The organism is Spirochaetae bacterium HGW-Spirochaetae-1, assembly GCA_002839375.1.
Lineage (GTDB): Bacteria > Spirochaetota > UBA4802 > UBA4802 > UBA5550 > PGXY01.
Genome location: PGXY01000003.1, coordinates 610,577 through 667,958, shown reverse-complemented (window position 1 = coordinate 667,958; position 57,382 = coordinate 610,577). Strand labels below are relative to the sequence as shown.

The 57,382-nt window shown below is 47.6% G+C and carries 59 protein-coding genes and 1 tRNA gene (1 of these 60 only partly in view); 29 read left to right on the top strand and 31 right to left on the bottom strand.

All coding sequences use genetic code 11. The annotated features are described in order from the left end of the window. Positions 1-254: 254 nt before the first annotated feature. From CVV44_07620 to CVV44_07610, 3 genes are all read left to right on the top strand, one after another. Positions 255-1,469: an ammonia channel protein gene (locus tag CVV44_07620; GenBank protein ID PKL40149.1), complete on the top strand. Its 1,215-nt coding sequence runs from the start codon at positions 255-257 to the stop codon at positions 1,467-1,469. Positions 1,470-1,489: 20 nt separating this feature from the next. Next, the gene (locus tag CVV44_07615) at positions 1,490-1,831 is read left to right on the top strand and encodes a transcriptional regulator (protein ID PKL40073.1); all 342 of its coding nucleotides are present in this window, start codon (positions 1,490-1,492) and stop codon (positions 1,829-1,831) included. Between the two features lie 163 nt (positions 1,832-1,994). Next, positions 1,995-2,645 carry a protein SanA gene (locus tag CVV44_07610; GenBank protein ID PKL40148.1) on the top strand — a complete coding sequence of 217 codons (651 nt, stop codon included), beginning with the start codon at positions 1,995-1,997 and terminating at the stop codon, positions 2,643-2,645. 12 nt (positions 2,646-2,657) lie between these two features. Here the strand turns inward: CVV44_07610 and CVV44_07605 are convergent, their stop codons facing one another. The 7 genes from CVV44_07605 to CVV44_07575 form a co-directional block, all read right to left on the bottom strand. Next, complete coding sequence (locus CVV44_07605; protein ID PKL40072.1) at positions 2,658-3,605, bottom strand: hypothetical protein; 948 nt, start codon at positions 3,603-3,605, stop codon at positions 2,658-2,660. Between the two features lie 96 nt (positions 3,606-3,701). Next, positions 3,702-4,295, bottom strand: coding sequence for a hypothetical protein (locus CVV44_07600; GenBank protein PKL40071.1), 594 nt, complete (start codon positions 4,293-4,295; stop codon positions 3,702-3,704). After that, entirely contained in the window at positions 4,292-5,278 is a 987-nt protein-coding gene (locus tag CVV44_07595) for an aminodeoxychorismate synthase component I (protein PKL40147.1), read from the bottom strand. The genes CVV44_07600 and CVV44_07595 overlap by 4 nt, the downstream gene beginning before the upstream one ends. Positions 5,279-5,338: 60 nt before the next feature. Beyond that, positions 5,339-7,822 carry a signal peptide peptidase SppA gene (gene sppA / locus CVV44_07590; protein ID PKL40070.1) on the bottom strand — a complete coding sequence of 828 codons (2,484 nt, stop codon included), beginning with the start codon at positions 7,820-7,822 and terminating at the stop codon, positions 5,339-5,341. Then, positions 7,819-8,430 (bottom strand): dTMP kinase, encoded by a 612-nt coding sequence (tmk, locus tag CVV44_07585; protein ID PKL40069.1) that lies wholly within the window; start codon positions 8,428-8,430, stop codon positions 7,819-7,821. The genes sppA and tmk overlap by 4 nt, the downstream gene beginning before the upstream one ends. Positions 8,431-8,546: 116 nt before the next feature. Continuing rightward, positions 8,547-9,350: a hypothetical protein gene (locus CVV44_07580; GenBank protein ID PKL40068.1), complete on the bottom strand. Its 804-nt coding sequence runs from the start codon at positions 9,348-9,350 to the stop codon at positions 8,547-8,549. A 1-nt stretch (position 9,351) separates the two neighbouring features. Further along, positions 9,352-10,341: a threonylcarbamoyl-AMP synthase gene (locus CVV44_07575; GenBank protein PKL40067.1), complete on the bottom strand. Its 990-nt coding sequence runs from the start codon at positions 10,339-10,341 to the stop codon at positions 9,352-9,354. A 325-nt stretch (positions 10,342-10,666) separates the two neighbouring features. On the opposite strand from CVV44_07575, the gene CVV44_07570 reads away from it, so the two are divergent. Then, complete coding sequence (locus tag CVV44_07570; GenBank protein PKL40066.1) at positions 10,667-10,855, top strand: hypothetical protein; 189 nt, start codon at positions 10,667-10,669, stop codon at positions 10,853-10,855. Between the two features lie 5 nt (positions 10,856-10,860). On the opposite strand, the gene CVV44_07565 is transcribed toward CVV44_07570, so the two are convergent. The 4 genes from CVV44_07565 to guaB form a co-directional block, all read right to left on the bottom strand. Then, the gene (locus CVV44_07565) at positions 10,861-11,349 is read right to left on the bottom strand and encodes a chemotaxis protein CheW (protein ID PKL40065.1); all 489 of its coding nucleotides are present in this window, start codon (positions 11,347-11,349) and stop codon (positions 10,861-10,863) included. A gap of 132 nt (positions 11,350-11,481) precedes the next feature. Then, positions 11,482-13,782 carry a hypothetical protein gene (locus tag CVV44_07560; GenBank protein PKL40064.1) on the bottom strand — a complete coding sequence of 767 codons (2,301 nt, stop codon included), beginning with the start codon at positions 13,780-13,782 and terminating at the stop codon, positions 11,482-11,484. 206 nt (positions 13,783-13,988) lie between these two features. Beyond that, entirely contained in the window at positions 13,989-14,462 is a 474-nt protein-coding gene (locus tag CVV44_07555; protein ID PKL40063.1) for a tRNA-specific adenosine deaminase, read from the bottom strand. A 251-nt stretch (positions 14,463-14,713) separates the two neighbouring features. Then, positions 14,714-16,210 carry an IMP dehydrogenase gene (gene guaB / locus CVV44_07550; protein ID PKL40062.1) on the bottom strand — a complete coding sequence of 499 codons (1,497 nt, stop codon included), beginning with the start codon at positions 16,208-16,210 and terminating at the stop codon, positions 14,714-14,716. Between the two features lie 302 nt (positions 16,211-16,512). Here guaB and CVV44_07545 point away from each other — a divergent pair, with 302 nt between their 5' ends. Further along, entirely contained in the window at positions 16,513-16,896 is a 384-nt protein-coding gene (locus CVV44_07545; GenBank protein ID PKL40061.1) for a hypothetical protein, read from the top strand. On the opposite strand, the gene CVV44_07540 is transcribed toward CVV44_07545, so the two are convergent. Continuing rightward, positions 16,884-17,612: a tRNA 2-thiocytidine(32) synthetase TtcA gene (locus CVV44_07540; GenBank protein ID PKL40060.1), complete on the bottom strand. Its 729-nt coding sequence runs from the start codon at positions 17,610-17,612 to the stop codon at positions 16,884-16,886. The genes CVV44_07545 and CVV44_07540 overlap by 13 nt on opposite strands. 180 nt (positions 17,613-17,792) lie before the next feature. On the opposite strand from CVV44_07540, the gene CVV44_07535 reads away from it, so the two are divergent. The 4 genes from CVV44_07535 (at position 17,793) to CVV44_07520 (ending at position 21,743) form a co-directional block, all read left to right on the top strand. Next, the gene (locus CVV44_07535) at positions 17,793-19,265 is read left to right on the top strand and encodes a hypothetical protein (protein ID PKL40059.1); all 1,473 of its coding nucleotides are present in this window, start codon (positions 17,793-17,795) and stop codon (positions 19,263-19,265) included. Positions 19,266-19,631: 366 nt separating this feature from the next. After that, positions 19,632-20,456: a hypothetical protein gene (locus CVV44_07530; GenBank protein ID PKL40058.1), complete on the top strand. Its 825-nt coding sequence runs from the start codon at positions 19,632-19,634 to the stop codon at positions 20,454-20,456. 45 nt (positions 20,457-20,501) lie between these two features. Further along, complete coding sequence (locus tag CVV44_07525; GenBank protein ID PKL40057.1) at positions 20,502-20,885, top strand: hypothetical protein; 384 nt, start codon at positions 20,502-20,504, stop codon at positions 20,883-20,885. 30 nt (positions 20,886-20,915) lie between these two features. Further along, positions 20,916-21,743: a hypothetical protein gene (locus CVV44_07520; GenBank protein ID PKL40056.1), complete on the top strand. Its 828-nt coding sequence runs from the start codon at positions 20,916-20,918 to the stop codon at positions 21,741-21,743. On the opposite strand, the gene CVV44_07515 is transcribed toward CVV44_07520, so the two are convergent. Then, on the bottom strand, positions 21,701-21,970 hold the full coding sequence (locus tag CVV44_07515; GenBank protein ID PKL40055.1) for a hypothetical protein: 270 nt from the start codon (positions 21,968-21,970) through the stop codon (positions 21,701-21,703). The two genes, CVV44_07520 and CVV44_07515, sit on opposite strands and share 43 nt — an antisense overlap. A 160-nt stretch (positions 21,971-22,130) precedes the next feature. Here CVV44_07515 and CVV44_07510 point away from each other — a divergent pair, with 160 nt between their 5' ends. Next, entirely contained in the window at positions 22,131-22,214 is an 84-nt protein-coding gene (locus CVV44_07510; GenBank protein PKL40054.1) for a hypothetical protein, read from the top strand. Beyond that, positions 22,154-23,521: a TIGR00341 family protein gene (locus CVV44_07505; protein ID PKL40053.1), complete on the top strand. Its 1,368-nt coding sequence runs from the start codon at positions 22,154-22,156 to the stop codon at positions 23,519-23,521. Before CVV44_07510 ends, CVV44_07505 begins: the two co-directional genes overlap by 61 nt. A gap of 27 nt (positions 23,522-23,548) precedes the next feature. Here the strand turns inward: CVV44_07505 and CVV44_07500 are convergent, their stop codons facing one another. Further along, a complete protein-coding gene (locus tag CVV44_07500) occupies positions 23,549-25,111 on the bottom strand; it encodes a B12-binding domain-containing radical SAM protein (protein PKL40052.1) in 1,563 nt (520 codons plus the stop codon). A gap of 403 nt (positions 25,112-25,514) precedes the next feature. Continuing rightward, positions 25,515-27,002, bottom strand: a complete 1,488-nt coding sequence (locus CVV44_07495; protein ID PKL40051.1) for an ATPase — start codon at positions 27,000-27,002, stop codon at positions 25,515-25,517. 343 nt (positions 27,003-27,345) lie between these two features. Here CVV44_07495 and CVV44_07490 point away from each other — a divergent pair, with 343 nt between their 5' ends. After that, positions 27,346-27,531 carry a hypothetical protein gene (locus CVV44_07490; protein PKL40050.1) on the top strand — a complete coding sequence of 62 codons (186 nt, stop codon included), beginning with the start codon at positions 27,346-27,348 and terminating at the stop codon, positions 27,529-27,531. Positions 27,532-28,116: 585 nt separating this feature from the next. On the opposite strand, the gene CVV44_07485 is transcribed toward CVV44_07490, so the two are convergent. The 3 genes from CVV44_07485 to CVV44_07475 form a co-directional block, all read right to left on the bottom strand. Continuing rightward, positions 28,117-28,200 (bottom strand) — tRNA-Leu (locus tag CVV44_07485). A gap of 29 nt (positions 28,201-28,229) precedes the next feature. Further along, a complete protein-coding gene (locus tag CVV44_07480) occupies positions 28,230-28,646 on the bottom strand; it encodes a PaaI family thioesterase (GenBank protein PKL40049.1) in 417 nt (138 codons plus the stop codon). 39 nt (positions 28,647-28,685) lie between these two features. Next, positions 28,686-28,979, bottom strand: a complete 294-nt coding sequence (locus CVV44_07475) for a hypothetical protein (protein PKL40048.1) — start codon at positions 28,977-28,979, stop codon at positions 28,686-28,688. Positions 28,980-29,138: 159 nt separating this feature from the next. Between CVV44_07475 and CVV44_07470 the strand changes: the two genes are divergently transcribed. Further along, the gene (locus CVV44_07470) at positions 29,139-29,780 is read left to right on the top strand and encodes a hypothetical protein (GenBank protein ID PKL40047.1); all 642 of its coding nucleotides are present in this window, start codon (positions 29,139-29,141) and stop codon (positions 29,778-29,780) included. Here CVV44_07470 and CVV44_07465 read toward each other — a convergent pair. Next, on the bottom strand, positions 29,755-30,732 hold the full coding sequence (locus CVV44_07465) for a hypothetical protein (protein PKL40046.1): 978 nt from the start codon (positions 30,730-30,732) through the stop codon (positions 29,755-29,757). The two genes, CVV44_07470 and CVV44_07465, sit on opposite strands and share 26 nt — an antisense overlap. Positions 30,733-31,395: 663 nt before the next feature. On the opposite strand from CVV44_07465, the gene CVV44_07460 reads away from it, so the two are divergent. Continuing rightward, positions 31,396-32,133 (top strand): hypothetical protein, encoded by a 738-nt coding sequence (locus CVV44_07460; protein PKL40045.1) that lies wholly within the window; start codon positions 31,396-31,398, stop codon positions 32,131-32,133. 86 nt (positions 32,134-32,219) lie between these two features. On the opposite strand, the gene CVV44_07455 is transcribed toward CVV44_07460, so the two are convergent. Beyond that, positions 32,220-32,837 carry a carbonic anhydrase gene (locus CVV44_07455; protein PKL40044.1) on the bottom strand — a complete coding sequence of 206 codons (618 nt, stop codon included), beginning with the start codon at positions 32,835-32,837 and terminating at the stop codon, positions 32,220-32,222. Between CVV44_07455 and CVV44_07450 the strand changes: the two genes are divergently transcribed. Continuing rightward, positions 32,836-33,042 carry a hypothetical protein gene (locus CVV44_07450; GenBank protein ID PKL40043.1) on the top strand — a complete coding sequence of 69 codons (207 nt, stop codon included), beginning with the start codon at positions 32,836-32,838 and terminating at the stop codon, positions 33,040-33,042. The genes CVV44_07455 and CVV44_07450 overlap by 2 nt on opposite strands. Positions 33,043-33,088: 46 nt before the next feature. Here CVV44_07450 and CVV44_07445 read toward each other — a convergent pair whose 3' ends face one another. Beyond that, positions 33,089-34,090 (bottom strand): hypothetical protein, encoded by a 1,002-nt coding sequence (locus tag CVV44_07445; GenBank protein ID PKL40042.1) that lies wholly within the window; start codon positions 34,088-34,090, stop codon positions 33,089-33,091. Between the two features lie 187 nt (positions 34,091-34,277). On the opposite strand from CVV44_07445, the gene CVV44_07440 reads away from it, so the two are divergent. The 3 genes from CVV44_07440 to CVV44_07430 all read left to right on the top strand — a co-directional run bounded on the left by CVV44_07440 (position 34,278) and on the right by CVV44_07430 (position 37,298). Further along, a complete protein-coding gene (locus tag CVV44_07440) occupies positions 34,278-35,366 on the top strand; it encodes a hypothetical protein (GenBank protein PKL40041.1) in 1,089 nt (362 codons plus the stop codon). Between the two features lie 97 nt (positions 35,367-35,463). Then, positions 35,464-35,841, top strand: coding sequence for a thioredoxin (locus CVV44_07435; GenBank protein PKL40146.1), 378 nt, complete (start codon positions 35,464-35,466; stop codon positions 35,839-35,841). Positions 35,842-36,032: 191 nt separating this feature from the next. Next, positions 36,033-37,298: a hypothetical protein gene (locus CVV44_07430; protein ID PKL40040.1), complete on the top strand. Its 1,266-nt coding sequence runs from the start codon at positions 36,033-36,035 to the stop codon at positions 37,296-37,298. Positions 37,299-37,426: 128 nt separating this feature from the next. Here the strand turns inward: CVV44_07430 and CVV44_07425 are convergent, their stop codons facing one another. Further along, a complete protein-coding gene (locus tag CVV44_07425) occupies positions 37,427-38,275 on the bottom strand; it encodes a flagellin (GenBank protein ID PKL40039.1) in 849 nt (282 codons plus the stop codon). 296 nt (positions 38,276-38,571) lie between these two features. Between CVV44_07425 and CVV44_07420 the strand changes: the two genes are divergently transcribed. From CVV44_07420 to CVV44_07410, 3 genes are all read left to right on the top strand, one after another. Further along, a complete protein-coding gene (locus CVV44_07420; GenBank protein ID PKL40038.1) occupies positions 38,572-41,142 on the top strand; it encodes a carboxypeptidase in 2,571 nt (856 codons plus the stop codon). Between the two features lie 366 nt (positions 41,143-41,508). Next, positions 41,509-42,705, top strand: a complete 1,197-nt coding sequence (locus tag CVV44_07415) for a 6-phosphofructokinase (protein ID PKL40037.1) — start codon at positions 41,509-41,511, stop codon at positions 42,703-42,705. A gap of 28 nt (positions 42,706-42,733) precedes the next feature. Next, positions 42,734-43,225, top strand: coding sequence for a hypothetical protein (locus tag CVV44_07410; protein PKL40036.1), 492 nt, complete (start codon positions 42,734-42,736; stop codon positions 43,223-43,225). A 1-nt stretch (position 43,226) separates the two neighbouring features. On the opposite strand, the gene CVV44_07405 is transcribed toward CVV44_07410, so the two are convergent. Next, complete coding sequence (locus CVV44_07405) at positions 43,227-43,796, bottom strand: hypothetical protein (protein PKL40035.1); 570 nt, start codon at positions 43,794-43,796, stop codon at positions 43,227-43,229. A gap of 110 nt (positions 43,797-43,906) precedes the next feature. Continuing rightward, positions 43,907-44,689 carry a hypothetical protein gene (locus CVV44_07400; GenBank protein PKL40034.1) on the bottom strand — a complete coding sequence of 261 codons (783 nt, stop codon included), beginning with the start codon at positions 44,687-44,689 and terminating at the stop codon, positions 43,907-43,909. An 88-nt stretch (positions 44,690-44,777) separates the two neighbouring features. Between CVV44_07400 and CVV44_07395 the strand changes: the two genes are divergently transcribed. From CVV44_07395 to CVV44_07385, 3 genes are all read left to right on the top strand, one after another. Next, positions 44,778-44,990 carry a hypothetical protein gene (locus CVV44_07395; GenBank protein PKL40033.1) on the top strand — a complete coding sequence of 71 codons (213 nt, stop codon included), beginning with the start codon at positions 44,778-44,780 and terminating at the stop codon, positions 44,988-44,990. Between the two features lie 148 nt (positions 44,991-45,138). Next, entirely contained in the window at positions 45,139-48,507 is a 3,369-nt protein-coding gene (locus CVV44_07390) for a hypothetical protein (protein ID PKL40032.1), read from the top strand. Positions 48,508-48,662: 155 nt separating this feature from the next. Continuing rightward, on the top strand, positions 48,663-49,874 hold the full coding sequence (locus tag CVV44_07385) for an aromatic amino acid aminotransferase (protein PKL40031.1): 1,212 nt from the start codon (positions 48,663-48,665) through the stop codon (positions 49,872-49,874). Positions 49,875-49,932: 58 nt separating this feature from the next. Here the strand turns inward: CVV44_07385 and CVV44_07380 are convergent, their stop codons facing one another. From CVV44_07380 to psd, 4 genes are read right to left on the bottom strand one after another with little or no spacing between them, the layout of a single operon-like run. Next, positions 49,933-50,385 carry a hypothetical protein gene (locus CVV44_07380; protein PKL40030.1) on the bottom strand — a complete coding sequence of 151 codons (453 nt, stop codon included), beginning with the start codon at positions 50,383-50,385 and terminating at the stop codon, positions 49,933-49,935. Positions 50,386-50,408: 23 nt separating this feature from the next. After that, positions 50,409-50,900 carry a hypothetical protein gene (locus CVV44_07375; GenBank protein PKL40029.1) on the bottom strand — a complete coding sequence of 164 codons (492 nt, stop codon included), beginning with the start codon at positions 50,898-50,900 and terminating at the stop codon, positions 50,409-50,411. A gap of 8 nt (positions 50,901-50,908) precedes the next feature. Further along, positions 50,909-51,625: a hypothetical protein gene (locus CVV44_07370; GenBank protein PKL40028.1), complete on the bottom strand. Its 717-nt coding sequence runs from the start codon at positions 51,623-51,625 to the stop codon at positions 50,909-50,911. A 43-nt stretch (positions 51,626-51,668) separates the two neighbouring features. Beyond that, entirely contained in the window at positions 51,669-52,520 is an 852-nt protein-coding gene (psd, locus tag CVV44_07365; GenBank protein ID PKL40027.1) for a phosphatidylserine decarboxylase, read from the bottom strand. A gap of 419 nt (positions 52,521-52,939) precedes the next feature. Here psd and CVV44_07360 point away from each other — a divergent pair, with 419 nt between their 5' ends. From CVV44_07360 to CVV44_07345, 4 genes are all read left to right on the top strand, one after another. Beyond that, positions 52,940-53,167, top strand: a complete 228-nt coding sequence (locus tag CVV44_07360) for a membrane protein insertion efficiency factor YidD (GenBank protein ID PKL40145.1) — start codon at positions 52,940-52,942, stop codon at positions 53,165-53,167. A 1-nt stretch (position 53,168) separates the two neighbouring features. After that, positions 53,169-54,053 carry a hypothetical protein gene (locus CVV44_07355; GenBank protein ID PKL40026.1) on the top strand — a complete coding sequence of 295 codons (885 nt, stop codon included), beginning with the start codon at positions 53,169-53,171 and terminating at the stop codon, positions 54,051-54,053. Between the two features lie 11 nt (positions 54,054-54,064). Continuing rightward, on the top strand, positions 54,065-54,922 hold the full coding sequence (locus tag CVV44_07350; protein PKL40025.1) for a hypothetical protein: 858 nt from the start codon (positions 54,065-54,067) through the stop codon (positions 54,920-54,922). A 75-nt stretch (positions 54,923-54,997) separates the two neighbouring features. Beyond that, positions 54,998-55,666 (top strand): hypothetical protein, encoded by a 669-nt coding sequence (locus tag CVV44_07345; protein PKL40024.1) that lies wholly within the window; start codon positions 54,998-55,000, stop codon positions 55,664-55,666. Positions 55,667-55,685: 19 nt separating this feature from the next. Here the strand turns inward: CVV44_07345 and CVV44_07340 are convergent, their stop codons facing one another. Further along, complete coding sequence (locus CVV44_07340) at positions 55,686-56,132, bottom strand: hypothetical protein (protein PKL40023.1); 447 nt, start codon at positions 56,130-56,132, stop codon at positions 55,686-55,688. Then, entirely contained in the window at positions 56,129-56,734 is a 606-nt protein-coding gene (locus tag CVV44_07335; protein PKL40022.1) for a hypothetical protein, read from the bottom strand. Before CVV44_07335 ends, CVV44_07340 begins: the two co-directional genes overlap by 4 nt. 190 nt (positions 56,735-56,924) lie before the next feature. Between CVV44_07335 and CVV44_07330 the strand changes: the two genes are divergently transcribed. Beyond that, positions 56,925-57,239 (top strand): TIGR02266 family protein, encoded by a 315-nt coding sequence (locus tag CVV44_07330; GenBank protein PKL40021.1) that lies wholly within the window; start codon positions 56,925-56,927, stop codon positions 57,237-57,239. Between the two features lie 85 nt (positions 57,240-57,324). Here the strand turns inward: CVV44_07330 and CVV44_07325 are convergent, their stop codons facing one another. Beyond that, a protein-coding gene (locus tag CVV44_07325; protein PKL40020.1) for a hypothetical protein crosses the window boundary here: on the bottom strand, positions 57,325-57,382 show its 3' portion. Its footprint extends 1,295 nt past the window's final position; 58 of the gene's 1,353 nt are visible here — the last part of the coding sequence; the start codon falls outside the window, past its right edge — the gene reads right to left on this strand; its stop codon occupies positions 57,325-57,327.

Genomic DNA, 57,382 nt, shown 5'->3' with positions numbered 1-57,382 from the left:
TATATGAAAATAACATGCGTTAGACGAATAATGTTACAATCATATTACAATTATGTTACGGGTGTGTTACGAATAGATTAACTTCATGTAACAAAATAATCCGAAATAACAAAAGGGTATCTTCTAACAGATGTTTGTTACACAATTGTTAAATATACTGCATTAAAGCCCGGTATGCCCGGCCAACGGTTGACACAAAATGCTGCCATGTTTATCTTGCATCTATATTCAGAAGATGCCGGAGGTTAAAAATGATTAATTATACTGACACAGTATGGATGCTTATTGCAACGGGGCTTGTCATGATGATGACGCCCGCACTTGCCTTTTTTTACGGGGGACTTGTCAGGAAGAAAAATATTCTTTCGATTCTTATGCAGTCAATGATAATATTGGCCATTATATCGTTGCAATGGATTCTTTTCGGCTACAGCATTGCTTTCGGGCCTGACAGGGGAGGTATAATCGGCGGCCTCGAATATGTGGGCCTCAGGGGAGTGACTCTCCTTCCCCTAGAGGGACAGACCATCCCCCATCAGCTATTCATGATGTTTCAGATGATGTTTGCCGTTATAACACCGGCCCTTATCATTGGAGCTTTTGCCGAGAGGATAAAATTCTCAGGTTTTTTACTGTTCGTAATTCTCTGGTCGACGCTTATTTATGATCCCATGGCCCACATGGTATGGGCAAAGGGAGGCTGGCTATTTGGAATGGGAGCCCTAGATTTTGCCGGGGGAACGGTTATCCATATAACAGCCGGTATATCGGCCCTCGTTATGGCCATACTGCTGGGAAAGAGAAGCGGATCCGGGGAAGGAAGCTCGCCTCATAATCTCCCCTTTTCTGTTTTTGGTGCTGGATTTCTCTGGTTCGGCTGGTTCGGTTTTAACGCCGGAAGCGCTCTCAGCGTGGGCAGTCAGACTGTTTCGGCATTTCTTAACACAAATACTGCTGCAGCATCGGCAGCTGTAACATGGATGATAATCGACTGGGTGCTCAACGAAAAACCGACGGTCCTGGGAGTGATCACCGGTCTTGTGGCTGGCCTGGTTGCCATTACTCCCGCTGCGGGTTATGTTACTCCAATGTCGGCCATTGCTATCGGCGCACTGGGGAGCATATTCGGTTTTGTTTTCGTTATGTATGTTAAGAAGAAATTCGGTTATGACGATTCACTGGATGTTTTTGGTGTTCATGGTATTGCAGGAATAGTGGGTGCGCTGGCAACGGGAATTTTTGCAGATAAGTCAATCGGTGGTACGGACGGTCTCATAAATGGGAATCCGCATCAGCTTTTAGTCCAGTTTATAACTGTTGTCGTCGCCATTGTATTTGCAGCCATAGGAACGTTTGTAATTTATATGATAGTTGACAGGATCACGGGCATGCGGGTAACGGCACGGGAGGAATATATCGGGCTTGATCTTACCCAGCATCAGGAAGCCGGATATACTCTTATTGACTAAAGGAAACAAGGAGGAAGACAATGAAATATGTCGTAGCAATAATAAGACCGCATAAACTGGAAGATGTTAAAACGGAACTGGACAGGGTTGAGGTTCACCTCATGACAGTTACGGAAGTGCTCGGCTGCGGCCGTCAGAAAGGGGTAACGGAGGTTTACCGAGGTGTCAAGGAGGTCAGCAATCTTCTGAGGAAGGTGAAACTTGAAATCGCCGTGAATGACGCTTATCTTGAAAAAACAGTTGAAGCCATAACGAAAGGGGCTTTTGAAGGGGAATTGGGCGATGGTAAGATTTTTATCATGGACATGCAGGACTGTATTCGCATCAGGACAGGCGAACGGGGAGGAGTTGCCATCGGATAGCTGGTTTCTTCATCCCGTCGGGAATATATTAAGCGGTCTTTGGGGACCGCTTTTTTTTAGTCTCACATATTATTTTTTACGGGGAGATGGATAAATCTTGACGTATGAGGTAACATTTAAATGATACTATTCAGTGGATAAAAAAAGAAAAACAAATTGAATGATGATAAAAATAACAATGAAAAGAATAAGCATATGCATTCTGATATGCATATGTGCTGCAGCAGGAGCAATAGTATTTTGTAATTGCGCCATCTCCCATAAAGCTAAGCCGCATGTTTACAGTAATATTAAGGATCTTCCTCCCAATAAAGTGGGACTTCTTCTGGGCACCAGTAAATATCTGAGTAGCGGTGCTTTAAATCCCTATTTCCGGTACAGGCTTGAAGCTGCTGCTCTCCTGTACAGGGAGAGGAAAATACGATATATCATTGCCAGCGGTGACAACCGGACTCATTTCTATAATGAGCCGAAGATCATGAAAAAGGAGCTGATGATGCAGGGAGTTCCAGAAGAGGCCATTTATCTTGATTATGCCGGTTTCAGGACCCTTGATTCAGTCGTAAGGTGCAGCAGAATATTCGGGCAGGAGAGTTTTACCATCATCTCACAGCGTTTCCATAATGAGCGTGCCGTGTATATTGCCCGTCATCTCGGTATCGCGGCCGTAGGATTCAATGCCGACGATGTTGAACCCGTGGCGGCTTTTAAAACGAGGATGAGGGAATATTTTGCCCGAGTAAAGGCCTTTATTGACCTGTATCTAACCAATGAGAAACCACGCTACCTGGGAGAGACCATAACCATCCCGTAAAAAGAAAAATGTTCACGTTTTTATAATTTCAATGCTGTTATTTCCCTTGCGTGATGCCTTCTCCACGGCATCCTCGGTCCTTCGAATGAGGGAATCGAGCAGCAGGTCATTAATGAGCAGATCATCATAATCGTTGTTTTCATAGACATCCTTGGGATTAAATTCAGAGATTCCCAGGGAAAGGTTTACCGGAATCGTGTTGCCGTGAATCCTGATTGGTTTTTTCTTCAGGGAATCCGTAATGCGGCCGGCAAATTTTTCAGCTTGTTCAACATGCGTATCGGGGAGAAAAATGAGAAACTGGGAAATGCCGTATCTTCCGGTTTTATCGTAGGACCGGCTGTGTTTTTTAATGAGATTACTGAGCTCCAAAAGCGTGGCGTTGCCCATGAGTGTGCCGTCATTCTCCATAATATTTTTCAAATTGTCCACGTTGATCATGATGGAAGAGAAGAATTTACCTTCCCGCGACGCACGGCCCATTTCCATTATGGCTTCATCGAGGAGTGCCCGCCGGTTCAGGAGCGATGTGACGGGATCCTCCTTGGAAAATTTAATAAGTTTTTTCTTGGATTTGCTTATCTGCTCTTCTCTTTTGATGGTGTTCTTCGCTATGGTAGCCCTTAGAGAAAGTTCTGTTTTGCCGAAGGGTTTGAAAATGAAGTCATCGGCCCCGGCATTGATAACCCGTGTCATGGCGTGTTCTTTTTCACGCGCTGCTATCACCATAATATAGACGTATTTTGCAAGCTTCAGTTTTTTGATATTTTTACACATCGATTCCACATCGATGTCATCAGCCGACCAGTTAATGATCACGATCTGGGGCAACTGCGTTTTTATCTCTTCGATAACATTTTCGATGCCTTCGGAAAAGATGAATTTCAGATTTGCGTCTTTCAGGGATTGATTTATGGCGCTGTAGGCTGCTTTGGTATTGTTGACCAGAAGAACTTTCATATTTTATACCATCACCTGCTAGATGTATTTGAGAGAGAGGAACTGCATGTCTTATTTTTACCTGCTAATTAAAAATTTGTCAAGAAAATAAATGATTCATCGGATAAAGCGGGGATTCTCGATGATATGAAAATCGAGCATGGCGTTGAGAAGGGCCATTTTTGAAAAATGTAGTGTATCATCTACCGTTATACTTCGTTCCACCAGGAGTCCTGAATCCAGGTATCTCTGTCTGGTCGTACCTCTGAGAAGGGGATGGGCGGGTGTGATCCACCGGTCTCCTTCATGGAAGGCGATATTGGCGATGCTGGTGTCAGTCACCAGGCCCTGCCTGATTATGATAACGTCATCGGCGGAATCGCGTGAGTTGAACAGACGATCGATATCGTTCCTGTTGAGATACTTATAATCATAAGATATATCTCTTTCCAGTATCCTGAAAGATTGAAACTTCCGCATCACGTAGGGGAAATATTCAACGGCATGAATCTCTTCACCGTAGGAAACCCGGCATCGCAGGAATCCATGCGGGACGGGATCAATAATTTCCCGCAGGTCAAGCCTGTTTGTTGATCCGAATAGTTCGTATCTGCTGCGGTTCATGCGTTCATTATGGTAAACATGATGAATGATTTCGCCACAATGTATTTTGACGGTCTCAAAAAGCAATGCCTGTTCCGGAGTATTCATTGCGCGGCTCCTTCCCTGTTTGGAACCGTCACTTCACCGGTAGGGACGTAAATTTTCCGGATCATTTCTGCGTATTCCGATTCCATGGAACTGTCAATGGTTATTCCGCCGCCGCTTTTAAACAGGAACAGGCCGTCCCGTTCCCTTTCAATGAAACGTATCAGTACTGCACTGTCCAGGCCGTCGCCGTCAAAAACGCCGAAAATGCCGGTGTAGAAACCGCGTTCATAGCCTTCGACTTCGCCGATAATCTCCACGGTCTTTTTTTTCGGTGCACCCGTAACTGATCCTGCCGGCAGCATGGTTGTTATGATGGACCCGATGCGAGCCCGCCAGTCCGGATCAAGGCGGCCTGAAATTCGGGAACTCACCTGCAGCAGGTCACTGTTTCCCGCGGGAATCCTGTCCACATATCTGAACCGTTCGACACGTACGTGTCGGGCAACCATGGACAGGTCGTTGCGGAGAAGATCAACCACCATGACATGTTCTGCCGTTTCCTTTTTATCTTGCAATATTGCCTCTAAGGCATTCGGTACCGCTGCGTCTATGGTCCCTTTCATGGGAAATGTGGTGATGATATTGCCGTCAATTTTTACAAAGCGCTCGGGTGAAAAAGAGACGAATTGATCCTTGTAGTAAAGCTTGAAGAGGGAATCTCCGGTGTGGAACATGTCAAGGAGACGGGACTTAAGGGTTATCCCGGAAGGAAAAGTCAGATTGAGAATGTAGGTGTTGCCGCGGCGGATTTCTTCTATAACGGAACGGAAAGCCCTTTCGTATCGCAGGAAATCGGCTGGGCAGGTCAATTGTATGCCTGGATTAATATCCTCCGGGATCGGAACAGAAAGATAATTTTTTGTTTCTCCGATTTTAAAGAGGATGTCCCGATCCAGCCCGCGCAGGGGCTGGATGTAATGGCTCTTCATCCTGAAATCAATAATGAAGAGGAAGGGGATGCCCCTGGATCCAAGATAGTTCATCCGGTCGGCAATGATCCCTGTGCTGTTGGCGGGATTTACCTGGTTCAAAGATCACCCGTACTATTTTATTTCGATGGTATAGGGGAGCAGGTATAATGCCCGCTCATTGCCGTACTGAACCGGTTCAAGATGCTTCATCAGAGGACGCAGGTACTGTGTCAGGGATTTCATTTCATCGGAAGCCAGCATGCCTTTGAGAACCGTATCCTCGTCGGGAAGAATCATGAGTGAGAAATTGTCGTCTATGTGAGCCTCGGAACGGGCGAATTCAATGGCGGCAACCAGTCCGCCCATCTCATCGACGAGATTGTTTTCCCGTCCCTGAGTTCCGGAGAAGACGCGTCCCTCGGCCTTATTGCCGATATCGGTGTCGGTAATGTTCCGCGCCTCCACTACCTTGCCGGTGAAGCGGTCATAAATGAAATCGACCCCCTTCTGTACGACCTCGCGTTCCCTGTCGCTCAGGTCTTTTGATTCCGAGAAAATATCAGCGAACTCGCTCATCTTTATGGTATCCTTGTTGATGCCGAGTTTTTCATAGAGCTCCTTCATCGATACCTTTCCGGTAATCACGCCTATGGAACCGGTAATGGTCCCGCCGCTGGCGAATATCCTGTCGCCGCTGCATGCCACATAGTATCCTCCTGAAGCCGCCACGTTGCCAAAGGAAAATACGACGGGTTTTGGATATTTCTTTTTGTATTTCATCAGGTCATTGAGCATATAATCCGATGCAGCCGCTGAGCCGCCTCCTGAACTTACCCTGACGACAACGGCCTTGACATTTGAGTCCTTGAAGGCCTTTTCTATCATTTCATGATAAGTGGCATCGCCGATGGTGCTCGCGAACATGGAGCGGGTTGATTTGCCGCGGACTATGGAACCGTCGATATACAGGACGGCTATGGCCGGGATGGGGCCCCAGATATAACTCTTCTCACTCTCGCCCAGGTAATCTCCCAGCCTGACCACGGCAAGACTCCCGGAGATATTTTTCAGTGCTTCATCATAATACATGACTTCATCGATGAAACCGGCCTGTTCCGCTTCATCGGGAGACATGAGTCCAGCGGCAAAGAGCCCGGTGATTTTTTCATCGGGAATATCCCTGTCTTTCCGGATGTCTGATATGAACTGGTCATTCAGGTCCTTGATAAGTGATACAAGGTTCTCCCGCGCCTGATCGGACATATGTTCCCGGTTGAAGGACTCGTAGGCCGATTTGTACTCGCCATGTTTCACAACCTCGAATTTAACGCCGATTTTCGCCAGGAGGTTCTTGAAGAAATAAACCTCGGCGCTGAGCCCGGTGATCTCAAAGGTGCTGTTGGGAGTGAAGTATATTTTATCCGCGGCCGTTGCAAGGTAATATTCCTTGTTTCCCGGAACATTCATCACTGCATAAACCTTCTTTCCCGTTTCCTTGAATCTTTGCAGGGACTGGCGCATCTCCTGTATCTGGGCGAAACCCATTCCCGCGTCGTCGATCTCCAGTATGATGCCCGAGATGGTGCCGTCCTGGGCAGCCACTTCTATTCCCTCGATAATCTCGAGGAACGTTATCTTCTTCTCGGTGAAAAGTCCTTCTGATTCCAGTTCGTTTATATTTCTGTTCAGTGAAATTTTCAACAGGGTATCATCCGGTGTTAGAGAAAGGGCGTTTTTATACTGGGTGAAGGGAATTGTTAAGCTAAAGCTGTTGTATTCGGCAATGTCGCCGCTGTTGGCCGAGCGGTAAAAATCGAAAATTCCCGATGATCCCATGGGCCGCCTTGCGGAGCGCGTGAAAAAGGGAATTGTGATGCCGAATTTCATGTTTGCGTCCAGATCACTTCTGAAAAAGAGGGATATGTCATAGACCAGACGAATATCGGTCGAGAAGGCAAGATTCATATCGCCTATGCCCTGGCCGGCGAGCCTCGTGGCGTCCATGGACAGGTTGAGGCGGTCCGTAAAGGGCCGGACGGAAATGGAGTACACCTCTTTTCTTTTTATACTGCTGCCGCCCATTGAACCGCTGAGATCATTGAGGGCTATTCCCAGGGAAAGAAAGTTCCAGGGGCGCAGCAGGAATCCCAGGGACCAGGCACCGTAATTATCATATGCTTTTGTATCACTCTGAGAGAAGGAATATCCCGCGCCGAAGCCGAAGTAATTATTGAACATGAATCCCTTGTTAATATTGAAGTAGTTGGCACCGGCATGCTCCACATCACCCACAGTGCTGTTATAGACATGATCGTACCAACCATAGGTGAATGAAAGCCCCAGGATATTGAGAAGTAAAAGATGGTTTGATTTTTCTTCATTGTCCCATTTAAGGAAACGGTATGATAACAGGGGACTCTCATCGGGGAGATCGGAGAGGGCCGGGTTCATGTTTGATGAGAAGGGGCCCTGGGCATAGCTGGCTGAACCGACTTCAGGTATCAGGAAGGGGTTTTCCGCCGCTTTAAGAGAGACAGCGATAAGCAGAATTAGTATAACGACGGAATTAATTTTTATTAGAGTCGTGAAGAATGATCTTTTCATTTGGCACCTCATGCAAAAATATCAAAACGATTTTGGAAGTCTTCTATTATCATGGTATGTATTTCATGCTCCGGTTTTTCTCCGTCAATGATGAGAAAGGAATCATCGGCCATGGCAAGGAATATCTCCCTGACCTTTTCCAGGAAAGCCCTTTTTTCGAATATGTCCCGATGTTCGCCCTTGTTGCGTTCCGATATGCGGCGCAGTGCTGTAACGGGCGGTACATCAATAAAATAGACCCGGTCCGGTTCCGGAAAGGAACGCCTTCTGTTTTCGCTTAGGATACGATCCGCCTCCAGTCCCATGGCTCCCTGATAGGCCGCGTTGGAATGAAAATACCGGTCCATGACGACGCTTTTTTTTGAGTCCAGGGCGGGGATAATGTTACGACGGGAATCGTCTTCCCGGTCCCGCAGAAAGAGTTCCAGCATTTCCTCCACGGGAGGAACAACTGAGCCCGACAGCAGTGTCCGTATTTTTTTACCCCATTCGCCCGGTGAAGGCTCCATGAGCAGAACCGGGTCCATATGCAGTGAGCGCAGATATGCGTGGAACATACGGGCCTGTGTTGATTTGCCTGAACCGTCGATTCCCTCGAATACTATGAATAACGGTGACACAAAGGACTCCTTTTTCTGTTTTTAAAACGGTTTGATTGAATTTCGGGACAATTCCACGAGATTAATCAGCAGCCCCGAAGCGTCAAGAAATAAATAGCCTATTCAGAATGGCAGTTTTATCGTATTTCACCTTTTTCTTCCGTGAGTGCTGGTTTCATGTGCTCCAGGAAAAGCAAGGTGGCTGCCATGGTGCCCAGGTTCAGCGACAGAAATCCCACGAGAGGGATGAGAGATGCGAGGAAAAAGCCAGTTCCCACTCCGGCAGTAAGAGCCCTGAATCGCCACAGCAGGGTCAGCTTTTCCCTGAAAGCAAAGCGGCGTCTTTCCAGTGGAAAATCGAAAAACTGAAAACCGAGGAAAAAAGCCGTGGTGCTGAAGCTCAGGATGGTATACAGTATACTTCCCACCAGGGGGATGAAGTTGACGACTAACAGGAGAATGTTGGCGCCCAGCAGAAGTCCCAGCATCCTGAAAATATTTTTTGTTATGCGTGATATATCAGCCAGGAGACCTGTTATGGTGAAGGGCTCCTCCGGGATCTTATCACCGAGTCTCCGTTCCACCGCTGCCGATAGAAAATCGTTAAAGGGAGCCGTTATGATATTTCCGGCAATGGAAAAAAGAAGCACCGATATAATCCCCAGCAGGAGGATCATCACGGGGGCAATCATAACGCGGAGCACATCGAAATACCATCCTTCTCCCGTGATGGCCCCGGCGAGGCGCGGTTCCACAATCGTGTAGGAAAAGTAAAAAACTGAAGTCAATATAATGATGTTTATCAGAAAAGGGACAATGAAGTACGCAATAAGTCCCCTGTGCTGTCCCAGTAGACCCAGGGATGAAAAAACACTTTTTATTCCCTGGAGATATGATCCGGTGAAGCGTATCCCTTTTCGGAACATTTTCACATCTTTCATGTCAATCCCCGTGTGCCATTTTCTGCGAGGCTTTACGCAGCCTGTCCATTATGGCCCTGCCAAGACCGATCTCCGGAACTGATTCGGCATATATTACCGATACGGGCAGCCGGTCGAGCCTGTGCAGCGCCGAGAATATGCGGGCTGCCGCCTCGCGCAGGTCTCCGCCGGGAGAGAGTATTTCGATATATTCCAGGTTCATTTTTCCCGGGAGCAGAAACGGGGGATCCCTGAAAAAAAGAAAAGCGGCGGAATCGTTCTCAAGATCAAAGTCACGGGACGAGGCGCAGAGGCGGACCGGCTTTGACGGTGAATAGTGGTAGGGAAGCTGTCCCGGTGCCTCGGCCCTGCCATGGACCTCGGTAGAGGTAATTACCGGTCCGATAATTTTTTCCAGTTCTTCCACGGGGATACCGCCGGGCCTGAGAAGAAATGTTTTATTATCCTCGAGTTTAATGATAGTCGATTCAACGCCGACAGTGCATTCCCCTCCGTCGAGAATCATATTCACGCGATTTCCCAGGTAACGGGCTACATGCTCGGCCGTCGTGGGACTGAGGAATCCGAAGGGATTGGCGCTGGGCGCGGCAACGGCCGTTTCAGAGCGCCGTATAAGCTCCAGGGCCACGGGATGATCGGGCATGCGGATGGCTACCGTGGGAAGGCCTGCAGTAACAATGTCCGGGACGGCAGCTGATCGGGGAAGGACCAGCGTCAGCGGTCCGGGCCAGAAAGACCTTGCCAGTATTTCCGTTCTTTCATCGATGCCTGTTGTAAGCTGTTCTAACTGGTGAATGCTGGCGATATGGGCGATGAGGGGGTCGAAATAGGGACGGTTTTTCGCCTCGAAGATTCTCGTTATACCCGTGGGATTGAATACGTCGGCACCCAATCCATATACCGTTTCCGTAGGGAAAGATACAATACCCCCGGACCGTATAATGGAAGCAGCCTTATTGATATTGGCCGATGTTGATTCGTAAATATTCATATAATCTCAATTAATAATAAATATCCGGTATAATAGACATTGTACAACTGCCTGTTTATTGCTTCACTGTTTTTATCGGCAATTCCGGCTTTTTGTTCGAGTTAATTAAAAGAGGCCACGATCAGATCGTGGCCTCATTAATGGAGGAGCTCATGAAAAATATTACTTTTACCGTGTATGTCAATAAGGTCCGGTAAATTTGCTGTTGTTACATTTTTTTTCATTGAAATTATTTTTTTCTTTACCATTAATATGACATAATTTCAATTGAATGCTGGTATACCGGTGATCAAGGTCAGGATACCGGATACGTATTAACAGGGATATGGGTTCATCAATTATGAAACTGGAAGAATGCAGGCAATGCGAATTTCATATGGAGCATGTTTCCGATTCAATACTCTGCCGTTTTAACCATGAGATTGAGCACCGTGTTCTGAATGGGGATACTGTAATTGCGTGCCCAAAGGCAGAAAAACCCCGGGGGCTAAAAGCCCTTTTTAAACGTTCCTGATAATATCAGGAACCGCTTTCAGACTCCAGTATGCGTGTCACGTCAAGAATTATGATGAGCTGGTTGTCAACCTGTCCAATAGCCTGGATGAATTCGGAATTAATTTCCATGTCGCTGCTGAGGCTGCTGCTTTCATGAATGTTGCTCGTGGGAATCCCCACAACATCCGACACGGTGTCCACAATCATACCCACAAACCGCTCATTCACCTCCACGATGATTATGACCGTTACATGCGTATATTCAATCACTTCCATGTTGAACCTGAGGCGCATGTCAACGACAGGAACGACGTTGCCCCTGAGATTGATGACGCCTTTCATGTAATGAACTGAATCCGGAACCGGGGTTATTTCGGTCATGCCGATGATCTCATGAACCTTGAGCACATCAACACCAAAGGTTTCATCGCCCAGTATAAAGGAAATAAATTCCTCGCGTTCCTCGTCAACGGTGAGGGTGTTATGGTCGTCGGAAAGTTTATTTTCTGCCATGGGAGATTGAGCTCCTTTGTAATATGTGCGGGATATGATCCCGGGTCCTGCGAATGATATCAGTGGTATTCAACGCAGGGGTATAACTGCAAGTACATGATGAATAATCCGGTTTTACCGCATATACCGGACTCAGAATTCTTTAAAGCCTTCTTCCGACAAGATATCCTTCAATTCGTTGGCACCTTTCTTCCCTGCTGCTGTTCCGGACAATGTCGGTTTATTCCTGATGGTGTGTGTCATTTTTCCCGTAGCGGGGCCTTGTTTAATTTCCCGGTGATAATCTATTTGTTTTTTCTGAATGTCCTTGTCGATTTTGAAGCGTTCTACCAGGGCGATGAGTTCCTGGGCCTGATTCGCCATTTCTTCTCCGGCGGACGCGGTTTCCTCCACCAGTGAGGCATTCTGCTGTGTCATGGAATCCATTTCAATCACAGCCGTATTGATCTGTTCGATACCAGACCGTTGTTCCTCACTCGCCGCGGCAATTTCGTTGATTGTTTTATTCACCGTCTGCATTCTGTCTATAATTTCTTCAAGGGCTGAACCGCTTTTACGTGACAGGTCAGTTCCTTTTTTGATTTTTTCGATGGAGTCCTTAATCAACGATTCGATTTCCTTGGCCGCGTTGGCCGAGCGCTGGGCCAGGTTCCTCACTTCGCCGGCAACAACGGCGAATCCGCGACCCATTTCACCGGCGCGTGCGGCTTCAACTGATGCGTTGAGTGCAAGGAGGTTAGTCTGAAAGGCTATTTCGTTGATTACACCGATGATTTCTCCGATCCTTTTACTGGAATCGTTTATCTCTATGATGGCATTTACGGATTGATCGACTATGCGGCCCCCTTCTTCGGCCCTCTTGAGGGATTCGCTTGAGAGTGTATTGGCGTTACGAGTGTTTTCCGTATTCTGTTTTATTGTTGCCGTAGATTCTTCTATTGTGGATGCAATTTCTTCCAGCGCCGATGCCTGCTCCGCGGTCCTCTGGGAAAGTGTTTCGTTGCCGCTGGCTATTTCCTGTACGGCCTGGGAGAGGTTCTGAGCCGATAAAATTACATTGGAAATGATGGTTTTGAGATCATCGACCATTTTTTTCAGGGCTTTTGCCAATCCACCGATTTCATCACCGCGGTCGAGAAAGTTCTGATCCATCTCCGCCGTAAGGTCTCCCGAGGCAATAATACCGGCGAAATCAACGGCATAATTCAGTGGCCTGGAAATGCTTCGGCTGAAAACAATGGATATGATAACGGCAAGAACTATCAGAAAAAAGCCCAGCGTCAGCATAATGATGAGAAGGTTGCCGGCGGCATCGAAAACTTCCTGCCGGTCGATCTCCGTTATGATGGCTATTTCATGGATGCCGATTTTAAGGAGATGGTTGTGTCCCAGAACGGGAATGTCACGATAATCATTGTAAATTAAGTTCTGGCAGTATTCGCTGCCGCGCCGGTGTTCCATCCGGTTAAAGAGATCCTGCAGCGCCTTAATATTGCTCAGGTCCCGTTTGAGGGCTGTATCTTTTTCAAAACGGGAATCAGTGAGCATCAGTATATTGCCTTTCCGATCGGCGCCATCATCCATACCCAGGCGCTCGGCAAGGTATGTTTCGCCGGTATCGCCCAGACCTGTTTTATCCTGGCACAAATGGTTGATGGCATTGACATTGATATCATATATCATCATGAATGTGAAGCGGTCCTTTACGGGCGTGCTTTTTTTCAGTTCGTCCGCGGTGAGGCCGTGTCGTCCCAGGCCGTGTGACATGTGGATCGATGCCTTGTTCAGTTCCGAGCAGTGTTCAATGGAGGAGGTATAGAGCAGGGGACAATTATATTTATCCGATTCAACACCCCCGGCGCCCTTTACCATGAGATCATATCCGCCCCGGTACATGGATCGATCACTGACGTTGCCTGAAAAATCATTGGTAGATATGATCTGATCACCTTCATGGAAGACTACCTGTCCCAGGGCGTTCCTGACATCAAAAACAGGGACCAATTTTATTTCAGCAAAATTTTCCAGGGCGAATTTGTACTTGTCGATGTACTGGTGGAGCAGACGATAGTTTGCACTGGTTTTATTAAGGAATTCCCTTTTTTTTTCAAGGGAAAGATCGGGGCTGATAGTTGATCCCTGTATGTCCTTCAGCAGATTATCCGATGTGGTCTTGATAATGTCGATTCCCGTCATGACGTGAATCTCGCCGAAGCGGTCATTGAAAAAATTCTGGATTGTCTGGGTCTTGAGTTCCGCCACAGCCGAGAGTTTCGCCACTGCCTCATTCTCAATGGCCGAGGACCCGGAAAAATAAGATATCGATGTCAGAATGATGATAAAGAGCAGAGAACAACCCAGGAAGATGCTTAGCAGCTTGCCTCCGATGCCCAGGTTTTTTATCCGGTTAATGATTGTGTTGTGTGTTTGCATAATCGGGCCATCCCGGCTTTGAGATTTTTAAGGCCTTTTTTGATTGGATGTAATACTATATCCTAAATATAACAAAGGAAATTTTCATGCACACACTCCATGAAAAGGAATGTATAATCATTAAAAAGTGTACTCTAATGTAGAAGGTATGTCAAGAGGCAAAATTAAAAATTAGAGTGTTATGGCGATGAGATTTTGGTTGCAGGTTATATTTTTTCTTTTCTTTTTTTCCTGAAAAATTCCTTCAGGAGCCCCGATGATTCCTCTTCCATCAGGCCGAATTCAATGCAGGGGACATGGTTGAGTACTCCGTTCCCGCATACCGAAAGGGCGGTGCCGCAGGCGCCATATCTGACATCCCTTGCTCCTATAACAAGGCGTTTGATGCGGGCATGGACAATGGCCCCGGCGCACATGGCGCAGGGCTCTTTAGTCACATACAGTACGCAGTCCGTGAGGCGTTCATTTCCCAGGAATCGGGCGGCCTCTCGTATGGCCGTTATCTCGGCATGTTTCGTCGGATCGTTTTTTGACCTGTTTTCATTGTGTGCCCTGGCTATGATGGAACCGCCCAGGGTTATCACGGCCCCGACGGGTATCTCGTCGTCGTCTGCGGCGAGGCGCGCTTCCTCCAGAGCAGCCTGCATGTAATGCTGGTCGTCGTGTATTTCGGCGGGCATGGTGCTATACATTGAGGATTATTTCGCCCAGGGATCGCTTTGGCACATGATGGATGTCGCCGGCATCGCGCCAGTATTTGATATCGCCCATGGATGAAACAGGGTCGATGATGACTTTTTCTTTCAGCGGTAGTGCCATGGCTGCCTCCAGGGGAAATTATTTTCGGCTTATGACCGCATGCTGTATATAACATACAGGTGTCGGCGGCCCGTTTCAAATAAAAACGGGACAACCGGGCAGCGCTCATGAACTACATGTATTTCGGTTCCTTGTAGGAATACATGTCGTGCACATGGCCTTCAAGCTGCGCTGACGGGGATCTGAGTTCGAAGCGCAGTTCTCCTTCGTAGAGCTTTTTATGCAGAGTGGTGACGTCGCGGGTTCCCATGTCCTGGAAGGAATGCTTGAGTCCCTGGATCAGGTAGGGAACATAGTCGGAAAGGGATCCCTTGTCCACTACGGATCCCGAGACGCCCTGGGCAACCATGATCTTTGCATCCTCGGCGAAATAGCGCTTGGAGCCGCCCGCCTCAAGTGCCTCCATGGAGGCCATGCCGCGGTAGCGCTTCAGCCTGACACCGTTTTCATAGAAGTATTCGCCCGGCGCTTCATGGGTTCCGGCGAACATTGATCCCATCATGACCATTGACGCTCCCAGGGCCAGGGCCTTGGATATGTGTCCGATGGTGGATATTCCGCCGTCGGCAATGACGGGGATCGACGATTTGCGCGCGCAGTTTGCCGTACGGTAAATAGCCGTGGCCTGGGCCCGCCCCACGGACATGGTGGTCTGGGTCGTGCATATGGAACCGGGTCCCATGCCGATGCGCAGGCCGTCAACACCGGCCTGTATCAGATTTTCGCACTGTTCAACAGTGACCACATTGCCGCCGATGACACTCAGGCTGGGATATTTCTGCTTGATGTATTTTATCATATCGATCTGGTAGATGGAATTGCCCTGAGCGGAATCTATGATGACCACGTCTACGCCGGCCTCCACCAGAGCTTCGAGGCGCTCTCTTGCCTCCTCCTTTGTGGAAATAGCGGCGCCCGCCATGAGCTGCTTCTTAGAGTCCTTAGAGGCCAGAGGATAGTCGCGGTTTTTTAAAAGGTCGTTCCTGCTCATGAGCGCCACCAGGGAACCCTTTTCGTTAACAATGGGGAGCTTCCCTTTTTTGGAGTCGCGGAGTATCTTGTTCGCCTGGGAGAGGGATACACCTTTTTGCGCCGTCACCAGGTCAGTTGTCATGACTTCGCGGATTTTTTTATTTCTCTTGGGCTCAAAATCGATGTCGCGGTTGGTCACGATGCCCAGGAGTTTGGAGTTCATGGTGCCGTTTTCCGTGATGGGTATGCCGGAAAAGCCGTACTTCTCTTTTATCCGATCAATGTCCATAACGGTATGTTCGGGAGACAGAACCATGGGATTGGTAATAAAACCGTTTTCGTAGCGTTTTACCTTTCTGATTTCCTCGGCCTGCTGTGCCGGTGTGTTGTTATAATGTATGATGCCAATGCCTCCCATGAGGGCCAGACCGATTGCCATTTCGGCCTCGGTAACGGTATCCATGGGGCTCGATACCAGGGGACTTTTCAGGGAAATATGCCGGGTCAGTTTTGACTCCAGGATTACATCGTCGGGGGCAAAGTCGATATATCCCGGCAGTATGATGAAGTCGTTATATGCGTAACCGGTATGACGGGTAAAGAGCTCTTCTCCGGAGAATCCATCGTATTTGTTCATATCTTTTTTCCTCGTTCTTATAAAGTAACGGACAGAAAGTCAATGCAATGCAGTGTGAACCGGTCAAATTATGTATATTGGTATTAAAAATATCAATATATTATCATTTCTTCAATCGAAATTATGCCCCCGCTGCAATAACGCAATATTTTTGTTGATAAATACCGCTATTTCTTCAACATGGGGCCGAATATAAACAGCCACTATTCAACAGTCCTTTGAATTTGGCAATAATTTTTACGTAATATATTTGATGCCTGACCGGAACCGGGAGGCAGCCTGACAGGAGGAAAGCACCGGCCATGGGATACTGCAAGAGAAGAGGTTACTGCTGCCAGGACGTGCGGCTTGCCGAATCGCCCGATTTGCTGCAAACGGCCTATGAATTCTGGCTGAAATCGCCTAAAATCGATCCGAAATTTTCGGAAATATATCTTATCTATCCCATGCTGGCCTTCAAATTCGAAAAACCCGAAGAGGATCTGCCCTATCATTACATCTGCAAGCACTTTACCCACGACAACGAGGGAACGCCCACGTGTTCCATTCATCCCATCCGTCCGCGCATGTGCCGGGATTTTCCTTATTATGACGATGTGGAGCACCTGGACCGCACCGGACCCCTGAGCCCCTATGAGGGCTGCGGCTATAATGATTCCGACGAGGAGCCGGTTCAGGGCAGGTAATCGCCGTGAATATTGGTCATGGCCTTGAATATGGTGCTGCGGGCCTCGCCATGCAGTTGTTCCATACCATCGATGATTTTTCTTACTGCCTCGCGGCGTGAATCCCCCCCGTGGGGGCATTCCTTTTTCTGCGGGGGAAAGGCGCGGATACGGGCGTATTCTGCAATTTTATCCTCGGCAAGCAATGCCAGGGGACGTATGATTTCCAGTTTCCCGTCAAACACGGCAAGCCGGGGCGGCATGGTGGACAGGGAGCCCTGGTACAGCATGTTGAGGAAAAAGGTCTCGATGATATCGTCGCGGTGATGGCCCAGGGCCAGTTTTCCGCACCGGTGCTCTTCGCAGAAACGGAAGAGTTCCTTGCGGCGGTGCCATGAGCAGAGAAAACAGGGGGACAGAGCCTCCTGTTCGGTATGCTCTATTTCCAGCTCCCGGTAATGAAAGGGGATATCCAGGCTGCGACAGAACGACTCAAGATGCTCCCTGTCCACCTCATAGGGAATGTTGGTAATGTTCACATGAACGGCATGCAGGGTGTAATCAATGGGAAGATGTTTTTTCCGCAAAACCAGTGTTTCCAGCAGCACATGGGAGTCCTTTCCGCCCGATAGGGCTACAGCCACCGTTTCACGGTCTTTGATCATATTATATCGGTTGACGGCTTTACCCACGGCTTTAATGATTTTCTCAATGTGTATTCTTTCCGCTTTTGTCATGGCCTTTCCTGAAAACCGTTAAAGTCTTTCCCGGCATGTACAGATAATTGCATGATATTCATGATTTTTGATTGATTATCTGCGGGAGTTTTTCTATACTATATTATATCTGCCCGTATATTTTGTATGCAGTCATAATTAATCAACCATAAAAATTATCAAATCAAAAAGGAGAGTCATATGAAAAGAGTTTTAAAATGGCTTGGCGGTATTATAGGTGTTATCATTTTACTAATCGTTATAGCCAGTATCGCGGTATACGTCATTGTGGATAAACCGTTTATTGAAAAACAGATGCGAGGCGCACTGCACAGGCACGCGACGATAGGGGATATCAGCGTGGGGATATTTTCTGTTATTTCGGGTATCGAAGTGAATGACGTGAAAATATCAAACTTTAAAACCGAAAAGCAGCTGACGGCGCTGGAAGGCAAACCGGTGCCGGCAGGAGACCTTTTTGTGGGCCTGAAGGCCTTTAAATTCAAGGTGCAGTTTCTGCCCCTGCTTCAAAAGCAGTTCGTTCTAAAGGAACTGACCCTCTATGAACCTAAAATCAATGTGGTTAAAAACGAAAAGGGCGTTTTCAATTTTGATGACCTGCTGGTGGCGAAACCCATGACAGCTGAAGAGAAGGCCGAGGCCGAGAAGGAAGCACGGGAAGAAGCGAAACGCCTGGCCGAGGAGGCCAAGAATCCCCCGAAGCCACTCACCGTCGATGATATACCCATCGCAGTCAACGTGGGCAAAATCGGCATTGAAAAGGGGACACTTACCTATGAAGATAAACAGTTCCAGCAGACCTTCCAGGTCTATGACCTGACGGCACTGGTTCATTCAATTGATATTGACGGCACAGCCCTGGATAAAAAGAACCAGGTGAAGATCAATGTCGACATGGGAATAAAAACCATGGGACAGATGAAGACCGGCACGGTGCAGTCCTTTGATATGCTGCTTTCTATCAAGGGGTCCGTGAAGCCCTTTGACGTAAAGACGCGCCGTCTTGATCCTGAAGTCACCGTGAAAATGGGCTCACCTAAGGGAACTCTCACGGGTCTGCAGATTCTTGAAAAGGCCAAGGATGTCGAGGCGCTCTCTAAATATTGCGGCAAGCTCAACTTCCTGGGAAAAGATGTGCGCTGGAAGAACGGCTACATGAAGGTGTGGTACAAGGCCGGCACGGTGAAGATTGATGAGGGCGATATCAAGACCGACGACTACCAGCTCTCATTTAAAGGCAAAACGAATATCAACACCAAGGCTGTTGACGCCGAGCTTGATATGATCCTGGCCGACAAGCACGGGAAGAGCATCAGGTTCGGCATTGAAAAGAATGCCAAGAAGGCTATTACCGGTGCTGCGGGGAAATACGTGACTGCCGAAAAGGTAGCTGACCTGGCCATGAAGCCCCTGCTTAATAAGGAAGGGAAGGTCTACCTGAAGTACCAGGTCAAGGGAACCATGAATGATCCAAAAACGGACCTGGTTCATCCCAAGCTGCCTTCCCTGGGATCCCTGGTAAAGGACGCGGCAGGATCAGCGGCTGACGCTGTCGTTGACAAGGCCAAGGATGTGGCTGCCGACAAAGCCAAGGCCGCGGCCGATAAAGGGACTAAAAAAGCTACTAAAAAGCTGAAGAAGAAACTGTTCTAACGATAGATGTTGTGTGGGGGGCAGATATAAGCCCCCCATAACAACCCCGCCGATCAGGACCATTGCCCCGTCTTTTTTTATTAATGATCAGATCATCTCTTTAGAATCTATATATGTACATTTGTTCAGAACATGGAGATAAACCGGTGTACCGGAAGGGACTTGGACACTGGGGCATCTATAAATTCCTGTTGATCCGTCGCTGGCAGGGTTCAATGATGCGTGTGATTGTCGTTTCGGGCAACGCCATAGCCCGTTGACTGAAAAGAAAAAGAGATAGTAATAAAACTCATTGATAAATAGTGTTAGACAAATATATTTGCATTCTGCAAGATAGGTACATAACATAACCATAAGGATAATGCTATGTCCCGAAGGCCCCAATTGTGGCTGAAAATTCTCGCGAAAACCTTTCCTCTGTCAGGGGGAATCGTGAAGGCCACCGGATGGCCGGTGATCGGTACAGTCGTGAAGCGTCTCGTGGTCCCACTGCTCAGCGGAAAGAATTTCAACATAACCTACATCCCGATCAACAGGCAGATATCCGGGGACAGATCGAGCTACCTGCCCTCGATAATACTGGAAAAACTGATCCGCGAATCATCTCATCGGGCCATTATTGCCAGGTGCACCTGCCGCGACGGCAACAGGTGCGAAAATCATCCCGTCGAGCTGGCATGTGTGATGCTCGGTGATGGCGCTGCTGAAATTGACCCAGCCGTCTGCCGGCATACCTCGGTTGAGGAGACCATCGCCCACGCCCGGGCGTGCGTGGAAAACGGCCTCATCCCATTCGCCGGCCGCTTCAAACCGGACAATTTTCTCTGGGGAGTGAAGGACCGGGGCAGGCTCCTCACCATATGCTTCTGCTGTTCCTGCTGCTGCACCATCATGAACAACAGGAAATTCATGACCCCGGAGATGGAATCGTCCATCGTAAAATTGCGCGGTCTCGTCATGACCGCCGACCTGAAACAATGTACCCGGTGCGGCGACTGTGCCCGCGAATGCTTCTCCGGTGCCATCAAGATTACGGATGAAGGGGCGGTGATCGATCCCGGGAAATGCAGAGGTTGCGGCCGGTGCGCCAGCTTATGTCCCGAGAATGCTGTTATCGCTTCGATCGAGTCCGTTGACGAGGCTGTAATGGAATTAACCGGCCGTATAAGCAGAATCATCAATTACCGATAAAATATGATAACACCAAATCAATCTAATATATACAGGAGATAGGCCATGAAAAAATTTGTTGCACTTACCGGGATAATTAACATCACTACGGGAATTGCCTTTGTCATACCGGGCTCTATATCGCTGGCGGGCATCGAGGCCCCGGGAAGCCCCTTCTGGCTCCTGCTTCCGGCCCTGTTTCTTGTTTTCCTCGGAACAATACTGATCTTTTCATCGAGGGACCTGGAGCGGCGGGCCACCGTGGTCTTCTGGGACGGCATGTCCAGGGTCGCAGCCTTTTTTCTCTTCTCGTGGCTGGCATGCTCCAGCGGTAATTTCGTCCCGGCTCTTCTGGGAGCGGCGGACCTGTTGATCGGCGTGATTTATTTCATTGCCATCCCCCGCGTGTTAAACCGGGGATTTTTCGATATTCTTTTCGACAGGAATTGAAGCGGCAACACGGATATACAGGAGGCTCCCATGATTAAGATGTTCAAATACGGTCCCACAAAACGGATGGCCAGGTTCGCCACGAACATGACCTGGCCCCTCATGACCAGGGGAAAACGATGGAGCGATTATCCTGTACTGAAGCATATCATAAATCCCTTTTTCCGCTACCCTCATAATGAGATTACCGCTATCCCGATAGGAGTGAAACTGCCCTCCCCGGAAAACGTGGTGGTGCCCACCGAGGCTGTGGAGCGCTTCATTGCCCAGGCAGGCCACGTGGTTATATTCGACGAGTGCGTGTGCAGGGCAAAATTCCGGTGTGCCAATCATCCCGCCGATATCGGGTGTATGGCCCTGGGCAGGGGCGCGGAACGTATACATCCCTCCCATGGCAGGCGCGCGACAATCGGGGAGGCGAAGGCCCACGTGCGCAGGGCCGCCGATGCGGGCCTCATCGCCAATATCGCCCATGTCTGGATCGACGTTGTGGCCTTCGGCCTCCCGGATTTCAAGCACCTTATGTTCATCTGTTTCTGCGACGACTGCTGCTGCATGTACCGCACCGACATGAAGCGTCCCGGCCCGAACCTGGACAAGGCATATCGCCGGCTTCCCGGCATATCGGTCATAGTGGATGAAGAGCGTTGCAACGGCTGTGGTATATGCGCCGCCCAATGTTTTGCGTCCATGATCCGGGAGGAAAACGGCAGGGCCAGAGTCCTCGAATCCTGTAAGGGGTGCGGCCGGTGCGTGAGTGCCTGTCCGCGCGGAGCCCTGACTCTTAAAATCGACGATCAGGACGAGGTCTTCCGTCAGATCATGGACAGGGTTAAAAAAGTGGCTGACATATCATGACCATCGCCGGTTAGATCAGGATCGAAGGAATCATCAAAGCCCCCTCCTGGTGCACTACTGAATCCATTGAAGAGAGATTCAGTGGCTTGAGAGCAAGCCACTCCTTGCGTACTACAGCGTTCTTCATCACCCCCGAATCCGACCAGGAGCGCGATGCCGCCCGCAATGAAAAAAATGAATACCGCTATTTTGAGGTTCAGGTTGAGGTCCGTTGCATAAAAATGCAACGCGGGGTATCCTGGCCCCGATTAATCAGGGCCCCGGTTCAAAAGTTTAATACTCAAAAATATTTCTGCCGGATACTTCGAACATTGAACTTTTTCTGTTGACGCCCGATAAAAAATGAGGGATACTAATTGTATATTTTGCCTGTAAAAGGATATCCCCATGACCCATGTAATTTATGACCGATGTACCAACTGCGGCAATTGTGTGGATGCCTGCACCGTCAACGCCATCGATGTAATGTGAGGAGACCCATGTCGATTAAAGATTTATTTCCCCGGTCAAAGAATCCACCGCAGAAGAGCGAGGATAGTGCTGCCGAAATAAGTCCCGATGATAAAAACGTCCCGGCGAAAAAGACCGAAACCGATGACCGTAAAGGGCAAAAAGTACGCCAGGAGAAAAAAGCGGAGAACGATTCTGATCCGAAAGTCAGCTCAGTGAAGAAAAATGACGAAAGGACCGCTGCTGCCGCTCAGAAGAGCGATATCAGATCTCTGGTGGATTACGTTATCGATGAAGAGGAACGAACCTTTCGCAATTATATCAATCCCCGTTTCTGGCTGGAAAAACGGCGTGATATTCAGCAGATTCGTAAAAAGGAAGAGCATGGTCTGAATATATATGAGATACTTGCGGGTGGGGCAGCTCCCTCGCGGGAATATTATATCCTTACGGTGCTATCCTGTATTATTGCCACTACCGGTCTCGTTCAGGGATCCACGGCAACCATTATCGGGGCCATGATAGTGGCACCACTCATGACACCAATCCTGGCCTTTTCACTGGCTGTTATATGGGGGGATCTTCAGCTTATCCGTATTTCCCTCGGTTCCATAGCCAAGGGAATGTTCTGGGCCATCCTTATCTCCTCGGCGATCAGTTTTATAATTCCGCTTCCCGTGTATTCCGGGGAGATCATGGCCAGGACGCACCCCACGCTCTTTGATATTATTGTGGCGCTGGCGTCGGGCATAGTGGGAGCCTATGGTTACGCCAATGAAAAAATCAGCAATACCCTGGTGGGCATAGCCATAGCCGTGGCGTTGATGCCGCCTCTCTGTACCGTGGGTATCGGTCTGGGCACCATGAACCGGGAAGTTGCCTCGGGCGCCTTTATCCTGTTTATTATAAACCTCATTTCCATCGGGCTTGCAGGCGCCGTGGTTTTCTGGGCGATGAAGATACATCCTCCCCTGGCCGATGAAACCCGTGTGGCGCGCAGGGCCATGTACCAGATAGTACTCTCCGTATTGATTCTGGCGGCCATCGCAGTTCCTGTTAGTATTTTCATGTATGATGATTACCAGCGTGTCGAGGCAAAGGAATACGCGCGGCTTGCCTTCCACCGGGAATTTCCCGGGCTGGAAATACTCTCCCTTGAAGCAGAGGAAGGAAAGGATCACTATTCACTGCGTATTGTTATTACAGGAAGCGATGAGCCAGAGAGGGAGAAGATTCTTTTCCTGAAGAAAAGTGTCATCACGAACCATCCCAGAATAACTGACATGAAGATTATATTCATGAAGGGTGATGTTCTCATGATGAAGTAGCGTGGGGAAAACTTTTTGCAGATATCTTTAATTATTTTTACCGAGCATATCAGCGACTTTGAAATAATGGTACCCTCTCGCAGAGAGACTTATTGCATAAAAAAAATATTTATAATTATACCTCATGGAGTCCTTAAGAAATCGCAGGAAATAGAACCCGTAATGGGTAAATGTCATTTTAAATACTATATTAAGAAAAATTTTCAGCTGTTTTACATAACTGAAATCAGTATCCTTAAAAAAATCCTTTGTTCTTGTCTTTTTGATTATATCCCACAGCCTGTGTTCTTCGGGCATCTGCTTTAATAGAGACATGCATCGTTCAAAATATTTTTTTGGATTATAAATTTCGGAAATTATATATTTATATCCGTCTATTAAAGTATCCAGGGGCATTTTGGTTAAAAAATTAACATCTATCTTCAGGTTATCCCCCGTGCTCAGGCCTTTTAATCGTTTTTCTTTTGCCAGACGTCTGAACAATTGCGTGTTGGGCAGTGCAGACAGAAGGCCTACCATTGCCTGGGGTATGGCGGCTTTCTGGATAAAGTTAATCTGCTGCTCAAATATATTTTCAGGGTCGGAATCAAATCCAACAATAAAGCCGGCCATAACTTCAATGCCGTGGTTTTGAATTTTTCTTACACTTTCAAAAATATCGAGCCGCAGGTTCTGCTTTTTTTGAATATCAACCAGAGTGTCTGAATCGGGTGTTTCAATGCCGAGAAAAACTTCGCCAAAACCGGCCTCAACCATGAGATCAAGTAATTCATCATCCTGGGCCAGGTCAACGCTCGCTTCAGTAAAAAGGGCGAATGGATATCCACGCTCTTTCTGCCATTCAATAATCTTTTTCAAAAGGGCTTTGACATGTTTTTTGTTTCCAATAAAATTATCATCAACAATAAATAGAAATCCCCGAAATCCCGTTTTATATACGGCATTCATTTCATCGAGGAACTGGTCCGGGAGTTTTGTGCGGGGAATTCTGCCGAACATTTCGATGATGTCGCAGAATTCACAATTAAAAGGGCATCCCCGTGAATACTGTAATGCCATGCTGCTGTAGGAGGATATGTCAATCAGATCCAAACGCGGCACCGGCGTCTGTGTAATGTCAGGTTTTTCATCACTCATATACAGTTTTTTAGCCATGCCCGATTCATAATCTTTTATAAATCCGGGCAGAGTAATTTCAGCCTCATTTAGAATAAAATAATCGACTCCCGATATGGATTCATGTGATGAGGTTGGATAGGGTCCGCCGGCAGCAACAGGAACGTGAAGCTCATTACAAAGCTGAACCACTTTTTCAAATGAATTTTTTTGAATAATCATTGCCGATATAAAAACAATATCGGCCCACAGGATATCATTTTTTTTGACTTCGCTGACGGCCATATCAATGAGTTTAATGTCATATGAATCGGGAAGCAGGGAGGCGACAGTCATGAGTCCCAGGGGGGGAAGGGTCGATTTAAAGCCCGCCATTTCAAGGGCATATTTCAGGCTCCAGAAGGTTATTGGGATTTCAGGATATATCATGAGGACTTTTTTTTTCATGAATACAGCTCCGGGGAAAAATGACATTATAAAAAATATGTCTAAGTTAATCGTCCAGACGGTTTCTTGTCAATGAATATACTTAAAATTTTATATCTAAATTTATTATATATTTTAAAAGCCACACCTGCCCGGAACTTTTTATCAAAGATTAACATAGTAATCGTCGGGAAAAATTTAAAGGACCAAAGAGTTCAATGTTCATGGAAGATTCCGGCCCGGTTGAGTCTGCCAGGAGGGCCGTTGTGAGACCTCCACTGGTGATTCGTGTAACGTGTTGATAAACGGAGATTTCTGCTTGCAATAACTATGTGTAAGTGAAAGATTCTAGTGGGCCGCAGAGGCGAATGGACCGCCAATCTGCTTGCGGCATTTGAGCGAGAGCCGGGTAAGGTCGAGGAGGGGGCGGCCAGGCTCCCTCCATGTTTACCTATCCATTCTGTTTCTTGAAAAATTCCTTGATATAGTCGTTCAGGTAATCCTGGGGATTGTCCACGGCCTCAGTGGTGATAATAAAGCTCTCCAGTTTCATGAGCCGCATCCCGTGAAAGTAGTCATGGAAGAGCTCTTCACAGATATCCTTGATTTTCTTTTTCCTTTCCGTGGCTATTGCCAGTATTTTCCCTGCGGCCTTTTCGTCAAACTCAAGAAAGGTCCCGTGTTGGACAAGAAAATCTTTTTGGAAACGCTCGATGCCTTCTTTTAGCAGAATTTGGTTTAAGGTCTCATCGGGTTTTTCGATGAGTTTCATGTCCACTTCCAGCTCGGTCACGCTTGTGGAGGGAAGTTTTTTCTCGAACTTTATAAGCAGTTTTTCAAAAACCGTCAGCAGGCCACGGGCTCCGGTTTTTTCCTCGTAGGCTTTTTTTGCCAGGTTTTTCAGCGCTTCATCACTGAAGGCTATTTTTATTCCATAAGACCGGAAGTCCAGTTTTTTGCCCAGCACAACAGTGCTGTGTTCGTTCTTCAGTATTTTATAGAGTCCGTCTTTGTCCAGGTTGTTGAGGACAACATACACGGGAAGCCTGCCAATGAACTCCGATTCAAAACCGAACTGCAGCAGGTCCTCGGTTTTGACCATCTTCAGTACATCCTGCTTGCTTTCCATGGTCACACGAATTTTCTCGAAACCGATGGACTGACGGTTGAGCCGTTTGTTGATGTGCTCGTCCAGGCCCTGGAAGGCTCCCGATACGATGAAGAGGATGTTGCGCGTGTTGATTTTGCGGCGGCTCACCTTGCCGGTTTTCTGCGCCTCCATGGCCGCCTCGACCTGCGATGCCAGGTCATGGGGCGTTTTCAGGTCCACGTCGGCTTCCTCCATGAGTTTCAGCAGGTTGCGCTGCACGCCGCTTCTTGATACATCGGGACCGTGGAGCCCCACTGAGGAGGCAATTTTATCAATCTCGTCGATGTAGATGATGCCGTATTCGGCTTTGGCGATATCCCCGTCGGCCTCATGTACCAGTTCGCGCACCAGGTCTTCCACGTCACCGCCCACGTATCCGGTCTCACTGAATTTAGTCGCATCGGCCTTGACAAAGGGGACGCCGATTCTTTTGGCGATGAGTTTGATGATATAGGTTTTACCCACACCGGTTGGTCCGATGAGGAGGATATTGCTCTTGATGTTTCCCACGAGGCGTTCTTCCTCGGTCATCTTCTGTTCCAGTTTCATACGGTTGAAGTGCGTACACACCTTTGTGGCGATAACCTCAACGGCCTCTTCCTGAGCAATGACGTATTTATTGAGATATTCTTCGAGCTGTTCTGGTTTTATATCAAAGTTGAATTCGGATGCATGGGAGGGCTCACCGGGTTTTCCGCCCATGGACTCCGGGCCTTGCTGAACCTCTTCAGCATCCATTTTCAGTAGTTCTTCCAGGTTCTTTTCCGGATCAAACACGGGTTTAGTCATTCTTCATATCCTCGCTTTTTAACACATTCCTTGCATGTTGAAGTGAAACACCTGTCGTCTGCCTTGTTTCACATGGCTTATACATTTTCTATGCAACGTATATTTTCAGACTATATACGTCAAGTTAAGTTACGGACTTTTACTGCTTTCATGGGTGTGTCGTGTTTTTATTTTTTATATTTTTAGAAAAAAAGTGCTTGAAAAATACTATACATAAATATACTATACACATGTAAGGATGAGTGAATTACAGTATGGAATCAATAAAAACAGCAACCATTTGCAGAGAAGACGGGAAAAACGCGTCAGTTTTTATTGCTGTAAAAGCAACCCGGTGTCCTGAATGCGGCAGCAGTCTTATTCCCGATGGGGGCTGCTTTTTCTGCCGTTCCTGTGGATATTCCTTATGCGCCCTGTAATAGCGAAAAACGAAATGTGCTCCAGACGGGGGAGGATGTACAAGACTGATAAAGGGACGAGTGACGCATGCCTCACGACAGTTAAAAATACTGAGAAGGGAGAGTTATGAATAACAATGCAATCACAGGAACCGTCTTGGACTATGGAAAATGTGGAAGAAAAACGGAAGGCCTATCTTATTATGCGGCTGCCGGTTATGGAAAAAGAGATATTCGTAGAGATGGCGGACGATCAGTATCTCAAGATTGTGAAGCCGCTGATAAGGCAGTCAGAACAATCGTTGAATGGTTTCAGGGAGAATTAGTTTCGGATTTTTCCCGGCACCATCCTATTGTGGACATAATGTAAATACCAATACTATCTGATAATTATATTTTTGTGCCGCCCAAGGCGGCATAAAAATATAAGTTCTGAGTTTGTCAGAGGTTATATAACAATTTCTATAAATACGTAACTTTAAGAAGTTGTCGAAAGAATATTTATTATCAGGGGGGCAGAGCTTCTCGCAGCATATCCCCACCCCATGCCAAAACACCATCAATTTCCCACATAACAGGGCTCTGTTCTCTATGTAATACTATGTAAGGGGCTGTTCCTCCGGGAGCAGCCCCTTTATTGTGGTGAGAGTTTGTTCGCAATTAAGAAGGGGCACCCCTATGGATACCCCTTGAATTACACTTTATGTGGAGTTATGTGCCGAAGGAGGGACTTGAACCCTCACAGGGTTGCCCCCGGCGGATTTTGAGTCCGCTGCGTCTACCAGTTCCACCACTTCGGCAATGTGAGTTATGCGCAATCTAAAAAATATTATTCGGGCTGGGGAATATCATCGACTTCAATATATTTGCCCTTGGCGCGTGCAACAATTTTTCCCATCTCATTTTCAATTTCAGCCCTGTTTTCAACAACACGCTTACTTTTCTTCACATACCAGCCGCGGATATACAGGTTTTCATTAATAAAAGCGGGCTGCAGATAACGGATAGTCAATTCACTTGTCATGGCCACGCTGTCCATATACTTGTTCACGGTGATCATGGTCTCGTCCAGCAGTGCTGCGATTATTCCGGCGTGGATAATATTGGGAGGACCTTCATGATATTCGGAAGCTGTATATTCACCATAGGCTGTCTTGGTATCGTCGTCGAACCGCAGTTCAAGCCTGAGACCCTGGGGATTTTCCTGCCCACAGCCAAAACAGATTTTATCTTCAAATTCTATCATGCTGGCATTTGTGATTTATCAACACTTTTTTGTCAACAACTATTTGTTATTTGCACCCCTCTCCTTTATACGCTCCATTATCATGTCTACTTCATCCTGATCAAGCCATTCATCGACATGTGCAATGGGCAAATCGGTCACCATGAGATACATTTCGAATGCCATAATCATATCTTCTTTAGAAAGAATACCCAGTGTCACCAGTATTTCACCGATGAGACGTTCCTTATTATCTTTTTGTAGAATGAGAGCCTCATTGAGTTGATCTGTGGTGATGATGCCGTTTTCCACAAGAAATTCACCGACTTTTTTATCATGTCTTTGCTCAGGCATGCGATCCAATACCTCCATTAATACTGGGAGCAGTTATATGGGAACATTTAATAATACAGTCATTAAAGAGTAGATGTCAAGCCTTAATTTAGTTGACGATTCCCTGGCGGCATGGCATGAATTGAGTGTTGAGATGCGGTATTTCTTTCCCGGTTCTTAATGGTCAGAGGGAATGATTGTGTTATGAAAAAAAGAATAATGTACATATTTACGGCTATGTTCCTTGGCATGCTTGCTCTTGTGTCTGCCGTCGGATCCGTAAGCAGGTTCCACAATGTGGGAGTTACAGTATGCAGGAAATGTCATTCCGTAAACGGCGGGCAGACACAGTATGAGGTATGGGTTACATCACCCCATGCAAGGGCCTATGAAACACTGAAAGGCGAAAAGGCCATGGAAATAGCCCGGGGTATGGGAATTACAGAAGCCTGGACAGACAGGGTGTGCCTGCAATGCCATACAACGGGTGGAGGCCGCAGCGAAATTACGGGCCAGGAAGGCGTGGGCTGTGAGGCCTGTCATGGTCCGGGAAGTTCCTATCACGACGGTGCAAATCACATCAATTATGAGGACCGCAGAAAAGGCTATGCCACGGCAAAAAAGCACGGTATGTACCCCATTCTTGACTACGAGGATAACCTGCTTAAAAGGGAAAAACTGTGTCTGAACTGTCATAACGAAAGAAGACCCTGTATGCCCGTAACGATGAAAGAGATACAGGCCCAGAAAATCACGATCCAGGTCATCGATACACTCCGGAAGGGTGACGTGAATTTCAGCCACCCGCTCCGCAGGTATTGACGCTTCCCGCCGTCTCCTGCCGCAGCCACTTCAGGCCATCGGCCTTTACCAGTGTTTTCTTGATCTGCCTCATAGTATTGAAAAGATTGAGCATGTTTTCTTCATCGAGGATATTGGATTGAGCGAAGAGATCCTGCGTGGTGCCGTGATATATCTGGCTCAGGGTCTCCTGGCTGTAATTAGCGTGCGTGCTGAAATGTATCCCGCTGTTCAGTGTTTCTATGAGGGGTATTATTTCCTTTCTGAAGAGGATATCCACAAGGTAGCTGTAGAGTTCCTCGGGTGAAAAGATCAGCTTTGTCAGGCGGTGCAACCCCGAGAGCATCTCGTTGACAAATATCCCTTCCTTCATGTCCTTGTAGGCCAGGAGGGGAATGCGTTTTATTTCCGTGTTGGCATAGGAGCGCCGTATGAAGTCGCCCAGGTCGAGCTTCTCCCCGCCGAGATTGAAGAGAATGAACTGGATGCCGGTCTGCTTAAGGTTGTCAAAAAGGCTGTCCGTTGTGCCGATAAAAACGGGATGATATCCGAAACGCATGATGATATTTGTGAGGATGTCCTTTCTGACGGGAGCCGTCTCATAAATGAGGATTTTTCCCTGTTCAGCGGGGATCGGGCTGTCCAGCATTCGCAGGTATGATACGAGCCGCTCCGGTGATCCCGCGGGGATGACATCGGATATGCCGTGATCGAGGAGCTGCGCCCTGACCCGGCTGCTCACTGCAGGAGCGAGGCAGACGAATCGTTCCGACGCGGCGGCAAGATGTTTCAGGTCCAGTGAGAATATGTTTGTATCGCAGATTTCGGCAACAGTAAAGGCGTATGACGATGATGATTCAATGTCCGGGGCTGCCTGCAGGGGCAGTGTGATTTCCTCCACGGTGTATCCCGCCTTCCGCAGATGAGCACTGTATTCCTGGTTATCCTGTGTCAGGAGACGGATTTTTTTCATGCATGGTATCCTGATGATGAAAAATGTATTATGTCACATAATACATGGCATGTAATTGTCGTCAATTCTTTTCATAAAGGAAAAAACTTATCACAGGAAGAGCGCAAAGGCCTCGAAGAGCACGAAGTCCCGAGAGGACATGAATGGATGTTTCATATATCCAGGCTATCAGACATCAGTTAGATAGAAACAACTATTCCTGAAAGCCTGTTTAAAATCCCTGTTTTCCCCTTTCGGTCTCCTGAAAGTTGCACGACTGTCGCATTGTTTACTATTTTTTAACTTGCCCTTCGCGCGCTTTCTGTTCAACCTTTTTTTATAAATTATTAATTCCCAACAATCCGGAATGAGCCTAAAATTTTAATTAATAGTCAGGATGTACCCTGTTTTTTTTATAACGGATGATTTAATTTTCAGAACTTTGCGTTCTTCTGTTTTTTTTATAACATCATTTTTTAACTTATTCCTTTGAGTTAAGATAGCCATTTTCCCGGGCTCTAAAATAGATTCAAATCCTGCATGCGGGCGTATAATCGGGGGGCTGCAGGAGTTTTTCTTGACTTTTCAATGGATTGTTCTATAGTATAGATATGGTATAAATTATCATGACTGTCTCGGAAGACTGTTTTGAGGCAAAAATAAAAATCTTATCAGGAGGAATATATGGCGGAAGGTGCATTCAGTTTCCAGAAATTCATCGATGATTCAAAAAATACTCTTCTTAAACCGAAGGAGTATTTCGCTTCCATGGAGAAGGAAGGCGGATTCGGTGAGCCCATTATCAAGGCGGTACTTTACGGCGCAGTGGCGGGGCTTCTGGGTCTGCTCTGGAGCGTTATAGGTTTGTCCGCGGTTGGCGGCGCAATGGGCGGTATGTTCGGCGGCGGTGTCGGCATCATGGTTTTAGTGGGCGCTCTCATCTTCTCGGTGATCGGCCTCTTCATAGGTGCTGTTATCATCCTTATCATATCTGCCATATGCGGCGGGACAACGGATTTTGAAGCTAATACCCGCGTATCGGCATCGCTTATGGTGATGTACCCCATCAGCGCGGTACTTGGTTTCGCCGGCGGCATCCATCTCTATCTCGGTTCCATAGTATCTCTCCTGGTTTCACTTTACGGGCTCTTTCTTCTTTACAACGCCCTGATCGGTGTCCTGGGGGGAAAAGAGGGGACGGCCAAGATTATATCGATTATACTGGCTGTTATTCCCGTTCTCATGCTTATCAGCGCCCTCATGTGCGCCAGTGCAGTGAAACAATCCTCTGATATCTGGATGAAACAGAGCGAAGACGTCATGAAGCAGATGGACAACAAGGACGCTGCTGAAGCGATGAAGCGGCTCGAGGAATTCAGCAAGCAGATGGAAAAAGCTGCCAAGGAAGCGGAAGAGAAATAGAAAAAACAGCAATGGGGACCTCTCGGTCCCCATCATGATTCAGATAAAGACGCGGCTTGACGCGTCTTTTTTCATTTCCCGTATCGCTATTTTATCCCCGCCTTGTTATACCCGTCGGCGAGATTCGTATTCACATGAACCACGCCCTTGTTCAGGTCCTTCAGTGGGTAGTCGGCGGTTATCTCAGGAAGCTTGTCGGCGTCGGTCTGTTTTTTCAGGATAGTGCCGGCAGGAACATACCGTCCGTCGGGTACTGTGACACCCATGACCAGGCACTTGGGTTCTACCACGCAGTTGTTGCCGACTTTGGCCCGGAATAGCAGGGACTGCATGCCGATGAAGGTGTCATTTCCCACATAGGCGGGTCCGTGGATCTGCACCTGGTGCGCCAGGGATACGCGTTTCCCGATATATACGGCGTATTTTTTACCGTCGGCCTCGACAAGATTTTTCTCGATGGCGTGCCCTTCATGCTCGGTCTCCAGGGCGTGGATGATAACGCCGTCCTGCACATTGGACTCATCGCCCACGTGGAGGGCCTGTCCTTCATCGCCGCGTACCGAGGCAAAAGGGGAAACCATCACCCGTTTGCCGATGATGGCGTTGCCGATTACAGCGCCCAGGGGATGTATATAGGCCGAGGGGTCAATTTGGGGATCATATGCTTTGGCTGAGAAATCGGTTACTACGTTTTTATGTATCATGGGTTTTCCTCTTATTGTTAATGAATTGCAATATATGCTGATTTTCAAGGCATTACAGCATAACAGGAATGTCAATATTTTTTCATTATCGGGGAAATTTGATACAAGGGGATTGAAGACAGATAAAGGGGGTCAGAGCCTCAAATCGGAACGACAAAAAAGGGGTCAGAGCATGGATAAAAGTGACGTAAGAGGCATGCTCTGACCCCAATTGTGCACATTTATGATAACAATAAGGCAGGAAATACGGATCAGGACTTGCTTTTTACAGTCCAGTCTCCGGGTCTTGCCAGCAGGTAACACATGAGATACTCTTCCAGGGTCTTTTTCGGACCGGGTGTATTTCCCCTGTCCCGGAAAATGGAGTTGTTTTTTCTGAGGGAGAATGATTTGAAAAGCCGCCGGGGATCATTAGTCTCAAAAAACCTGTTTATTTTTTCCTCGCCCATTTCTTTTTCGCGGATTTCGTTTTTGTCTATGGAGAAACGACCGCTTTTTTTCATCTCATCGGAGAGCTGTATCATTTCCTCAAAACTCAAGCCCATGAGAAACTCCTGGAGTGCGTCGATTTCATCCTGCTTCAGGTCATCGCGCTGGAGAAACTCGAACCATATGGGGTCTGATTCCTGCGAAAGCATGAAGAGTTCGCTTATGCCCATCATGGTGCCGAAGTTGGGATCAATTTTTTCCCTGGCGTGCCATATGTTGGTCAGGGCAGGGGCGAACTCATCGACGCCGTAATCAATGCGATGTTCCCATATACTGGCCAGGAGGTATCCCGCATTATTCCTGATGTGCATCGGTATAGTCTTGTCGGAGATGATGGATATAAAGACATCCTCGGCCATGATTCCAAAGATGTTGATGCTTATGATTTCCCGTATTTCCTCTTCTATGGGGCGCATAGCTGCGATCTCCTGTGTAAGATACAGGAGCATATAAAAAAAGTTGATCTTGGCCAGTGAGTAGCTCTGTCCCAGTATGGCTTTTGTGGGAATGTGAAAGACCAGGTCCATGAGATCTTGAAGGCACAGGGTGTTTACAAGGGTTTCAATGGAGCGGGAGGCTCTTCCCAGGCTCTGGTGTCCCAGTATTGACGGGTAAAGGGAAATGGCCGCGGAAAGATCCACCAGGGCAGCTTCATTTTTTTCCACGGACACCAGTTCATCCAGGCGGCCCTGTGTGCGCAGCATGCTTTTCAAGGTCTCCATTATTTTCTGCTCTTCAGCCTTAAAAACAACTATCTCGGACATGACTCCTCTTCCCTGGTTCAGTAGAATAACGCTTGAAATAGTATGCATTGTATTTGACACATTTTTCAAGTAATAATTAGAGTTGTGGTGTAACTGTGATAAAAACATGGAAACAGGCCGGTTTTGCCGCAGATTATTTTCTTAATACTGTCGTAGATGCAACTAAACAACAGGTGTATTTCTGCCGATGCAAAAAACAGAGGACCATGCCATGCGCTGCAATTACCGTTTTCGTTTTGTCTCACTCGCAGTACTGTTTTTTCTTTTTCCAATGATTATCCCGGCAGCAGGGGAAAAATCCGCCGCGCCTTCCTATAACCGTTTCAAAGAAGCGGCATCGGGAAGTTACTTTTATCGGGTCAAGCTCCCGCCGGGATATGTTCTTGAGTCGGCTCAAAGGCTGCAATTCAGGTCTGAAGGAGTAGTTATCGACCTCTATTCCCGGGGATTTGCCCAGGGCGATGCCGTTTACATGGAAATGTACGCCGATGAAAAAATTGATAAAAAGCTGAAGGTAAAAAAGGTGATAGTGGACGGTCAGGAGATTCCCGTGTCATCCCGTTCCTGGGGTTACCGGGGACTATTTGCCATCAATCCCGATTCAGTGCCTGGTGAAAGAGAAATAGCCTGTTCTGTGTCCCTGGGCTGGTCAGGAAGGGAATTAAGCGCCAGGTTTCCCGTTGTTAAAAAGGAATTCCCTTTTAAGAAGAAGCCCCTGGATCTTGGCAAGTTCTCCAATGTGGAATATCAGCAGAATCCGGAAATCATCGAGTTTATCAAGGAATGTTCACTGAAAAAGAACGAGGCCTTTTCGCGTAAGAGTGAGGATATGCTCTCCGAGAGGGTATCACACCCCCGTGATCTTCACTTTATCACATCACCCTTCTGGTCAAAGCGGAGATATCTGCGGTATAAAATCCGCGGAAGGAAGAGGGTATACCTGCAAAGTAGAACCAAGGTCCATGCCGGTCTAGACCTTCGCGGGGAAGAAGGCTCCCCCCTCTTTGTCATGGCCGATGGAGAGGTGGCCCTGGCCGATAAACTTTTCTATGAAGGCAATATGCTCATCATTGATCACGGCAACGGTATTTTTACCTACTATATGCATTTACAGGATCATAAGGTTAAAAAGGGCGACCGGGTTAAAGCCGGTGACCTGGTGGCTACCGTGGGCTCCACGGGATTATCCACGGCTTCACATCTCCATGTGTCATGTATTATCAGGGGTATCCAGGTGGACCCCCTCAGTCTTCTATCGCTGCCGGTGCGTGATTGAAAACGATGCTTTCAGTAAAATAAACTTGACGATCTAGATATTTATAGTTATATATAATTCTAAAATACTTAAATATCGAGGTTGTGAAATGATTGCAATATATCTTGTTGTCGCTCTTATTCTTGCCTTTTTTCTGCTGCAATACGGCATGGTGCTTAAAATGCGTATGAAAAAGGGCAAACCCGCTCCTGAACTCACGGGGTCCTATGCAAAAGCCCTCAAGACAGGAAACAAATCCCTTTTTTATTTTTACAGTCCGGGCTGCGGTGCATGTCGGCCCATGACGCCTCTCATTGAAAAAATGATGAAACAGTATAAAAATATTTTCAAGGTGAACATCTCCCAGGATATGGACACGGCACGTCGTTTCGGCGTCATGGGAACCCCGGCCACGATCCTGGTTCGTGACGGTCGTATTGCAGAATTTCTCGTGGGTCCCCAGCAGGAGAAGAGAATTATTGAACTCATGCAGTAAAACGTTTTATCTGCGCCTGGCTGCAATCCCGGGGTCAGAGCCTGGTTATAGAAATCAATGGAAGTCAGGCATGCTCTGACCCCGGGGAATTTCCTCCCTCCGTTCCCGAACCAATCATACGAACAGTATCATTCCTGTTGAAATAGCGTTATTTCCTGCTTGCATTGCCGTGAAACCCGTGATTTTATTGTATGATATATCGGATTCCGGTAACGGGAAAAATGATGAAACGGTCAGGATACTACGGCATTCACCTGTCATTATTAATTGTGGCACCGTTACTGCTCTGCTGCTGTGGATGTTTCACTATGTTTAAAAACAAGGATATACTGACGAAAAAAGAACTGTCGTCGGGGTACCGGCAGGGAACAGCTATCTACTTCCTCTGTGAATATTCACTTTTTGAAAAAGGCACCACGATTATCCCCCTCTATGCCTGGTCGCCGGGTACGGTTTATTTCCATGCAATTTATCTGTACGAGTTTGATATAACCAGCGGAAGACTCACTCAAATCAGTGAACTGAAATCGTTGCCGTCGGAGAAGAGTCGGGGAAGTATCCGGGATACGCGGTGGGCAAGGGACGGTTCCGTTGTGTACCTTGTATATCATTCCGGCCGGGATGGCATGACTAGTCCGATGAAAAGGCACGTCTATCGTATCACAGTGAAGGATTCTCTCGTAGAGGAAGTGAGCGGAGAAAAGGGAGAAGCAGTTATGAAACATTTTTTCTCCGGGAATGCGGGCCTGCCGGGGAGCAATGGTGATGTTCTGAAACCGTCAAGAGTCTGGTATTATGCGGGATGTCTGCAGACTGTGTCGTGGCGGCTGCCCATGCCCACGGAATTTTCAGATATGAGTGACAGGGAATCCCGCCGTATTATTATTGAAGAACGTGGTGACCGGTATCTTCGTGAAGCTGTTTTTTCCGGGATGATGAAGACACTGGATGAGAAAGCGGTCCAGAATATGACCCATGACATGGAAAAATGGATGGAGAAGCTACCCCGTCATAAAAAAATGATATATGGGCCTTACAGGGAAGAATGGAAGACCCGGCTTTCCCTGCAGGCCCGGTACGGCATTAGGTCTGCGCCACAGAACCTGGAAGAGGCTTTGTTCCTCCGGGATGGCGCTGCTGCCGAAGCTTTCCTTCGCCAGGATCCCGCAGTTAACAGGCCTGACGGGGATGGGCGTACCGCCATGATGATTGCGGCGTACGTGGACGACAGCGCGATCGTGAAAGATCTGCTGCGAAGAGGCGCTGATATCAACGCTCGTGATAATAACGGCTGCACTCCCCTCATGTACGCCATTTTTGGCGGGGCGGGCCGTACAATGGAATTGCTGCTGCAGCATGGAGCTGAAACAAAATTGGAGACGCGGTCGGGATGGACGGCCTGGATGTTTGTCAGCAGCACAGAACTGCGTGAACGATATCTTGCTATCGTACAATGAACGGTACGTTTTTTGATGGTCCTGTGCGCTATGTGTGCTACTGTCTAAGAAGGGGTAGCGGAGAAAAATAAAAACGCCGGTTGGGAGTGACCGGCGTTTCTTGAATGGTGCTGCGATGCTGGCTCAAGCTATTGTAATAATTGCAATACTGTCTGTGACTTGGTGTTGGCCTGCGCAAGCATTGATGTCGACGCCTGCGTGAGTATCTGATATCGGATAAATGAAGACATCTGTTCGGCCATGTCGGTGTCCCGGATGCGGCTTTCCGATGCCTGTACGTTTTCATAGGCGTTCATGAGGCCCTTGGCCGCATGTTCAAGCCTGTTGTAGTAGGCACCCAGGTCTGCACGTTGTTTCGAGATGATGCGCAGTGCCTCATCGGCGAGACCGATAACCGCGTTTGCCTTACCCGGTGTGGAAATGGAAATGAAGGTAAGAACAGTCGGGTTACGCAGTCCCAGCGCCGCCGTTGTCATTGTTTCGATGAATACGCGTTCGCGCTGATGCATGTTGGGACCCATGTGAAACCACATGGAGGCCGTGGGATGCAGACGTGCGAATGAACCGGTGAGGAGTTTCATTTTATTGAATTCAGCCTGTGAGCTGATGCGGTCGATTTCATCGACAAGCTCGGAAACTTCGACCTGGATCAGCTGCCTGTCTTCTGCGGTGTAGATACCGTTGGCCGCCTGAACGGCGAGAACACGCACACGCTGAACGATGCTGTGGGTTTCTTCCAGATAACCTTCGGCCGTCTGAATCATGGACATACCGTCTTCAGTATTCCTTTCTGCCTGGCGGAGACCCTGTATCTGTGAACGCATTTTTTCCGATACAGCGAGACCCGATGCGTCATCACCGGCCTTGTTTATTCTCATTCCTGAAGAAAGTTTTTCTACATCCTTGGTGAGATCCCAGTCATGGAATTTTAAGGTTCTGTGCGCAAAAATAGCGGCTACGTTGTGGTTTATTATCATTGTTTTCCTCCTTGAAAGCTGATGCCATCATCCTTGATAGCATTGAATTTTCTTTTATATCATTCCAAAATTCGTCAATACAAAATTTTACGCTTAGCCCGATTATGGGCGATTATAGTTGATTATAATAGATTATAAATAAATATAGCGTTATTTTGTAGATATATTATACATTTTACTTTTTTCTATTTTTTTTAATTTTTTGAAAATTCCTTGAAAGATGACGTTTTCTTCGATTAATTGTTGCAATCCGAAGGGTCATTCCGGCATGTTCCTTCTCTAAAGAGGATTATTGTATGGCAAAATACAGCGGAAAAAGGACCAGGCTGTCCAGCCTGAAGGATGCAGCTAAGTCTTCATCACCCCGAAAAGGGTGGGATTTCAGTGCCGGCAGGGGCGTTCTGGAATTTATATATGAACTCATTACCCATTTTTTTGATTTTCTGGTTAATAAATGCAGGGAATCCCGTACTGCCGTCATCGGGATTATCGCTGGTATTTTCATTGCCTTCTTTGTAATTCTGATAGTTGATTTCCTGAACGTAAGGGCCCTGGCCAACTTTCAGCCCAATGTAACGACTAAAATTTACGATAAAAACAACATACTCGTTTCGGAGCTCTTTACGCAGAAACGGGAGATTGTCCCTTTTGAAAAGATACCGAAGGACCTTGTCCACGCCTTCATCGCCATTGAAGACAATGAATTCTATGAACACTACGGCATAAATATCAAGGGTATTGTCCGGGCCTTTTTCATCAACATCCTGGCCGGCGGTATCAAGCAGGGCGGCAGCACCATTACCCAGCAGCTTTCGAAAATACTGCTCACCTCGCGTAAACGGAGCATCTACCGGAAAATCAAGGAAGCCTTCATTTCTCTGATGATGGAGGCTTTTTATTCGAAAGATGAGATTCTGAACCTCTATCTGAATCAGATATTCCTGGGCCACGGCGCCTATGGCGTGGAATCGGCGGCGCAGATATATTTCAACAAACATGTGTGGGAGCTCAATACAGCCCAGTGCGCGTTGCTGGCTTCACTGCCGTCATCGCCAAACAGGCTTTCCCCTATACGGCATCCCAAGGCCTCCATGGCACGGCATCGCATTGTTCTGGCAAAGATGGTGGAGATGGGTTTTCTCACCGTCGATGAGGCTGAAAAATATTATCTCCAGTTCTGGCCCGATTATCTTGTATACACGGCGGATATTGCTCCCACGCTCAACACCTTCAGCTCGCGTATTGACAAGGCTCCATGGTTTACCGAGTATATCCGCCGCCAGCTCGTGAGCACCTACGGTGAGGAGGCGGTGTACAACAAGGGGCTCCTGGTATACACAACCCTCGATCTGAAAAAGCAGGTGGTGGCCCAGCGCGCCCTCTCCGAAGGCCTGGAGAACCAGTCGGGTACGTCCGTGGCGCTATCCTTTAAAAATGCCGATTACATCATGGACAATTTTTATGATACGGTAAGTCTTGTGTCCGATCTTTTTGACATTAATTCTATCACGCGGACGGGCTCACGCCAGAACGAGAAGATAAACAGTGTTTTCCGCGATGAAATCGCCGAGGAACTGGAAGGACTGAATTATCTTGTCGGCATCGAAGAAATTGGTGATTTTTTTGGTGAGTATAAGGGTACCTATCTCGATGACAGAAATCTGCAGAAGGTCGAGGGGTGCATCGTTTCCATCAATCAGAACAACGGTTATATCGAAGCCCTGGTGGGGGGAAGTGAATTTACCAGCATCAACCAGCTCAATCGCGCCATGCAGTCACGGCGTCAGCCCGGTTCCGCCATCAAACCCCTGCTCTATGCCGCAGCCTTTGAAAGCGGGGATTTCACACCGGCCACGGCCATACTGGACTCGCCCATCGTGTTCCTGGACAATGAAGGAGGCGACTGGTTGCCGGAAAACTACGAGGGCGAGTATTACGGTCTCGTGCGGCTGCGCAAGGCCCTGGCTCTGTCCATAAATGTCGTTTCCATCAGGATCGCCGAAAAGCTCGGCATTGAATATATCATGAAGTATTATGCACGTTTGCTGAAGATCGAAGCAGGCGAGACTAAAAAGAGGATACCGCGGAATTTTTCCATCGCCCTGGGCTCCCTGGAGGTGTCCCCCTTTGAGCTGACCAGGGCCTATGCCATTATCGCTAACGGCGGTAAAGATGTCATTCCCTTCAGCATCAGGTATATCAACGACCGCGATGGAAAGACCCTGGAAAACCGCGAGGAGGATGTGGCAAAGCTTCTCGCGGAGAAACAAAAGAACGGCACTATCCAGATCATCAAACCAGAGACAGCCCAGCTCATGATCAGCATGCTGCGCGGTGTCATCGCCGGCGGAACAGGGGGAGCAGCTTCACCGGGAAGGCCTGCGGGCGGTAAAACCGGCACTACCAATAACTGGCGTGATGCCTGGTTCGTGGGTTTCGTGCCCCAGGTGACCACGGGTCTCTGGGTGGGATTCGACAAGATGGGCCTTTCGCTGGGAATCGGCCAGGCAGGCGGATCAGTGGCTGCTCCTATCTGGGGCAGGTACATGCGTGAAGGCATGGAGCATGAACCGGTACTTGAGTTTCCCGTCTATGCGGGACTGATTGAACAGGAGGTGTGCGAAAGGACCGGGCTTCTTCCATCGTCCTCATGCCGGAATGTAATCAAGGAGTATTTTATATCAGGCACGGTTCCCGAAAAGGAATGCGATACATGCGCAAATATAGATCATGATATCTCCATGCCCGTAAAGGGCCCCCGTGATAATATTTCCAAGGGTCAGAAAGAAAATATCATCAGAAACCTGAAGAAAAATGCCGGTGATTCCATCATCGATGATATCGGTAACGATCTCTTAAGAAAATAAAGATAGTATGGTTGTTCTTCTGCAGTAAAAAAGCATTGACAAACTTACCATAACTGTATGAGTGATGGCTCAGTCATGACATGGTTATGACTGAGCCATTTTTTTATTTGAATTTCTTCTTTGCCGGTGTTATTAATGAAAGGGGCGTGAATTGTTCGCCCGGTAAAGATGCCATGGTGTAATTATTTTTTATTTATTAACCTGAATGTAATTCTGCTTTAAAGTATAGATATATTTTCAAAGGAAATTTGCTTTACAAGGCGTATCTAATGAGGTATACCGGGCTTTTTCCGTTCCCGGGTATGCTGACACCTTTCCGGTGTAAAAGCGAATAGTAACTATAATAAAAGGAGATGAAGGATTGCTATGACAACACCGAAGCACAAAAAGGTCGGCATTCTGTTTTCAGGCGGACCTGCGCCCAGCGCCAACGCCGTTATATCATCGGTAGCGGAGACATTTATCAGGGACAATATCCCGGTAATCGGTATTATGCGGGGATATGAATTCATCCAGGACTTCAACAAGAATTATCCGAAACTGCGGAAGGATGTCCATTATGGGAATATAACAGAGGATATAACGAAGATCAGGAACCGTACCGGTATTTTTCTGCGGACGTCCAGGGCAAACCCGGGAAAGGATATTAAAACCATGGAAGACCTGAATGACCCGGTAAAGAACGCCCGTCTCAGAAATATTATCGACGCGCTGGATTATCTTGAAATAGGCGCCCTCATCTCAATCGGCGGTGATGATACCCTGAAGACCGCTAATTTTCTCTGGCTCATGGGACTTCCCGTCATCCATATTCCCAAAACGATTGATAATGACTACTATGGAATTCCCTGGACCTTCGGTTACTGGACTGCCGTGGACACGGCCCAGAAAATACTGCTCAATCTTAAGGCCGATGCCCAGGCAACGGACAGCTTTTTCATCGTTGAACTCATGGGAAGGAAGGCGGGATGGATCACCTATGCCGCAGGCATTTCCTCGGAGTGCATACTTATGTTATCTGCGGAAGATGTCAAGGGCGACACGATTGATATGGATAAGTTCGTGGAGATTATTACCGATGTGATTATAGCGAGGGAGAACGATAAAAATCCCTTTGGTGTTATCGCCGTTTCCGAAGGCCTGGTGGATAAGCTACCCGAGGAATTGAAACCAACGGCGAAGGATAAACATGGGAATGTCCTCTACCGTGAGGCGAAGATATCTTCGGTCCTGGCAGAACATGTCAGGGACAGATACCGCGATAAAACCGGCCTCGACGTGAAGGTGACACCCAAGCAGGTGGGATATGAGACACGGTCCGGTTCTCCCGTGGCCTTTGACGTGGTCATGGGGAGTATGCTGGGATACGGTGCTGCGAAATTCTGCCGCGAAAACAAGTTCGGTGTCATGGTGTCGGTCTCGGACAATTTCGATCTGAAGGCCGTGTCATTTTCAGAACTTATAGATCCGGAAACCATGCTCACCCGCCTGCGGGATGTTCCCCAGGGGAGCGACCTTTTTTCGCTGAAGGAAAATCTATCCTTCTGTAAAATATTCGACTGATGTGCTTGTGTATGGTTAAGGTTCTGTGATGATATCTGAAAAAGAAAATAAGGCCGTCATTATCTTTCTTTCCTTTTGTCTCGTGTTTTCCTGGTCATGCTCCCGGGAGAAGACCTATGGTGACGCCAGTCCTCTCTCGGTTCTCCAGAGGATGCAGTCCGCTAAAAGCATGAAGGATATTCTTTCCTGTTATACGGACGGAACGGTGAGGGTCATCGGCAAGACCATGGATCAGCGGAATATGTCCGAGCAGGCCGTGACGGCCCGCATGGCCCTGGTGGGCCCCGATACGACCTGGGAATGTCTGCACGAAGATGTAAAAAACGATACGGCCCGGTGTGAGATCGTCATCACCGGACACCCCGTCGATAATGTCGTGGGCAGCGCTATAACGCTCACCATGCGCCGTGTCGACGGAAAATGGCGTATTGATATGGAAGATGAAATGACCAGGCTCCTGTCGGAATACAGGGATGACGGGATCGGTGATTACGTGAAGAAGAAATTCAGCGGTTACTAATTCAATAGAGTGATATACCCAGGTTCAGAATGATATCGGAGAGAAGTTCCGTGGCTTCGCCGCTGCCGGGAAACCTCTGAAGAAAATCCAGGCAGAAAATAAAGGCCATGTAGAGGGCGCCCGTTTCTATGTAAAGGTTAATGAGGTTGTAATAGGTCTCTTCGATATTGGGATCATACTCGATGGATTTATGGTAGTAATGAATGGCCATGTCGTGGTTTTCGATCTCCCAGTAAACACCGGCAAGATTGGCATAGGTTATGGCGTCGTCGGGACAGAGCCTGATGGCCCTTTCCAGGATGATCTTCGCTTCTTCCAGCCTCCCCAGTTCGCAGAGGGATATCCCCAGCCCGTTTAACAGCTCACAATCCGTATTATCAATGGCTGCGCCGAAACTGAAGAGCTCAAAGGCCAACTGGTAGTTCTCCAGGTCGAGGAACTCGTATCCGTCGTCGATCAGTTTAAAGGGATCATTTTTGTACTGGGCTATATTTTTCAGGGAAGGCATATTTTCCTTCAGGGTTTGCTGTATTTGTAGTTTATTTTGAATCGTATCTTCCATGGACATCATCTTTTACTGATATCACATACATATAATGATGATGAAAAAATGCAACATTTTTTATGAAAATTTCAGTTTATTTATCAGTAAAAAACAATTATGGACCGCTGACAGTGTCTTTATTCGATGGTCAGTATCGAACAGATATCACCGTTATCATCGGAAGCTGACTTTATATTGTAGAGGTCGGGAACCCATTCGCCGTCCACAATGAACTTATAGCGGTAAGTCCCCCGGGGTATTCTCTTGGTGAGACGCCAGACACCGTCTTTGTGCTGTGTCAGAAGATCATTTTCCGGATTCCAGTTGTTAAAATCACCCACTATTGAAATAAAACGCGCTCCCGGCTTGTATATCCTGAATTCTATGGTGTTTTTACCTAATGCGCGGTAGGTTAGCTGTTTCGACATGAAGGGAGTGACCGGATCTGCCAGGGAAACATAGGAGCCGGAACCGTCATTTTCCCGTATCTGGTTCATGGGATCGGGAGTCCATATCCCGTTTATTATGAATTTGTAGGAAATGGTTCTGTCGTTGTTCTCTCCGGGAAGAAAGTAGTACCATACGCCGAATTTGCTGCGTTTCATGGCCCTGGGCTGCCATGAAGAAAAATTACCGGCTATGGCTGCCTTCATTACTTCCCTGTTTTTATAGGTGAAAAGAGTGCCATTGTTCAGCGTGGGCTTATTCCGGCCCAGGTTGTCTATATCAATCATGGTCATCTGACGGGGAGATGATGATTCTTTCAGATACTGAAGATTATAATAATATTCAGTTTTCAGTTCTTTCTGGTAAGGGCTGAATGAAAAGAGCAGAATTATGGATAATAAGGGGATTTTTTTAAGTGTTCCTGCAGTCATATACATCCTTTTATTTAACAAGTTATACTTTGTTTTTTTCATAATATGTATCAGGGGCTACAATCCCTGTATGCCCTGTGTTATCTTTCATTAATATCGGCTGAACAAGTCTATATCATGAAATCAATCGATGAATTGCATAATCCTGTATTACAAAATGGCTTATTTCTTTTACTTGTTCATTCTTATAGTAATTTTGTCGATAATTGAAGGGAAAATATTAAGTGCAATTAATCATGGGATATACTTTTATTTGAAACCGCCAGGGATTGCTGGTTTTAAGATAATTTACTGTGTGTACCGGTTAAAAGTGATCATTGGGAGCAAATACGGAAAAAATTAATTGATTTTTCCGATAATAAAGTCAATTCTGCATTATGTCTCCTGTTTTACCGGGAAGACATTCGGCAGGGGTTTTCATGGCCGGTCTGACCATCGGTTCGGAGATTAAGTGGATTATGCAGCAGAATTTATATATCAGGTAATGGTAAATGGGTGAATCGGAACAAAGGCAGGCTCCGGTATATACGCCGGACGAGCTGAATGAAATCGGCCGCATCGTTGATGTGATTGAAGGCTATATCTATGGCCCTCATGAGGCCGGTGAAGTAGTTGCCTCGCCGCCGAGGGTTGTTCCCCTGCCGTCGCCAGATTTTGAAGAATCGGAAGATTCATATATGGGCGAGCCCGATGACCTTGATCTTCCCTCCACTGCACTGGATGATTTTTCCACCGACGGGCGAAAGGCCCCGAAGGCCGAGCGTTTTGACGATGATCTCGATATAACTGAAATACCCATGGAAGACCTGTCGGAGGTTTCCCAGGATGATAGCGCCGTGGAAGAAGTTTTTTCCGGTGATGATCTGGACCTGGCTGAAATTTCCGATGATGACCTTGATCGCGGCGGGGCTGCCGAAATGGAGGATATCTCGGACCTGATTGAGGAGGTCCGGGAGCCCCGTGTCGATGAAGATGATTTCATTGAAGACATAACAACGGACCTGGTGGAAGAACCGGAGACCATGGAAGAGGGTTTCCCCGGAGAAGAACCTGTCAGTTTTGACGAAACGGAATTTGAAAAGGCCGCGGAAATTCCTGCAGGCCGTAAAAGAAAGTCTTCTCCTCTCGATGAACTCAACGCGCTTACGGCGGAAGAACCGGAATCCCTTGACATCCAGGAACTGGCCGAACAGGATCTGGTGGGCGAACCTGCCGAGGAGGCCTGGGAAGAGGAAGCCCCTGTCGAAGAATTCTCCGACGGAGATATTTCTGATATTGATATGGATGAGCTGCCATCCCTGGAAGAGCCGCCGGAGCTGCATGCTGCAGCAAGGATTGACAAGGAAATTGATACGGATATCCCCGATCTCTCCGATCTTTCCCTGGAGGAGGCCCCGGAAATGGCCGAGGCCGCAGATACGGATATTCCCGATATCGACCTGGGTGATATGGAGGCCGGGTTCGAGGGGGGAGAAGAATTATCCTCGCGCGAAATGCCCGGCATAGAGGAATTTGAGGAAGTACCGGAAGAAATAGATGATTTTACCTCGGGTGATATCGGGGAAGAGCCCATCATCAGTTCCGCGCCTGACAGGAAAAGTTTTGCCGACGTGGACGACATTGACATTGAACCCATCGATGATGAATCAGGTTCGCGGAAATCCCAATATGCCGATGATTCCGGGGATCTTGCCATTGAGCCGCTTGAGGAGGCGGAAGAGGAACGGGGAAGAGGTTATGCCGATACGGGTGAAGAAACCCTGGAGCTAACCGAGAAGGAACTGAAAAAACTCAAGAAGGCCATCATTCTGTTCAGTCCTGGCATGCGTTCCGCCATAAAGGACACGGTTATAAATGATCTCATTCCTCCGGGTCAGATACGCAAGCTTGTGGACATGATCCTGGAAGGCCGTTCCGAGAAGGTCATACAGCAGTTCCTGGAAAAGAAACTGGGGAGGTCCATATCGACTGCCGAGGAGGTGAGCGGCCGGAAGGTCATTCACGCACGTCCCGAGTATACCAGGGAAGGACGTGAACGGCAGAAAAGGCTTCTCAAATTCACGAGGGTGTTCGGTATTGCTGCAGCCGCCGCTTTTGTTGTGACCATTCTCAGCTATCAGTTCATATATAAACCCGTTATGGCCAAGACCAAGATTAAGGAAGGCGTGGCCCTGATTCTCCAGGCCGGTGATTATGCCGCCAAGCCCAGGGATTACGAGAAGGCTGAAGAGCTGGCCAGGTACGTGGAAGAAAATTATGCGGAGAATTACATTTACGGATTTAATGAATACGGAAGGGCCTATCAGCAGAAGAAGGAATACAACAGGGCCTTTGATAAATTCAACAAGTCATATAAGATCGATCCGCAGAATATCGATACCCTGAACCAACTGGGATATTTTTATGCCCGTATACCCGCCGAATTTTATTCCGGCATCCAGTCCGAGGTTGAAAAAAACTACTATCCGAAAGAGACCTGGAAAAACCGGGTATGGCCGCAGCTCGATGTATCAATAAATTTCTACAAACGCTCCCTTCTTCTCGACCCGGAAAATGTTGCGGCCATGCAGGGTATCGGCAACGCCTATTTTTATCAGGGACAGTATGTGAAGGCACGTAAGTACTATCTGGATATACTGAAGGTGGACAGGAAATCGGTGGTGGGTTTTTCCGGACTACTGAATCTTTATATAGAACGTGATGCCTATGACCTTGTGGCATCGACCCACCGCGAGGTGCAGGACCTGAAAATACTCAATAAGCTTCCGCCGCCGCTTCTGGCCAAGATGGCTTATTATTACATGAGTAAAAGCAAATCCGACAGTTTTAACGTGCGGGTGGATTATGGTGTCCAGTCTCCCCGCCTTCGTGACGTCGATGATAATACGTATCCGGCCGTGGAATCGGTTCTTTCCGCCCTTAATTCAAGGGATCCCGACTATCCTCCTCTGCTGCTCATGAGAGCCAAGTTTGCCCGGATGCAGAATAACCAGAAGTTGGCCAAGCTGTTTCTCGACAGGGCTGTAAAGGGGACACCGAATTATTTCGGCGCCCTCCATCTTATGGGCCGTCACTTCTATGAGATAAAACAGCCCGTAGAGGCCTATGAGTATCTGAACAGGGCAATCCGGGCTTCCGGCAATCCGCCGGAGTTTACCCAGGATGATTTCTATAAAGAAACGGAACAGCTGGGAGAGACATATGCCCTGCTGGGTAATATCTTCTATTATTTCTTTGATAAGGTGAAATACCGTTATGGGAGTCTTGAGGATGAACTGATAGAAGAGGATGTGGAGAAGATGGCCAATTACAATGTGGCCAGGGAAAAATATGAATTGTCCATTTCAGAGAATTATTCCTCTCCGGAGGTTCATTATAATCTGGGGAGGATTTACTATCTGAATCGTCAGTACCGGAAATCCCTTGATCAGTGGCTCTTCCTGTATGAGGATTTCGTGCGAAGACCGGAACTCATGTACGCCCTGGGTAATTCCTTTTACCATCTGGGTAACTATGAGGCGGCAAAAGGGGAATATCTGAAGCTTATCAGTGTCGCCGAATACGAGGCGGAAAATATCAGGATGGCCGATCTTGGCAATAGTGAACATGTGAGGCTCTTCCAGTCCCTGGCATCGGCGTATAACAACCTGGGAGCCATTTATCAACTGCAGGGAGACGATTCAAGAAGCAGCCTGAGCTATTGGAAGGCCATTGATTACGCCAAGAGGCTTGAAATTGAGAATGAGTATGCCCGGGTAAACCTGGCTCGATCGATTAACCGGCAGTCCAAGTCGGAGCCTATTATCGATGAAAACGTACCATATAGCATTGATTATTACCGCGAGGATATGCGACAGTAATGTTTAATTATTGACAAAAATCCACCTGCTTTTTGTATCATAATTTCAGTTCTTTCCAAAAACCGGGCGCTCTAAATCAGGCCCAACCAATCCATGACCTTGTTGAGAGATTCTCTCATTGTTTAAGAAAATCATATTTATGGAGCAGGAATACTATGAGTAATTCTTCTTTTTTTGCGCGCGTTGATCAGGCACCGCCGGACCCCATTCTGGGACTTACCGAGGCTTTTAATGCCGATCCCAATCCACGGAAGGTAAACCTGGGTGTGGGAGTATATCAGGACGGTTCCGGAAAGGTGCCGGTCCTTCAGACGGTACGTGAGGCTGAAAGTAGATGGTATGAACAGGAATCGTCGAAATCTTACCTGCCTATTGACGGTCTGGCTGCTTTCAATAGTGCGGTAAAGGAACTGCTTCTGGGGAAAAATTCAAAACTTATATCGTCCGGCCGGGTCGTTACTGTTCAGTGTCTCGGTGGTACCGGGGCCCTCAAGGTGGGCGGTGATTTTCTGAAGAGATTTTTCCCCGCCTCCACGGTTTATATAAGTGATCCCACCTGGGCCAACCATGGACAGATTTTTGAGCGGGCCGGGTTTTCCATCGGTACATATACCTATTATGACAAGGCGACCCATGGCCTTAATTTTGAGGGGATGATAAGCTCTCTCAAATCACTGCCCGATAACAGTATCGTTCTTCTTCACGGGTGCTGTCATAATCCTACGGGCGTCGATCCCACCAGGGAGCAGTGGAAGGAGATTGTAGAGGTTTTTAAGAACAGGACCCTGGTGCCCTTCATCGATTTCGCCTACCAGGGGTTTGGTGAAGGTATCGATGAAGACGCCTACGCCATACGCCTTTTCGCCGAAGCGGGGCTTTCATGCCTGGTGGCCAGTTCCTTTTCAAAATCTTTGTCCATTTACCGTGAACGCGTGGGAGCGCTGACTATAATAACCGGAAACGCCGATGAATCGAAGAATATTCTGAGCCAGGTGAAGGTGGCCATCAGAAGCAACTATTCCAATCCCACGTCTCATGGCGGACAGATTGCCGCTATTATCCTCACCGACGGGAAGCTCAGGGAACGATGGGAAAGGGAAGTCACGGAGATGCGTGAGCGCATTCAGACGATGAGGGAACTGTTCGTCAGGGGCCTGAAAGAGAAGGGGGTAAAGCAGGATTTCAGTTTCATTGCGAAGCAGAAAGGCATGTTCTCTTTTTCCGGCCTTACAAAAGAAACCGTCGAGACGCTGATACGGGAATACAGCCTGTACATGGTAAGCTCGGGTCGAATCTGTGTGGCGGCCATGAATGAAAAGAACATCCCATTTATCTGCGAATCCATCGCAGCAGTATTGAATAAATAGAAGTGAATTCGGGGAAACCGGCGTCATGCCGGTTGCCCCCGGAAGCGCTGATGGCCTCTCAGTCCTTTCCGCGATTTTTAAGTATGGCGTACTCGAAACCGTCCACGAGTACATTAAATGAAGCGATATTGATATTCTCCGAAAGAGAATAGACCTTCCACACCGTTTCACCATTGGTGAATATGATGGTGACCTCGACCTCCGTGCTGGTTCCGCGCTTGGCATCGAGTATATTAGCCCTGTAATCAATGAGCTGTACGGCCTCAACCTCGGGGAAGAGTGGGGTCAGGGCCTTTTTCAGAACCCTGGCCAGGGCATCAACGGGACCGTTGCCTGTTGATGCTTCATGGATGGCTTTCCCGTCAGCCTCTATCTGAACTGTCGCTTCGGGATGAATCCCGTTGTCGATAAGCCGGTAGGTCCCCATTATGGAAAACGGGGCCTTGTACTTTTTCAGCGACCTGGCTATGGTGAGTTTCTTTGAGGCATCTTCCACTTCGATATTTAGCATAATGGTTTACCGCCGCTGGTTTGTTAAAAAATCATTTTTCCCGAAAGGGGGTTCAGTTTTTCCGTTCTGCCTGAACGGTATTGAAGCAGTATTCTGCTGCTGTTAAAGCTGTATTCGCACAGGTCCTCTTCTATGCGGTGATGCCACAGGGCCGCTCCCTTTTCGGAATCGACCCTGAGCAGATAATAGGCATGGCTGGCATCAATGAAGATGATGAAAAGGGACTGATCGAACTGGGTCTGGAAATAGGGCCGTCCCGGTATGAACCAGGCTGTTGTTCCCGTGGATTTGTCCAGGGCAATAAATTTCCCGTCCAGGTCATTGATTTCACAGGCGACATAAAACCTGTCTCTGTCTTCCAGTATGTCCAGGAGACAGTAAATGTCGTTGAGCTTCTTCGCCCAGAGAATCTTATCCTTTGAATCGTGACGGATTTTGCAGAGAAGAATGGATTTATCCATATCAAACTGCAGGAAAAATTCACCTGAATTGAACGTCTGATGATTGATATCCATATATCCGCTTAAATCAACCCTTTAATTTTCATTCCGGCGATGATGAGCCGGGCAGCCTCCTCCGTGGAGAATTTCCTGTTATTCAGGCAAAAATCATAGTTGTGCGGATCTTCGGGATCGAATTTAATATATTCCTTTACAAAGCGGTCCCGTTCCCTGTTTTTTTCATTGATCAGTTTTTCCGCATCTTTCCGGCTGAGTTTCATGAGATCGCTGATTCTTTTTATTCTCCATTCCAGGGGTGCCGTTACCCTTACATGGAAACCCCTCTTGAGGTCACGGGTAATGACGTTGCTGGCCCTTCCCACGAGAATTACATTGCCGTTTACCGCCATGATACGTATGGTCTCAACCAGTTTGAGATACACCGACACCTGGGGAGGGAACGTGCTGAAGGACGTCTGGATGAGATTGGTCAGATTCTTCCTGGCGTTGCTGGTCAGGGTATGGGTGAGGCTTGATGAAAGGCCCGTATCGTCCATGACCTTGTTGATCAGTTCCCTGTCGTAGGCAGCCCAGATTTTGTCACTGCCGTTTTCTGTGTTTAAAATTTCAGCGATTTTTGCGCCGATCTCGAATCCGCCTGAACCGTATTCGCGGGAGATGGTGATAAAGGGTGCCAGCGGAGTCTGTTGGGTGTCGGACAGTTCGATTTTATCTTTTCGCGCCTGCCACTGCCTGACCTGGGAGTTGATAAAATTGTTCATGGTTGTATGTCTGGGCATGATATTTCTCCTGCCGTGATAATTGTATCAATAAATCGTCGGATTAAATGAATCTTCCGATCTTCTGCCCTACACGGACTTTTTGTCCGGTCTCCAGTTTTTCAAAAGCCATTATATTTTTCTGAAAAAGAAGAACAACCGTGGAACCCAGATGGAACATACCGATTTCGTCACCGGCTCCAACCTGCGGGGATTCATTTTCAGAGTACAGTACTTCTGTTCGCGTCCGGAAAATCCTGTTTGTTACCACAGGGGAATGGGATATGGAAATTCTTCCAACGTTCATGGCTCCTACCTTGCAGACTGCCACCATGCCGCGCCTGGTTCTAATGTAGCTGATGATTCGTTCGTTAATTGCAAAAAGGTTCCTCAGGCCCTGGACCATGAATTCCTGTACCGTGTAAAGCTTCCCCGGCAGGTTGAAGTAACCGGTTATTGTGCCGATCACGGGGGAATGAATACGATGATAATCGGCGGGAGAAAGATACAGGGTCATGAAGGACCCGTCGGTGAAATGGTCGGCCGATTCCGAGGGGATGAGGTCCCGAAGGGAATAATCTATCCCCTTGGCCTGGATGATCCGTTCTCCGTCAATGGGGCCGAACTGATCGAGCCGACCGTCCACGGGGGAGAGAATGTCGTCGGGTGATGATGAAAACCGGTGGACACCTTTTTTCAACTGACGCGTGAAAAATCCGTCAAAGGTCCTGAATCCGTCGGGGGGGGTATCTATTTCATCGACGTTCACCTGGAATTTTTTACAATACCAGCCAATGACGGGATTAAGAATGAACCCGGGTAAGGGGATTTGTGTGACATATCCGAATATACGCGATATGAAGGATTTCGGTGTTATTTTAAATAAGAAAATAATCAAATCTATTTTACTGTTCATGTAATAAAAGCACTCTTCTTTTTAAACTGTTTTCAGCACGGACGGATCCGTAAATATTAAATGAGGGATCTCACGCGGACTACAACGAATCCGATGAAAAGACCCAATGCTATTAAAACTAACGATGGACAGAAACAGTGTCAAGTATTAAATACCTGGCTCATGCGGGCTGTTTTTTATTTGACATGGGACTGTTTCTGGTGGGATACATATTCAGGTTGATTTTTAAGATGAAAAAGTTAATACTATTTTATACTTTCCTTGTTGCGGCCCTGGTGCTCCAGCCCCTGTATGCCCGTCCTGGCTTTGGTCCCTGGAACGCCGATATCGCCACGGGTGATGAAAATGTTCAATGGCATCACGAAGAGAGTCGTCATCCCGGTTACGGGCATCATGATGGTAATTCCGTGTATAATGGCATGCAGGGGGGTGCCCTGGCGCTCATTCGGTTTTTTCAGATAGTCATATCACCTCAGGACGGGCCAAGCTGCCGCTACAGGCCCGTTTGCAGCGCATACGGCAGGCAGGCCGTGGAGCGGCACGGGGCACTCCTGGGGGCCCTCATGGCCGGCGAAAGAATTCTCCGCTGCAATCCGTATAATCAGCCCGGTGATGATCCTGTTCCCGGCAGCCTGTGCGGTAAATAACATGAGATATTTGGTAACACAGGTGCTGATTTCCCTTCTGGTGTTCAACGGCGCGGCTCTGTATGCCCGGGATGGATTTCGTGAAAGGCAGAGGGATTTCATTCTTTCACTTTTTAATGAAGGGCGCTATTTTGATTCCATTGCCGAAGCCCGGAAATACATGGCCTTCAGTGGGAGTCGGAATGGAGAACTGGATTATTTCATAGCAGCGAACTATTTTCTGGGAGGGCAGTACATCTGGACGATTGACCATATCATGTCCCGGAAGGACCGGCTTCCCGATTACAGGGAGCAGATTTTGCTTTCGCAGTCCTTCATGAGGCTGCATGATTGGGGACAGAGCATAGCTGCTGTGGCAGCGGCGGATATTACTGGCGTTGATAGCGCGTATCGTTATGACGTATTGCTCCGGCAGACCGAGGCATATCTTTATAATGACGATTTCAGTGAAGCCCTGGATATGCTTCTCAGGCAAAAGGATTTATTCGGGGGGAAAAGAGAGTTTCTTTCCCTGGTGGGTGATCTTGAGGAGTACCGTAAACTGCATTACCGTTCCGGTATGGCTGCCGGGATTCTATCGGCCCTTTTACCCGGGGCAGGCCAGATGTATGCGGGCCGTTATACCGATGGCATTCTGAGTCTCCTGGGCGTGGCCGCCACCCTGTTCGGAGGGCTGTATCTTTACAGCCGTAATGAAAAGGGACCGGCCTTTTCGTTGTTTTTCTTTTCCGGGCTTTTTTACGGTGGTACTATATACGGTGCCCATAATTCGTGCCGCACTTATAACAGGACTTTAAATGAAAATTTCAGAAAGGGCATCCTGTCGGAACATGTTCCGGCCTTTGATCCTATGCGCTATGTTGACAGGAATGCAATGTTCAGGTAAGCGGGGTGGCATTGAAAACACTGTACACGGCAGCATTTATAATGATCACGGTTCTCTTTGCACTGCCCCTTGCTGCAGGCGGGGAGGATATCATGACCTGTGCCCGGCTCCATTACGACAACGGGGAGTATTATAATGCCGTGACGGAGACGATGCGGTACCGGTTTCTTTATCCCGATGGGAAATATGTTCCAGCCGGCATGCTTCTCGCCGGGAAAGCCTATTTTCGAGGAGACAATTATTCCCGGTCCATGGAACTCCTGGACGATTGTGCGCTGCGATATGGGAAGACTCCCGAGGGAGAAGAGGCGCTTTTTGTCGGCGCCATGGCGCGGCTGAAGCAGGGGTCGCCTCTTTTTGCTCTGAGCAATTTCAGTAAATACATGGATGTCTATGGTGATTCCCTCTACACCGAGAAGGTCATCTTCAACAGGTGCTACGGCGCTGCTCTCCTCAATGACTTCGAAGGATCACTGCAGTTGGTTCGCGAGTACCGGGAGAAATATCCCCGTGGTGAATATCTGGAACAGGCGGGGATGCTGGAAGGAGATGTGGTGGGGGAAATGAACCGGCCGCTAAAAAGCCCCTTGGGGGCAGTTATGGGTTCGATGCTGGTCCCTGGTTTCGGCCATTTTTACACGGGAAATTACCGGACCGGCTTCTTTACTCTCATGACAAATGCCGTTTTTATATCGCTTATCGTTCACGGCATTATGACGGGGAATATATTCCAGTGGATGTTTTTCGGATTTGTCGAGCTGAACTTTTACCAGTATTCCATAATTGGCGCCATGCGAAGCGTTTATGAATACAACAGCCGGGATGATTTCCAAAGGCGTCTTAGAATGAAGGTAAGTGTTGATTTTTAGCATTTTGCCGATGGGTGCAGGAAAAGCATGTTCTGGCGTTGACTGATATGTTATGCGAAAAGGGATGAATGTAATATGAATGGAAATGATAAAAAAGATGACGAAAAGAAAAGTCTATTCAGCCGTTCCGCCGAGGAGATCATAAAAGAGGCAGGTACCATTGTCGACTATGAGAGCCTGCTTAAGGAAAAGAACCTGGAGGATGTGGCTGAAGAGATACTTCAGGCCAGCTATGGCGAATTCGACATCATGAAAAAGGACACCATGGACAGGTTTCTTGATTATATCTATTTCAAGGTTCAGACCGGGTACTGGGAAACGCCCAGCATGGCCTATCCCACGAAGAGAATGAATGACCGGGTCCTGGAGGGAAAGATAATTGAGATCCTTAACGAACACCTGTACCCCGATATCGTTCTCAAGATACTGAAGTTTTTTACCAGGAATATCTATGATCCCGATTCGAATCTCTATGTCGCCAATCTCATATATTCTGAAAACATAATTCGATCTCTTTATGATACGTATAATCTTTTCAAAAAGGATATCTTTCAGGGCAACAAGGACAAGCGAAGTCTCAACGTGAAAAGAATACAGCAGTTCTCTCCGCGCAGCGACAACAAGCTGTCTTCTCCTCTTGACGCCGCGGCACGGTTAAAATATGTGCTGGAGTTCCTGGCTATAAAAAATAAGGTGGATCATATCTATACAAAGGAGAGCCTGGCCCTGAGCAGGGACCTGTGAGCCCGAGGGTGTTGACCTGTTATGGAATTTTTTCTATAATGTCAGACGGGGAACGCATAAGCTCCTTCACAAAAATGTTTTTATATCGTCCCGAGTCTGAAAAGGATTCGGTGTTGTTGTAGAGGGGTTTGTATGTTTTTATCAGCCAGAAAAGGACGTCCTTCAGATCCTTCTGGGGTCCTTCGGCAACGGTGTAATTGAAATAAATCTCCTCGGGGTTGATCAGTTCCCGGAGTGCCTTGAATCTCGGTGTGGGAAGCATGAAATTTTTTAGTCCGTCACGAAGCCCCTCGCGCCAGCAGTCGAAATAAAGGAGAGGCACATAACGGTTTGTTTTGTTCTGGAACAAGCCGATGATGCCGGGCAATACCGGCAGGGTCCGGGAAGAAGAAAACCTGTCGTATTTATGAATCTCCGACCAGGCGAGGGCATAATAAACATCGTTGTTGATTACATTTTTTTTCATTCCTGTTCCATTGTTCTTTTTTCATTCAGTTTTTTTATCAGGTTTGTCAAAATGGATAGAAGGGCGTCTCCTCTCCTGGAAAGATCCAACTCGTTAAATAGACCATACCGTCCGTGAAAGTCCAGCACAAAATAATTCGATATGAAATCAATGAGCTGATTTATGTTTACCAGGTAGTTGAGAAGGTTTATCAGTTTATCCGATTCGTCTACGTTGATGAGAAAAATGAGTTCCTGCGATTTTTTGCGGAGATTATCCATGAGTTCGTGGGATACTTTCGGCTCTTCTTCTATTACAACCTCGAAAAGAGCATCCTTGAATTTTCTGACATGGACAATTTTTACCCTTGAAAGGCCTTTTACCTCAAGTTTTACGATTTTATCCTGCGTTTCGGCGTTGTTGACTTCCACTAGTGTCGCTATTTTATTTCTGGAGAAAAAAATATCAAAAATCGACCGGACAGGGAAGGCTAATATTTTATCGCCTGCCTGTATTTTACGCGACGAGGGGGAGGCGCCCAGTTCAACCTTCATTGCACAGAAGGGGAAAATTACGCGTTTTTTAAGATAGAATATTTGCAATCTGTATTGTGTCATTGACATTTTGACTTTATGACATTACCATCATTCTTTTGATTACATAAAAAAAGATTGTAATATTTGTCAATATGTATATAATGTTATCACTATTGAGAAGGGAAAAATTGATTTGCCGCCATTCAGTCAAGCCATGTATGGACCGGAGAGGCGGCAGGTTGAAAAATTTAAATAAACCGGTGACGGGAGATGTCATATGGATGATAAAAGAAAATCGGGAAGAATAAAAAAATCCATTAAATGCGAGGTATACTCCGATGGGCTTACCTTCAGCAGCACCATCGATATCAGCGATGGTGGGATGTTTATATCCACTCCTGAACCATTGAATGAAAATTCCGAAGTTGATCTCGTGCTGCATTTACCGGGGACGGATCCCATTGATCTAAAGGCGAGGGTCCGCTGGAACAGGGATGAAAGGGATGAAGATATACGTGCCGGCATGGGTGTGGAGTTTTTGAATCCTACAACTAAGCAGACCGCTCTGATAAATAAGTACCTCGAAGGCTGATTGTTTTCAGTTGTGACGGTATCATGGAATCTCCTTCTTCCTGCAGGAAGAAGGACGAATAGAACGGAACTACCCTGCGCCTGACTCAGGAGATTTTAATATGCCCCACCCTGGCTATTGCCTTGATCAGAAAAAATCCGAAG

Bases quoted from the DNA above. Each gene is read 5' to 3' on its own strand.
- CVV44_07615 (PKL40073.1), top strand. From the start codon at position 1,490: ATGAAATATGTCGTAGCAATAATAAGACCGCATAAACTGGAAGATGTT.
- CVV44_07610 (PKL40148.1), top strand. From the start codon at position 1,995: ATGATAAAAATAACAATGAAAAGAATAAGCATATGCATTCTGATATGC.
- CVV44_07605 (PKL40072.1), bottom strand. From the start codon at position 3,605: ATGAAAGTTCTTCTGGTCAACAATACCAAAGCAGCCTACAGCGCCATA.
- CVV44_07600 (PKL40071.1), bottom strand. From the start codon at position 4,295: ATGAATACTCCGGAACAGGCATTGCTTTTTGAGACCGTCAAAATACAT.
- CVV44_07595 (PKL40147.1), bottom strand. From the start codon at position 5,278: ATGAACTATCTTGGATCCAGGGGCATCCCCTTCCTCTTCATTATTGAT.
- sppA (PKL40070.1), bottom strand. From the start codon at position 7,822: ATGAGGTGCCAAATGAAAAGATCATTCTTCACGACTCTAATAAAAATT.
- CVV44_07580 (PKL40068.1), bottom strand. From the start codon at position 9,350: ATGAAAGATGTGAAAATGTTCCGAAAAGGGATACGCTTCACCGGATCA.
- CVV44_07575 (PKL40067.1), bottom strand. From the start codon at position 10,341: ATGAATATTTACGAATCAACATCGGCCAATATCAATAAGGCTGCTTCC.
- CVV44_07570 (PKL40066.1), top strand. From the start codon at position 10,667: ATGGGTTCATCAATTATGAAACTGGAAGAATGCAGGCAATGCGAATTT.
- CVV44_07565 (PKL40065.1), bottom strand. From the start codon at position 11,349: ATGGCAGAAAATAAACTTTCCGACGACCATAACACCCTCACCGTTGAC.
- CVV44_07560 (PKL40064.1), bottom strand. From the start codon at position 13,782: ATGCAAACACACAACACAATCATTAACCGGATAAAAAACCTGGGCATC.
- CVV44_07555 (PKL40063.1), bottom strand. From the start codon at position 14,462: ATGCCCGCCGAAATACACGACGACCAGCATTACATGCAGGCTGCTCTG.
- guaB (PKL40062.1), bottom strand. From the start codon at position 16,210: ATGAACAAATACGATGGATTCTCCGGAGAAGAGCTCTTTACCCGTCAT.
- CVV44_07545 (PKL40061.1), top strand. From the start codon at position 16,513: ATGGGATACTGCAAGAGAAGAGGTTACTGCTGCCAGGACGTGCGGCTT.
- CVV44_07540 (PKL40060.1), bottom strand. From the start codon at position 17,612: ATGACAAAAGCGGAAAGAATACACATTGAGAAAATCATTAAAGCCGTG.
- CVV44_07535 (PKL40059.1), top strand. From the start codon at position 17,793: ATGAAAAGAGTTTTAAAATGGCTTGGCGGTATTATAGGTGTTATCATT.
- CVV44_07530 (PKL40058.1), top strand. From the start codon at position 19,632: ATGTCCCGAAGGCCCCAATTGTGGCTGAAAATTCTCGCGAAAACCTTT.
- CVV44_07525 (PKL40057.1), top strand. From the start codon at position 20,502: ATGAAAAAATTTGTTGCACTTACCGGGATAATTAACATCACTACGGGA.
- CVV44_07520 (PKL40056.1), top strand. From the start codon at position 20,916: ATGATTAAGATGTTCAAATACGGTCCCACAAAACGGATGGCCAGGTTC.
- CVV44_07510 (PKL40054.1), top strand. From the start codon at position 22,131: ATGACCCATGTAATTTATGACCGATGTACCAACTGCGGCAATTGTGTG.
- CVV44_07505 (PKL40053.1), top strand. From the start codon at position 22,154: ATGTACCAACTGCGGCAATTGTGTGGATGCCTGCACCGTCAACGCCAT.
- CVV44_07500 (PKL40052.1), bottom strand. From the start codon at position 25,111: ATGTCATTTTTCCCCGGAGCTGTATTCATGAAAAAAAAAGTCCTCATG.
- CVV44_07495 (PKL40051.1), bottom strand. From the start codon at position 27,002: ATGACTAAACCCGTGTTTGATCCGGAAAAGAACCTGGAAGAACTACTG.
- CVV44_07490 (PKL40050.1), top strand. From the start codon at position 27,346: ATGCGGCAGCAGTCTTATTCCCGATGGGGGCTGCTTTTTCTGCCGTTC.
- CVV44_07480 (PKL40049.1), bottom strand. From the start codon at position 28,646: ATGATAGAATTTGAAGATAAAATCTGTTTTGGCTGTGGGCAGGAAAAT.
- CVV44_07475 (PKL40048.1), bottom strand. From the start codon at position 28,979: ATGCCTGAGCAAAGACATGATAAAAAAGTCGGTGAATTTCTTGTGGAA.
- CVV44_07470 (PKL40047.1), top strand. From the start codon at position 29,139: ATGGTCAGAGGGAATGATTGTGTTATGAAAAAAAGAATAATGTACATA.
- CVV44_07465 (PKL40046.1), bottom strand. From the start codon at position 30,732: ATGAAAAAAATCCGTCTCCTGACACAGGATAACCAGGAATACAGTGCT.
- CVV44_07460 (PKL40045.1), top strand. From the start codon at position 31,396: ATGGCGGAAGGTGCATTCAGTTTCCAGAAATTCATCGATGATTCAAAA.
- CVV44_07450 (PKL40043.1), top strand. From the start codon at position 32,836: ATGGGTTTTCCTCTTATTGTTAATGAATTGCAATATATGCTGATTTTC.
- CVV44_07455 (PKL40044.1), bottom strand. From the start codon at position 32,837: ATGATACATAAAAACGTAGTAACCGATTTCTCAGCCAAAGCATATGAT.
- CVV44_07445 (PKL40042.1), bottom strand. From the start codon at position 34,090: ATGTCCGAGATAGTTGTTTTTAAGGCTGAAGAGCAGAAAATAATGGAG.
- CVV44_07440 (PKL40041.1), top strand. From the start codon at position 34,278: ATGCAAAAAACAGAGGACCATGCCATGCGCTGCAATTACCGTTTTCGT.
- CVV44_07430 (PKL40040.1), top strand. From the start codon at position 36,033: ATGATATATCGGATTCCGGTAACGGGAAAAATGATGAAACGGTCAGGA.
- CVV44_07425 (PKL40039.1), bottom strand. From the start codon at position 38,275: ATGATAATAAACCACAACGTAGCCGCTATTTTTGCGCACAGAACCTTA.
- CVV44_07420 (PKL40038.1), top strand. From the start codon at position 38,572: ATGGCAAAATACAGCGGAAAAAGGACCAGGCTGTCCAGCCTGAAGGAT.
- CVV44_07415 (PKL40037.1), top strand. From the start codon at position 41,509: ATGACAACACCGAAGCACAAAAAGGTCGGCATTCTGTTTTCAGGCGGA.
- CVV44_07410 (PKL40036.1), top strand. From the start codon at position 42,734: ATGATATCTGAAAAAGAAAATAAGGCCGTCATTATCTTTCTTTCCTTT.
- CVV44_07405 (PKL40035.1), bottom strand. From the start codon at position 43,796: ATGATGTCCATGGAAGATACGATTCAAAATAAACTACAAATACAGCAA.
- CVV44_07400 (PKL40034.1), bottom strand. From the start codon at position 44,689: ATGAAAAAAACAAAGTATAACTTGTTAAATAAAAGGATGTATATGACT.
- CVV44_07395 (PKL40033.1), top strand. From the start codon at position 44,778: ATGAATTGCATAATCCTGTATTACAAAATGGCTTATTTCTTTTACTTG.
- CVV44_07390 (PKL40032.1), top strand. From the start codon at position 45,139: ATGGGTGAATCGGAACAAAGGCAGGCTCCGGTATATACGCCGGACGAG.
- CVV44_07385 (PKL40031.1), top strand. From the start codon at position 48,663: ATGAGTAATTCTTCTTTTTTTGCGCGCGTTGATCAGGCACCGCCGGAC.
- CVV44_07380 (PKL40030.1), bottom strand. From the start codon at position 50,385: ATGCTAAATATCGAAGTGGAAGATGCCTCAAAGAAACTCACCATAGCC.
- CVV44_07375 (PKL40029.1), bottom strand. From the start codon at position 50,900: ATGGATATCAATCATCAGACGTTCAATTCAGGTGAATTTTTCCTGCAG.
- CVV44_07370 (PKL40028.1), bottom strand. From the start codon at position 51,625: ATGCCCAGACATACAACCATGAACAATTTTATCAACTCCCAGGTCAGG.
- psd (PKL40027.1), bottom strand. From the start codon at position 52,520: ATGAACAGTAAAATAGATTTGATTATTTTCTTATTTAAAATAACACCG.
- CVV44_07360 (PKL40145.1), top strand. From the start codon at position 52,940: ATGCAGGGGGGTGCCCTGGCGCTCATTCGGTTTTTTCAGATAGTCATA.
- CVV44_07355 (PKL40026.1), top strand. From the start codon at position 53,169: ATGAGATATTTGGTAACACAGGTGCTGATTTCCCTTCTGGTGTTCAAC.
- CVV44_07345 (PKL40024.1), top strand. From the start codon at position 54,998: ATGAATGGAAATGATAAAAAAGATGACGAAAAGAAAAGTCTATTCAGC.
- CVV44_07340 (PKL40023.1), bottom strand. From the start codon at position 56,132: ATGAAAAAAAATGTAATCAACAACGATGTTTATTATGCCCTCGCCTGG.
- CVV44_07335 (PKL40022.1), bottom strand. From the start codon at position 56,734: ATGTCAATGACACAATACAGATTGCAAATATTCTATCTTAAAAAACGC.
- CVV44_07330 (PKL40021.1), top strand. From the start codon at position 56,925: ATGGATGATAAAAGAAAATCGGGAAGAATAAAAAAATCCATTAAATGC.